This is a genomic window from Actinomadura napierensis (assembly GCF_039529375.1).
GTDB classification, from domain to species: Bacteria; Actinomycetota; Actinomycetes; order Streptosporangiales; family Streptosporangiaceae; genus Spirillospora; species Spirillospora napierensis.
Map to the genome: position 1 here is coordinate 1 of NZ_BAAAMR010000042.1, position 55,661 is coordinate 55,661.

Consider the following 55,661-nt stretch of genomic DNA (forward strand, 5'->3'; position numbering starts at 1 on the left):
GTCCGCGGCCGTCGCCGCGGCGCGCCGCGCGCGGGGCCGCTTCCCCGAGCGCGAGCGGCGCCCCGCCGGTCCGCGCGGCTACGACGATCCGCGGGACTACGACGACCGCCCAAGTTACGACGACCCCCGCGACTACGACGACCGCCGGAACTACGACGACTCCCGCGCCACCGTGACCGATCCGCGCGGCGCCCGCCTGCCGGGTGAGGGCGGCGGCTGGGACACCGAGGTCATCCGATGAACCCGGTCGCCACGGTCTCCAACATCGGCGGCCCCCGGCTGACCCTCGGCTTCGACCGCTTCGACCGGCTCGACCTCGACCGGCACCTCGCGGTGCACGGCCGGCTGCGCGTCCCGTCGCTGGACGACCTGATCCGGATGGCCGAGCAGGTCGACCTGCGGGGACGCGGCGGCGCCGGGTTCCCGTTCGCCCGCAAGCTGGCCGCCGTCGCGTCCCGGGTGAACCATCCGGAGGCCGACCGGACCCTGCTGCTGCCCGGCGAGAAGGGGAACGACCGCGGCTCCAGCGAGGACGTCGTCGTGGTCGTCAACGGCGCCGAGGGCGAGCCCGGCAGCGCCAAGGACAAGGTGCTGCTCGGCCGCGCCCCGCACCTGGTGCTGGACGGCGCGCAGATCGTCGCGACCGCGCTCGGCACCCAGCGGATCGTCCTCGCGGTGGAGAGCGACGAGGCGGCCCGGTCGGTGCGCGCCGCGATCGGGGAGCGGCGGATGCCCGCCCGGGTCGTCCGGCTGACCGAGCGGTTCATCTCCGGGGAGAGCGGCGCGGTGATCCGCGCCATCAACGGGGAGACGCCGATCCCGCCGGGCGTCAAGGTGCGCGCCGCCGAGTCCGGGGTCGACGGGTACCCGACGCTGCTGTCCAACACCGAGACGTTCGCGCAGCTGGCGGTGCTGGTCTCGCTCGGCCCCGACCTGTACGCCTCCGCCGGGACGGACGACGAGCCGGGCACCACGCTGCTCACCGTCGGCGGCACCACGGTCGTCGAGGCGCCGCTCGGCACGCCGCTGCGCGACGTCCTGAAGCACTGCGACGTGCCATCGGGCCCGGGCGTCCTGGTCGGCGGGTACCACGGGATGTGGCTCGGCCCGGGCGCGGCGTCGCGGGCCGTGCTGTCGCGGGCCGGAATGCGGGCCGCCGGCGGGACGATCGGCGCCGGCATCATCCTGCCGCTCGGCCAGGGCACCTGCCCGCTCGGCGAGGTCACCCGGATCGCCTCCTACCTCGCCGCGCAGTCGGCCGGGCAGTGCGGCCCGTGCCGGCTCGGGCTGCCGGACGTCGTCCGCGCCCTCAACGCGCTGAGCGAGGGCGGCGGGACGGTCGAGGACGTGCGCCGCGCCGCGGCGATCGGGCGCGGCCGCGGCGCCTGCACCCATCCGGACGGGACCGCGAGATTCGTGCTGTCGGCGGTCGAGGCGTTCACCGCCGACATCGACGCGCACCGCTACGGCGGGACCTGCGGGCTGCCGACGTTCGGCGTGCTGCCGCTGCCCGTCCCGACCGGGCGGGAGGGCCGGGTGGCGATCGACTGGAGCCGCTGCGACGGCCACGGGCTGTGCGCCTACCTCGTCCCGGAACTGATCCAGCTCGACCGGTACGGCTTTCCGGTGGTGCTCGGCAGCGACATTCCGTCCTGGATGGAACGGGACGTGCAGAAAGCGGTGGCGATGTGCCCCGCATTGGCGCTGCGGGTCGTCGGGGGAGTCCCGGGCGGCCCCGAGCGGCGCCCCTGACGGCGGCCCGTCCCGCCATTACGGACGGGCCGGAGAAATGAAAAGGTCCGCGCGGCGGTGAACCACCGGCCCGGCGCGGTGCGTATTGCCCGGCGAAACCGCGCCGGTTCGCTCTCCGGTGCGCTCCCGGGAGGAGGAAGGGATTTCGGTGAGGAATTCGTACGGTGCCGCGGAACTGCGCCGGCTCCCGCGGTTCGGGCTCCGGCGGGGCCGGGGCCTGCTGCTGCTGGCCGTCGCGGCCGTCGTCGCGGCCGCCCTCGCGGTCCTCCTCAACCCGCGGGTGGCCCCGGCGAACGGCGTCGACAAGGGCGCCACCATCCCGTCGAAATGGGGGCCGCTGAGCGCCCAGGACAGGCTCCTGCTGGTCAAGGTCCGGCAGGCCGGGCTCTGGGAGATGCCGGCCAGCCAGATGGCCGTGCAGCGGGGCGCCAGCCCGCGGGTGCGGGAGATCGGCAAGATCATCAATCAGGAGCACATGCAGCTGGACGCCGACACCCGGACCACCGCCCAGCAGCTCGGCGTGTCCCTGCCGGCCATTCCGAACGGCACGCAGCGGAGCTATCTCCGGGAGCTGGCCGGGCTGAACGGCAAGGCCTTCGACACCGACTACGTGTTCCGGATGCGCTCCGCGCACGGCCAGGTCCTGCCGTTCGCCGCCAAGGCCCGCGTACAGAGCCAGAACACGATCGTCCGGGCCTATGCGGAACGCGGGATGAGATTCGTCCTGCACCACATCCAGTTGCTGGAGAGCACCGGCCTGGTCACCAAATCCGCGCTGCACTGACGGGTATCCCAACCCCCCCGCTCAAAGGGAGTACTCAATGGGAAGAAAGAGAAAAGCCTTCGCCGTGTTCGTCCCGGCGCTCCTCATGGCCGCGTCGGCGTGCAACGACGTGCCGGGTGGCGCCGCGGCACCGCTGCCCGGCGGCACGACCGTCGCCGTGGACCCCGCCGGGCACGTCCAGCACTACACGGGCGGCCGGACCAGTCCCCCCGCAGGGCAGCAGCCCGGCGACGGCGGCGGCCAGAACGGCGGCCAGAACGGCGACGGCCAGATGCCCGACATGCCCGGCATGGGCGGCGACGGGCAGACGGCCGACCCCTCGCAGACGGCCGTCCCCTCGCAGACGGCCGTCCCCGACCCGACGGACTCCGGCTCCCCGGACCCCGGCCAGACCGACCCGAACCAGCCCGGCGACGGCGGTCAGGCGGGCGGCGGAGACCAGCAGAACGGCGACGGCCAGAACCAGGGCGGGGGCGGCCAGAACCAGGGCGGCGGCGTCCAGAACCAGGTGAAGCCGGGCCCGCGCGCCGACCAGTTCGCCGACATCCGCAAGGCGCCGGCCGTGCGGCAGCCCCGCCGCGCCGGGACCGCCTCCACCGGCGTCTTCACCTCCAGTTGCGGCACGAACGCGGGGCAGAAGCACAGCAACCCCGACAACGTGATCGTCGCTCCCGGCGTCCAGAACGGCGCCCACCACATCCACGACTACGTCGGCAACGAGGACACCAGCGCGTTCTCGACCGACCAGACGCTCGCCGCCGCCGGGACGACCTGCACCAACGGCGACCAGTCGACCTACTACTGGCCCGTCCTGCGGCTGCGCGCGGGCCAGGACGGCTCCGACCGCGCGGGGCAGAGCCAGGCGGACGGCAACACCGGCAGCATCGTCACCCCGGCGAACGTGCGCCTCCAGTTCCTCGGCAACCCGCGCGGCAAGGTGACCGCGATCCCGCGCTTCACCCGCATCGTCACCGGTGACGCCAAGGCCGCGACGAACGGCCCGGCGAACGCGCACTCCCAGTGGACGTGCAGCGGCTTCGAGAACCGGGCGTTCACCGACAAGTACCCGCTGTGCCCGAGCGGCAGCAAAGTCGAGCGCGTGCTGAACTTCCCGAGTTGCTGGGACGGCCAGAACACCGACAGCGCCAACCACCGCGACCACATGGTCTTCCCGGACCAGCGGACCGGGCAGTGCCCGCAGGGCCGCAAGGCCGTGCCGCAGCTGCGGATGACGCTGGCCTACAACCTGCCCGCCAAGGCGCTGGCGTTCGCGCTGGACACCTTCCCCGAGCAGGGGCACGACCCGGTGACCGACCACGGCGACTTCATCAACGTGATGAACGACCAGCTGATGCAGAAGGCCGTCGCCGCGATCAACGGGCGCCGCCGCTGATCCCCGCTCCGAGGGCCCGTGCGCGCCCGCGCGTAGGATCGCGGTCATGGAGATCGTGATCGCGGGCGGGCACGGGCAGATCGCGTTGCGGCTGGCCCGGCTGCTGGCCGGGCGCGGGGACACCGTGGTGAGCCTCATCCGCAACGCCGACCACGCGGCGGACGTGCGGGCGACGGGCGCGACGCCGGTCGTCCGGGACCTGGAGGCGGCGTCCGCCGGCCAGGTCGCGGGCGATCTGGCCGGCGCGGACGCGGTCGTGTTCGCCGCGGGCGCGGGGCCGGGCAGCGGCGCCGCCCGCAAGGACACCGTCGACCGGGCCGCCGCGGTCCTGATGGCGGACGCGGCGGCCGCGGCCGGCGTGCGCGGGTTCGTGCAGGTCTCCGCGATGGGCGCGGGCGAGCCGCCCGCGCCGGGCCGCGACGACGTCTGGGCCGCCTACATCCGGGCCAAGGGCGAGGCCGAGGACGACCTGAAGGCGCGCGGCGGCCTGGACTGGCTGATCCTGCGCCCGGGCCGCCTCACCGACGACCCGGGCACCGGGCTGGTCGCGCTCGCGGAGCCGCCGGCCGGGCACGGCGCGGTGACCCGCGACGACGTCGCCGCGGTGATCGTCGCGCTGCTCGACGGCCTGCCGGGCGTCCGGCACCGCACCCTGGACCTGCTGAACGGCGACGTCCCGATCGCCGACGCCGTCGCCGCGCTGCGCTGACGGCGCCGCTCCCGGCTCCGCTCAGGCGGTGTAGAGGGACTCGATCTCGTCGGCGAAGTCCTTCATCACCACGTTGCGCTTGACCTTCAGGCTCGGGGTCATGTGCCCGGCCTCCTCGGTGAAGTCCACGCCGAGGATCACGTACTTCTTGATCGCCTCGGCGTGGCTGACCGACTTGTTGGCGTCGGCGACCGCGCCCTCGATCTCGGCGATGATGTCGGGGTCGCGGCGCAGCTCGTCCACGGTCATCGCGGCGGGCTTGCCGTGCCGCTCCTTCCACGGGACGAGCGCCTCCTCGTCCAGCGTGACGAGCGCGCTGATGAACTTGCGGCCGTCGCCGACGACCAGGCACTGGCTGATCAGCGGGTGGGCGCGCAGCCGGTCCTCCAGCGGCGCGGGCGCGACGTTCTTGCCGGCCGCGGTGACGAGGATCTCCTTCTTCCGCCCGGTGATCTTCAGGTAGCCGTCGGCGTCGAGGGAGCCGAGGTCGCCGGTGTGGAACCAGCCGTCCTCGATGGCCTCCTTGGTGGCGGCCTCGTTGTTCCAGTAGCCCCGCAGGACGTTGATGCCGCGGACGAGGACCTCGCCGTCCTCGGCGATGCGGACGTCGACGCCCGGGATGGGCTTGCCGACCGTGCCGATCCGGATCGCGGTGGGCCGGTTCACGGTCGCGGGCGCGGTGGTCTCGGTGAGGCCGTAGCCCTCCAGGATCGTGATGCCGACGCCGCGGAAGAAGTGGCCGAGGCGCTCGCCGAGCGCGGCGCCGCCGGACACCGCGTACTGCACCCGGCCGCCGACGGCCGCGCGCAGCTTCCCGTACACCAGCACGTCGAACACCTTGTGCTTGACCTTGAGGCCGAGGCCCGGGCCGCCGGACTCCAGCGCCCGGCTGTAGGCGATCGCGGTGTCCGCGGCCGCCTTGAAGATCTTGCCCTTGCCGTCGGCGTCGGCCTTCTGCTCGGCGCCGTTGTAGACCTTCTCGAACACCCGCGGGACGGCGAGCAGGAAGGTGGGCCGGAACGAGGCGAGGTCGGGCAGCAGGCTCGGGATGTCGCTGTGCCCGAGCTCGATGCCGCCCTCGATGGTGGCGACCTCGATCAGCCGGGCGAACACGTGCGCGAGCGGCAGGAACAGCAGCGTGGAGCTGCCGTCGACGGCGATCTCGGAGATGGCGCCCTGCACGGCGTTGCGGGCGGTCGCGACCAGGTTCCCGTGGGTGATCTCACAGCCCTTGGGGCGCCCGGTGGTGCCGGAGGTGTAGACGAGCGTCGCCACGTCGGCGGCGGTGCGCGAGCGGCGGCGCTCGGTGATCGTCGCGTCGGCGACGTCCTCGCCGAGCCCGGTGACCTCGGCGACGGCGCCCGCGTCGATGCCCCAGACGTGGGCGAGGTCCGGGAGCCGGTCCCGGACCTCCTCGACCAGCGCGAGGTGCGCCTCGGTCTCGGCGAACACCGCCTTGGCGCCGGAGTCGCCGACGATCCACTCGATCTGCTCCCCGGACGACGTCTCGTAGATCGGGACCGCGACCGCGCCGGCCGTCCAGATCGCGTAGTCCAGCAGCGTCCACTCGTAGCGGGTGCGCGACAGCAGCCCGATCCGGTCGCCGGGCTCGATGCCGGCGGCGACGAGGCCCTTGGCGACCGCCGCCGCCTCCGCCGCGAACTCCGCCGCGGTGACGGCGCTCCAGGCGGTCCCGCTGCGGCGGCGCAGCACGATCCGGCCGGGTTCCTCGGCGGCCCGGGTGAAGGGCGCGTCGGTCAGATTGGCGGAGTCGGGGACCTCCACCATCGCGGGGACGCTGAACTCGCGCACGGCCCACTCCTGTAGTCGATCTTCGGGGACGGCGGGGGAACCTGCCGGTCCCTCCGAAGGTGAATGATACCCACGAGTAGGAATTCTGCCGGGAAGTGCGCATCGTCCCCGTCGCCGGCCGCCGGATCCGCGGTTAACGGCACGGCAAAGACCGCTCGTCGCGCGCGGCCGGCCGCCGGTCCGTCCCCTACCCTTGACCTGGTCGTATACGGATCCGGTCGGGGGAGGGCCATGGCGCTGCTCGAAGTGATCGCGCTGACGGCCGCGGACGCGCGCGCCGCCCAGGACGGCGGCGCCGACCGGATCGAGGTCGTGGCCGACATGGGCGCCGACGGCCTCACCCCGGACCCCGACGTGGTGAAGGCGGTGCGGGCCGCCACCGCGCTGCCGCTGCGGGTCATGCTGCGGGCCAACGCCGGGTTCCGCACCACCGGCGCCGAGCTGGACCGGCTGGTGCGCGCCGCCGCCGACCTCGCCGCCGCCGGAGCCGACGGGTTCGTGCTCGGCTTCCTCGACTCCTCCGGCCACGTGGACGCGGGCGCGACCGGCAAGCTCGCGTCCGGCTGCGCGCCGCTGCCGTGGACGTTCCACCGCGCGGTCGACCACGCCGCCGACCCCGTCCAGGCGTGGGACGCGGTCCGGGCGCTGGACGGCGGCCTGGACACCGTGCTCACCGCCGGTTCGCCGCGCGGCGTGGACGCCGGGGTCGGCGTGCTGGTCCGGCGGGCCACCGAGGCCCCCCGCTCCGCCGAAATGATCATGGCCGGGGGCGGGCTGCGCCGCAAGCACGTCGCCGTGCTCGCGGCGGGCGGCGTCACCGCGTTCCACGTCGGCACCGCCGTCCGCCCGGACGGGTCCTGGGACGCGCCGGTCGACCCGGCGCTGGTGGGCGAGTGGCGCTCGCTGGTGTCCGCCGCCGCCGGCTGACGGCCCCGGGCGCCGCGAAGGGCCGCCCGTTTTCGGGGGAGAGGCCCCCTATTAGAGTCGCGTCATGAGGATCCACGTGGTGAGCGACGTCCATGGCCGCGCGGACGCGCTGAGGGGCGCGGCCGACGGCGCGGACGCGCTCATCTGCCTGGGCGATCTGATCCTTTTCGTCGACTACTCCGACCACGGCCAGGGGATCTTCGCGGACCTGTTCGGCCAGGAGAACGCCGACCGCTTCATCGCGCTGCGGACGCAGAAGCGCTTCGACGAGGCCCGGGAGTTCTCCCGCGGCCTGTGGGCCTCCCTGGAAGGGGAGGCGTGGCCGCACATCGAGCGCGCCGTCGACCGGCAGTACGCCGAGCTGTTCGCCGCGATGCCGACCCCCGCCTACCTCACCTACGGCAACGTCGACGTCCCGCGCATGTGGGCGCCGCACCTGCGCGAGGGGCACCGCGTCCTGGACGGCGAGACCACCGAGATCGGCGGGCTGCGGTTCGGGTTCGTCGGCGGCGGGCTGCGCACCGAGTACCGCACCCCCTACGAGCTCGACGACGACGCGTACGCCGCCAAGGTCGAGGCGGTGGGGGAGGTGGACGTGCTGTGCTGCCACATCCCGCCCGCCGTCCCGGACCTGCTGTACGACACGGTCGCCCGCCGGTTCGAGCGGGGCAGCGAGGCGATCCTGGACGCGATCCACCGCACGCAGCCGAAATACGTGCTGTTCGGGCACGTCCACCAGCCGCTCGCGTCCCGCACCCGCATCGGCCGCACCGAATGCGTGAACGTGGGCCACTTCCGCGCGCGCGGGGTGCCGTACGTGCTCACGGTGTGACGGATACCGTGCTGTAGGACAGCGGACCCGGCCGCGGGTTCACGGGCGCGGGTTCACGGCGAGCCGGAGGGAAACGCAGATGGCGGACCGCACGAGTTCTTCCATCACGATCAAGGCCGCGAAGGCCGACATCATGGCGGTGATCGCCGACCTGGAGGCCTATCCGGAGTGGGCGAGCGGCATCCGGGAGTTCACCGTCCAGGAGACCGGCCCGGACGGCCGGGCGCTGCGCGGCCGGCTGACCTTCGACGGCGGCCCGTTCAGCGACACCGTCGGCCTCGCCTACACCTGGGACGGCGACGACCGGGTGAGCTGGGAGCTGGTGGAGAAGGGCACCGTCGTCACGGGCCTGCACGGCACCTACGCCCTCGCCGAGGCCGGCGGCGGCACCGAGGTCACCTACGAGCTGGCGGTGGACGTGCGCGTCCCGATGATCGGCATGGTGAAGCGCAAGGGCGAGAAGCGCATCATCGACTCGGCGCTCAAGGGCCTCAAGCGCCGCGCCGAGCGCTGAGCACGCCCGGGAGGCGGTACCGTTTCACGCCGATGACGGATGGATGATGGAGCCATGACCGATCAGCCGGGTGACCTGATCAACGAGGCGGGCAAGCTCTTCGACGCGGTGCTGAAGCGGGTGGTCGGCGGCGGGTCCGGCGACGACCGCGACGAGCCGCCGCGGGACGGGCGACCGCGCGACCAGCGGCCCCGCGACGGCGAGGGCCGCGGCGAGGGCGACGTGTGGGCGGCCGCGACCGCGGAGCGGCCGCGCTACGCCACCGGCGCCCCCGAGTGCTGCCACTGCCCGGTCTGCCGGGCCATCGCGGCGTCCCGCGAGTCCGGGCACGACGTGGGCCGGCACGTCCGGGAGGCCGGGCGGTCGCTGATGGCCGCCGCGCTGGACGTGGTGCAGGGGTTCGACCGCACCCGCCCGGAACCGCACCGCGACCGGCCTCCGCGGCCGCGCGATGCGTCGGCGGGCCCCGAGGCGGGTAGGTCCGACCGGTCGGGACGGTCGCCCCGCGACGAGGCCCCGCGCGACGAGGCCCCGGCCGGCGGGGCGCCTCGCGGCGCGGAGCCGCGCGGCGAGCCGGACGACCCGTGGGCGGCCGCCACCGGCGACTCCATCGACATCGGGTAGTGGTGCGGACGGGCTCCAGCCAGGGGCGCGCGAGGAGGAGGAAGCGTACATGGCCCTGACCATCGGCGTGGACGTGGGCGGCACGAAGGTCGCCGCCGGCGTCGTCGACGACCGGGGAACGATCCTGGAGAAGGTCCGGCGGCCGACTCCCTCGACCAACCCCAAGGAGACCGCCGAGACCATCGCCGAGGTCGTCGACCTGCTCAAGGGCAAGTACGCGGAGGTGTCGGCGGTCGGCCTCGGCGCCGCCGGGTTCGTCGACGAGACCCGCTCCACCGTGCTGTTCGCGCCCAACCTCGCCTGGCGCGAGGAGCCGATCAGGGAGAAGGTCGAGAGCCTGGTCGGGCTGCCGGTCGTCGTGGAGAACGACGGCAACGCCACCGCCTGGGGCGAGGCGAAGTTCGGCGCGGGCCGCGGCGAGAACTTCCTGGTGCTGGTCGCGCTCGGCACCGGCATCGGCGGCGGCATCATCATCAACGGCGAGCTGTACCGCGGCCGGTTCGGGATCGGCGCCGAGATGGGGCACTTCCGGGTCGTCCCGGACGGGCGCCGCTGCGGCTGCGGCAACCGCGGCTGCTGGGAGCAGTACGCCAGCGGCAACGCGCTCGTGCACGAGGCCCGCGACCTGGCACGCGTCGCGCCGGCGATGGCGGGCCGGCTGCTGGAGCTCGGCGGCGGTCGGCCGGAGGGCATCAGCGGCCCCGAGGTGTCGCAGGCGGCCCGCGAGGGCGACAAGGCCGCGCTGGAGTGCTTCCGGACGATCGCGCACTGGGCGGGCCAGGGACTGGCCGACCTCAGCGCGATCCTGGACCCGGGCGCGTTCATCATCGGCGGCGGCCTGTCCGACGCCGGCGACCTGCTGCTCGACCCGATCCGCGTCGCGTTCGAGGAGGCGCTGACCGGGCGCGGGCACCGGCCGCTGCCCGACATCCGGATCGCCGAGCTCGGCTCGGCCGCCGGGATCGTCGGCGCCGCCGACCTCGCCCGCGTCCGGCCCCTCCAAGAGGCGTCCGTCTAGGGCCGCGGCCGTGGCGACGCCAGTGCGGGTGCTGAGCTACAACATCCGGTCGCTCAAGGACGATCCGGCGGCCGTGGCGCGCGTCGTCCGGGCGAACGATCCCGACGTGCTGTGCCTGCAGGAGGTGCCGCGGTTCTGGGGCTGGCGCGCGCAGCGGGCCCGGCTGGCGAAGGCGTGCGGGATGGACGTGGCGGCGGGCCGCCGGGCGTGCGGCCTCGCCGTCCTCGCGGCGCCGCGCGTCCGCCGGGTCCACCGCGAGTTCCACCTGCTGACGCCCGACGAGGGCCTGCACCGCCGGGCGCTGGCGATCGCCGTGCTGGACGTCGGCCCGGCCCGGCTGGTCGCGGCGAGCACCCACCTCGACCTCGCGGACGGGCAGCGGCTGCGGCACGTCGGTGAGGTGCTGGCGCATCTCGACCGGGCCCGCGCCCGGTACGGCGCGCCGGTCGTGCTCGCGGGCGACGTCAACGAGGAGCCCGGCGGCCCGTCCTGGACGCTGCTCACCGACCATTTCCAGGACGGCTACGCGACCGCGGCGGCGGGGGAGGAGCTCACCTTCTCCGCCCGCGACCCGCGCCGCCGCATCGACGGGGTGTTCGCCGACCCCGGCGTCGAGGTGGCGGGATGCGGCGTGCCGCCGGACGAGCCCGGCGACCACGTCCGCGCCACCGACCACCGGCCGCTGCGCGCCGACCTCCGCCTGCCCCCGACGCCCCGCTAGACGACGGCGCCGTCGTCGGGGTCGCGGGGCTCGTCGCCCATCCGCAGCACCAGCGTCACGAACCCGCCGATGAACGCGGCGACGGCGAGGAACGCGGCCCAGCCGGGCACCTCCCAGTCGAGGATCACGGTGACCAGCAGGTAGACCGGGCCGCCGATCAGCGCGATCCAGGCGCCCTTGGTGAGCGGGTCCGCGCTCGGCAGCGGCGGGGGAGGCGGCGGGATGTAGTGGCCCTCCCCGTCGTCACCCGGTGGGAACTCGGGGGCGTCGTCGGCGGGCCGGATCACCCGCGCCCGCGGCAGCCGGCCCGTGCGGTCGTCGCCCTCGCGCGGTGGGCGCGGCTTCTCATCGATGTTCTCCTGGTCGGGCCAGGGGACCTCGTCGCCTTCCGGCGCCGTGTCGAACCCCGCGACGATCTCCGCCCAGATGGCGTCCTCGTCGAGGTCGCGGCCCTTCTCGCCGCCCCCGCCGCCGGACGCGTCGTCCTTGCCGGAGCCGCCGCCCGCCTCGGCGTCGCCCGGCCCGCCGGGCGCCGTCCCGTCGAACACGCCGTCGAAGGCCCCGTCGAACGCGCCGTCCCGCGGCACGTCGTGCGTCCCGTCGCGGGCGGGCGACGGGTCGGGCCCGGCGTCGGCCAGATCGGTTTCGGGCCGGCCGTCGCCGTCGCCGCGCACCCCGGCGTCCCGCAGCCGCGCCAGGTGCGCGCGCAGGATGCCCTCGGCGGCGGGCTTCATCTCCACGTCCACGTACAGCCGGTCCAGGACGTCGCCGACCGTGTCGCCGGCCGTCCCGGCGATCTCGGGCAGGCCGTCCGGCGACGTGGCGTAGGCCGCCACGCCCGCCTCGCCGAGCGCCGCCAGCATCGCGTCGGCCAGATGCGGGGCGAGGTCGACCAGCGGCGCGTAGGTGTCGGCGGACAGTCCATTGCCACGGCGATTCACGGGGCCGGCTCCTTCGACGACTCCGGCGTGACCGACAGCACCGGCATGGCGGCCTCCGCTCCCCCATTGAGGTGTGCGCCCGGCCGCCCGCCGCGGTGCGCGGCGGCCCACCCGGACGACCCGAAACGTGTGTCCCACGGTATTCGCTGCGCCGCGGTGGACAAGCCCCCGGGCCCACCCGATTGAGATTTCCGTCCAGTATTCCCCGAGTGGCCGCGACCCCCCTGGCCCCCCGGGCCGACTGCGTCGGAACCACAGCCTACGTTCATCCGGCCGGGCGCGCGGGACCGTCCGGCGGGACCGGGACAGTGGTGTGGGCGTGCGCCGGGCGGGATGCGAAGATGTCCCATCATTACCCCCCCTTGGACGGGGACTTGGACTTGCGCGCCGCATGCACACGCGGTTCGGAGGAAGGTGTCGGCATGCTCTGGTTCTGGATCCTGCTGAGGGTCGTGCTCTCTCCCATCATGTACGGCGCGTGGTGGCCGCGGAACCGGGGCATGAAGAACGTCCCCAAGCGCGGGCCCGCGCTGCTGGCGTGCAACCACCAGTCCTTCGCCGACCACTTCTTCGGCCCGCTGCCGCTGATGCGGCCGATCTTCTTCATCGGCAAGGCCGACTACTTCACCGGCAAGGGGATCAAGGGCCTGATCAGCAAGGGGTTCTTCACCGGCGTGGGGGTCGTCCCGGTCGACCGGACCGGCGGCCCCGAGGCGGACGCGGCGCTGCAGACCGGCCTGCGCATCCTCGGCGAGGGCAAGCTGCTCGGCATCTACCCCGAGGGCACCCGCGCGCCCGACGAGCGGCTGTACCGCGGCAAGACCGGGGTGGCGCGGCTGGCGCTGAAGTCCCGGGTCCCGGTGATCCCGATGGCGATGATCAACACGTTCCGGCTGATGCCGCCCGGACAGCCGTACCCGCGCCTCGGTGTGCGCCCGGGCGTGCGGTTCGGCGAGCCGATGGACTTCTCCCGCTACTTCGGCCGCGAGGACGACCGCGAGGTGCTCCGCACGGTCACCGACGAGATCATGCAGGCGATCCAGAAGCTGTCCGGGCAGGAGTACGTCGACCGGTACGCCGCCGAGGTGAAGGCGGAAATGTCCGGCAAGCCCGTCCGTCCGGTGGAGGACGGCGACGAGGGCTTCACCGAGGACTGATCCCGGTGCCCGTGCGCGAGGACCGCGAGGACCACCACGAGGACCGCGAGGGCCGCGACGAGGACGCCGCCGTGACCGGGGCGGCCCTGGACGCGGCGCTGTGGCGGTCGGTGGCGGTGTACCGGGCGCTCGCGCTCGTCTACGCCGCCGTGGTGATCACCAAGAACTCCGGCGGGTACGCGCACCCGCTCGGGGCCTGGGCCGTCCTCGCGGTGCTCGCCGTCTGGACGGGCGTGGCGACGCTGGCGTACCGGGACCCGGCCCGCCGGGGATGGCCACTGCTGGCCGCGGACCTCGCCGTCGCGTTCGGCTGCGTCCTCGCGACCGCCTGGGTGGAGACCGCCCACCACATCGCGGTGGGCCGCCCGACACTGCCGGTGTCGTGGGTCGCCGCGTCGGTGCTGGCCTGGGCCGTCGCGGGCGGGCGGCGGCTCGGCGTCACCGCCGCGCTCGTGCTCGGCGTCGCGAACCTGCTGGTGCACGCCGTCGCCGGGACGTCCGGCGGGATGGGCAACACGACCCTGAACGGCATCGTGCTGCTGTTCCTCGCCGGGCTGGTCGTCGGGCAGGTGGTGCGGCTGGCGCGGGAGGCGGAGGCGCGGCTGGCCCGGGCCGTGGAGATGGAGGCGGCGACCCGGGAACGCGAGCGGCTGGCGCGCAGGATCCACGACTCGGTGCTGCAGGTCCTGGCGATGGTGCAGCGGCGCGGCGGCGAGGCGGGCGGCGAGGCGGCCGAGCTGGGCCGGCTGGCGGGGGAGCAGGAGGCCGCGCTGCGCGCCGCCGGCGGCGCCGGCCCGCCCGCGTCCGGCATGGCCCGCGCCGCCCGCGCTCACGGCGCCGCCCTCGCGCCGGGCACCGCCGCCGGGCGCGACACCGACCTGCGGCCGCTGCTGACCGGCCAGGCGTCCACGTCGGTGACCGTGTCGACCCCCGCGACGCCGGTGACGCTGCCCGAGCACGCCGCCGGCGAGCTGGCGGCGGCGATCGCGGAGGTCATGGACAACGTCCGGCGGCACTGCGGCGACGGCGCCCGCGCCTGGGTCCTGCTGGAGGACGACCCCGCCGCCGTCACCGTCAGCGTCCGCGACGAGGGCCCCGGCATGCCGCCCGGGCGGCTGGACGACGCCGCCGCGTCCGGCCGGCTCGGCGTCGCCCAGTCCATCCGGGGCCGCGTCCGCGACCTCGGCGGCACCGTCGCGATCGTCTCGGCGCCCGGCGAGGGCACCGAGATCGAAATGACCGTTCCGCGGTGAGCCGCCCCGTCTAGGCTGTGCCCGTGAACGAGGTTCCGTTGAGGGTCATGGTCGTCGACGACCATCCGATGTGGCGCGAGGCCGTCGCCCGCGACCTGGCCGAGGCGGGCCACGAGGTCGTCGCCACCGCCGGCGAGGGCCGCGCCGCCGTGCGCATCGCCGCCGCCGCGCGGCCCCGCGTCGCCGTCGTCGACCTGCAGCTGCCCGACATCAGCGGCGTCGAGGTCACCCGGCACCTGGCCGCCGCCGACCCGCCCGTCCGCGTGCTGGTGCTGTCGGCCAGCGGCGAGCAGCAGGACGTCCTGGAGGCGGTGAAGGCGGGCGCCACCGGCTACCTGCTCAAGTCCGCCGGGCGCGAGGAGTTCCTGGACGCGGTCCGCCGCACCGCCGACGGCGACGCGGTGTTCACCCCCGGCCTCGCCGGGCTCGTCCTCGGCGAGTACCGGCGGCTCGCCGCGGCGCCCGCCCGCGAGGACGACGACGCGCCCCGGCTCACCGATCGCGAGACCGAGGTCCTGCGCCTCGTCGCGAAGGGCCTGACGTACAAGCAGATCGCGCAGCGGCTCGTCCTGTCGCACCGCACGGTGCAGAACCACGTGCAGAACACCCTGGGCAAGCTCCAGCTCCACAACCGCGTCGAACTCGTCCGCTACGCCATCGAGAAGGGCCTGGACGAGGAGGACTGACGCCCCCCGGCGCCTGTCCGCTAGCGGCCAGGCGGCGAACCGGCGTCCCGGCGCGGGCGTCCGCCATGTCACGGGTGCCTACGGGTGAAGGGGCGCGGTGGCGTTGGGAGCGACACAGGTTTCCGTGCTTGTCCTGGCCGTGTACGCGCTGGCCGCGGCGGGCCTGCTGGTGGCGCCGGCCCGGACGCGGGCGGCGATGCGCCGGGGCCGTCCGCCGGCCCGCGACCTGGATCCGCGCGAGGTCGCCTACCTGCGCGGCGGGGAATCGGCCGCGATCGCCGTCGCGCTGGCGGCGCTGAAGCTCGACAAGTCGATCAAGGTCCACGCCGACGGCCGGCTCAGTCCCGGCGATAAGGCCCCCACCGGTGGCGCGCCGCTGGACGCCGCTCTGCGCGCCGCGATCGCCGGCGCCTCCGGAACGACGCTGCCGGAGCTCGCCGTGGCGCCGGGCGTCCAGGAGGCGCTCGGCGGGATCCGCGGCGAGCTGGCCGCGCAGGGCATGGTCGTCCACCAGGACATGCGGCGCCGCCTGCGGCGGACGCTGCTGCCCGTCCGGATCTGGGTGCTGCTGGGCGCCGCGGGCTGCGTCGCGGCCGGCACCCGCCACGGCGTTCCCGTGCTGACCGCCGGCGTGCTGCTGCTGGTCGCGGTCGCCATCCCGGCGTTCGCGCTCGGCTCCGTCTACGGGCGCACGGCGGAGGGGCAGCGGGCCCTCGACCGGGCCGGGAAGGATCGCGACGACCTCGTCCCGCCGCTTCACGACTCGTACGGGGACCTGGCCGCGCCGGAGGTCCTGATGGCCGTCGCCCTCTTCGGCGCTCCCGCGCTGACGGCCTGGGATCCCGTGTACGCCAAGACCGTCGGCATGGCGCGCCACATGGACACGGGCGGGGGCGCCGGGACGGGCGGATCGACGTACGTGTCGGGGGACTCTTCGGGTGGGGGGCATTCGCACGGCGGCTCAGGTCACGGTGGCGGACACGGCTGCGGTGGAGCGGGTTGCGGCGGGTCCGGTGGCTGTGGAGGCGGCGGGTGCGGGGGAGGAGGGTGCGGCGGTGGCGGCTGACAGCGCGGCGTCCCTGCCCGACCTGGGCGTCGGCCTCGGCTGGCGCCCCGAGATCGCCGGATTCGCCGCGGCGCTGCCCGGGCTGCGCTTCACCGAGGTCATCGCCGAGTCCGTGCACCCCGCGCATCCCGCGGCGGACCTGCTGGAACTGCGCCGGCGAGGCGCGGCCGTCGTCCCGCACGGGGTGCGGCTGTCGCTCGGCGGCGCCGAGCCGCTGGCCGCCGAGCGGGTCGCGCACCTGGCCGCGTGCGCCGAGGCGCTCGGGGCGCCGCTGGTGAGCGAGCACGTCGCGTTCGTCCGCGCGGGCGGGATCGAGGCCGGTCATCTGCTGCCGGTGCCGCGCACGCGGGCGGCGCTGGACGCGCTCACCGCCAACATCCGCCGGACCCGCGCCGAGCTGCCCGTCCCGCTCGCGGTCGAGCCCATCGCCACGCTGTTCGACTGGCCGGACGCCGAGTACACCGAGGGCGACTTCCTCACCGAGCTCCTGGACCGCACCGGCGCCCTCCTGCTGCTGGACGTCGCCAACGTGTACGCCAACGCCCGCAATCGGGGCGAGGACCCGCTGCGCCTGCTCGACCGCCTGCCGCTGGAACGCGTCGCGTACTGCCATGTCGCGGGCGGCACCGAGCAGGGCGGCCGGTACCACGACACGCACACCGCGGCCGTCCCGCAGGAGGTCCTCGACCTCGTCGGGGAGGTGTGCGCCCGGCACCGCCCGCCCGGGTTCCTGCTGGAGCGCGACGGCCGCTACCCGCCCGTCGACGAGCTCCGAGCCGAGCTGGACGCCATCGCCGCCGCGTCCGGACTGGCGTCCATCACATGAGCGAATCGCACCGGGGGGCGTGGGGGGTCGTGCCCCACAGAGAGCAGATATGAGCGGAGCGTTCGATCCCGGGCTGGCGGCGGCGCAGGAGGCCCTCGTCCGGGCGATGACGGCGGGCGGCCCCATGCCCGAGGGGTTCGACACCGGCGCGGTGCGGGCCGCCGCGCACGGCATCCTGCTGAAACGGGCCGGTGAGGTGGCGCGCGCCTGGCCCGCGCTCGCCGCCGCGTACGGGACGTCCTGGAAGGCGGAGTTCGCCGCGTGGGCCGACGGGCGCCCGACGCGGGGATCATTCCGGGACGGATGGGATTTCGCGCGGGCGCACCGGGAAGGGCTCGCCGGGGAGGCCGCGCGGGAACTGGCGCTGGCGGAGATCAGTTGGGCCTATGACGGCGGGTCCCCGCCGCGTCCCCGGCGGGCGGCGCTGCGGCGCTTCCCCGGGGGAGTGGCGGTGCTGTTGCGGGGAAGGGTCCGGATCCTCGGGAGCCCGCGGCGCTGACGCGCCGGCCGGACGGCCGGACGGCGTGCCGCGGGGCACCTCCGGAGGCTATGGTCTAGACCAATGGCGGCACGCCGGTACGCCCGGCGAATGCCCTGCGTAGTCATGCCCTGACTACTAGTCTGGCCGTGTGAATCGAGGGAGGAGCCCGGTGGCGGGAGAAGGAGACGGCATGCGAGTCGGAGTGCTCACCGGAGGTGGGGACTGCCCCGGCCTGAACGCGGTCATCCGCGCGGTCGTCCGCAAGGGCGTGCAGGTCTTCGGCTACGAGTTCGTGGGCTTCCGGGCGGGCTGGCGCGGCCCCCTCGAAGGCGACACCGTCGCCCTGGACGTGCAGGCGGTGCGCGGGATCCTGCCGCGCGGCGGGACGATCCTCGGCTCGTCCCGGACCAACCCGGTCAAGGTCGAGGGCGGCGTCGAGCGGATCAAGGACAACCTCGCCGGCCTCGGCGTGGACGCGCTGATCGCCATCGGCGGCGAGGACACCCTCGGCGTCGCGCGCGAGCTGTACGCCAACGGCGTCAACGTCGTCGGCGTCCCCAAGACGATCGACAACGACCTGAACGCCACCGACTACACCTTCGGGTTCGACACCGCGGTGAACATCGGCATGGAGGCCGTCGACCGGCTGCACACCACCGCCGAGAGCCACCACCGCGCGCTGATCTGCGAGGTCATGGGCCGGCACGCGGGCTGGATCGCGCTGCACGTCGGCATGGCCGCCGGCGCCAACGTCATCCTGATCCCCGAGCGGCCGTTCGACATCGACAAGGTCGTCGAGTACGTCGAGAGCCGGTTCAAGACCCGCTACGCGCCGATCATCGTCGTGTCGGAGGGCGCGCACCCGATCGACGGGCAGATGCAGCTGCAGACCGGCGAGCGCGACTCGTTCGGGCACGTCCGGCTCGGCGGCATCGGCCAGGCCCTCGCCGACGAGATCGAGAAGCGCACCGGCAAGGAGGCCCGCGCCACCGTGCTCGGGCACATCCAGCGCGGCGGCACCCCGACCGCGTTCGACCGCGTCCTCGCCACCCGCTTCGGCCTCCAGGCGATCGACGCCGTCCGCGACGGCGACTACGGCAAGATGGTCGCGCTGCAGGGCACCGACATCGTCCGGGTCGGCCTCGACGAGGCCACCAAGGAGCTGAAGACCGTCCCGCTGGAGCGCTACGCCGAGTCCGAGGTCTTCTTCGGCTGACCGGGCCCTCCCGGCGGGAACAGCCTTTCCGGGTCGCGGTGTTGGATCCGGTGGGCCACACTGGAGGCCCACCCTCGACCTGTTCCCGCCGGGAGGACCACGCATGACCACGCTCGAGACCGCGCCCGCGGACGTCCGGGAGCAGTCGCCGGTCGACGGCGAACCGTGCGTGCTGCTCAAGCTCGGCGAGGTCGTCCTCAAGGGCAAGAACCGCGAGCAGTTCGAGCGCCGCCTCGCCGACAACGTCCGGCAGGCCGTCCGCCCCATCGCCCGCGTCGACGTGATCCGCCGGCACGGCGTGTTCATCGTCCGCAAGCACGATGCCGACCTGGCCACGATGGAGCGGGTCGCGCAGCGGGTGACCGACGTCATGGGCATCGTGTGGGCGCACCGCGCCTGGCGGGTCGGCAAGGACGTCGCCAGCGTCGAGCGCGCCGCCCTCGAGCTCATGGACGGCCGCACCGGCACGTTCGCCGTCCGGGCCCGGCGCCGCGACAAGCGGTTCCCGCTGACCTCCATGGAGCTCGACCGGCACATCGGCGCCCTCGTCGCCGACCGCTACGGCCAGCCCGTCCGGCTCAAGGACCCCGAGCACACCCTGTCGATCGAGGTCGACCGGGACGAGGTGTTCGTCTACTCCGGCGGCCTGCCCGGCCAGGGCGGCCTGCCCGTCGGGATGTCCGGCCGCGCCCTCGTGCTGATGTCCGGCGGCATCGACTCGCCCGTCGCCGCGTACCGGATGATGCGCCGCGGCCTGCGCGTCGACTACCTGCACTTCTCCGGCATGCCGTTCACCGGCCCGGAGTCGATCTACAAGGCGTACGCGCTGGTCCGGGAGCTGGACAGGTTCCAGGGCGGGTCGCGGCTGTTCGTCGTGCCGTTCGGCAAGGCGCAGCAGCAGATCAAGTCGTCCGGCGCCGACCGGCTCGCGGTGATCGCGCAGCGCCGCCTCATGCTGCGCACCGGCGAGGTCCTCGCCCACCGCCTCCGCGGCTCCGCGCTGATCACCGGCGACGCGCTCGGCCAGGTCTCCAGCCAGACCCTGGCCAACATCACCGCGCTGGACGACGCCGTCGAGCTGCCCATCCTGCGCCCGCTCGTCGGCATGGACAAGGTCGAGATCATGGACCAGGCGCGCCGCATCCGCACGCTGTCCATCTCCGAGCTGCCCGACGAGGACTGCTGCACGGTGCTCGCCCCGCGCCGCGCCGAGACCCGCGCCAAGATCGACGACCTCCGCCAGATCGAGAAGCGCCTCGACGTCGGCGAACTCGCCGACCAGCTCGCCGAGTCGGTCCAGGAGCACCGCCCCGCGTACGAGGTGTGATTCGCAGCGCCGTTGGCGTCAGGAACTCACGCTTCCGCTCGTCGGTGATCGGGCGGGTGTCGAGGTCTCTCCGGGTCAGCGGGCGTCGAAGTCCGTGGGGCGGGGAGGCTCGGGGCCCTGCGGGCCCATGAGGGTGATCCGCTCGATGCGGACGATGCGGAAGCGGCGGCCCGCGACGGCGATGCCGTTGCGCCGCGTCTCCTCCGCCAGCAGCTCGGCGGCCTCGGCGTAGGCGGCCGCGTCGGTCTCGCCGAGGCCCTCCACGACGGGCGCCACGTCCCGCAGGTAGCCGATCAGCGAGTCGCGGGCCTGCTGCGGGGTGGCGTGCAGCCGGCCGACCGGGCGCCAGCGCCGCCTGCGCCCCTGCCCGGGCGGGCCCGCGGGCACGCGCTCGGCGACGGTGAACGCGGGCGCCAGCGTGACCGGGGTGAGGAACGCGCCGGACGGCTCGTTCCCGCTGCACGCCGCCGCGTCGAGCACCTGGCACAGCAGCTCGGCCGTGGCGAGGTCGGACCCCGTGCCCTCGTCGGACAGCAGGTCGTAGGGGCGGCGGTAGGAGGCCGGGAGGGACGCCGGGCGCGGGTCCGGGTCGCTCGGGCGGGGCGGCTCCGGGCCGTCCGGGCCGGTCCGCACGAGCCGCTCGACCCGGACGATCGCGAACCGGCGGCCGGCCGCCGTCACCGCGTCCCGCGGCCCGGACCGCAGCGTCCCCGAGGCCTCCCGGAGTTCGCGCGCGGCCGTGCCGTCCGTCCGGGCGGCGAGGTCGTCGAGGTGGTCGGCGAGCAGCTCGCGGGCGCCCTGCGGCAGCGGGTCCGGCGGGCAGACGACCTGCCAGCCGGCGGCGACCCGCTCGGCCGCGGTGAACAGCGCGCCGACCGCCACCAGATCGGGGTAGGCGGCGAGGGAGCGGCAGGCGTCCGCCAGCATCACGGCGGCGACCGGGTCGACGCCGTCGAGGTCCTCCGGGAACAGCCGTCCCCCGGCGTCGCCATCGCCCATCGTCATGCCGGACATCATCCTCGCCGCCTCCCGATCTGGCGAGTGGTTCAGACCAATTAATCGCTTCCGCCGTTGCGTTTCCCGTGCTTTCGCGGGCGGCGGACGGGCGCGACGAGCGCGACGAGGCTGGCGCCCAGCAGGGCGAGCCCGCCGCAGGCGGCCCCGCCGAGGTGCTCGCCCAGCACCGCCGTGCCGAGGACCGCGGCGACGGCGGGCTCGGCGAGCGTCAGCGTCGTCGCCGTCGTGGCGGGCGTCCCGCGCAGGCCCCGCGCGAACAGCACGTACCCGAGGCCGGTGGTGACCGTGCCGAGGTAGAGCGCGGTCGCGGCGCCGGAGCCGGTGAGCAGCCATCCGGCGGGCCCGGCCGCCAGGACGGGCAGCAGCAGCACGGCGGCGCCGCCGAACAGCGCCCCGGCGACCGCCCGGTCGTCCTCGCCGCGGGTGATCAGGACGGACGCGGTGGTCGCGTACGCCGCGTAGGACAGCCCGGACAGCAGCGCGAGCGCGATGCCGGCCGGGTCGACGCCGGAGCCGTGCCCGGCGCCGACCAGCAGGGCGCAGCCGGCGACGGCGCCCGCCGTCGCGAGCGTCCAGCGGCGGGTGAGGACCGAGCGCCGGATCGCCAGGCCGATCAGCCCGGTGAACGCGGGGGCGCTGCCGATCGTCACGACGGTGCCGACGGCCACGCCGGTCCGGGAGACCGCGACGAAGAACGCGGTCTGGTACACCGCGACCGCGAGGGCGCCGAAGACGAGCAGCGCCCGGTCGCGGCGGCCGGCGAGGAGGCGGCGCAGGCCGTCCCGGCGGGTGAGCGCGGCGAGCGCGAGCAGCAGCAGCCCGCCGATGACGATCCGGGCCGCGGCGACGGAGACGCTGGAGGCGCCGTGGCCGGCGAAGGTGCGGGCCGTCCCGGTCGTGCCCCACAGGGACGCGGCGAGCAGGATGTCGGCGCCGCCGCCGAGCGGGCGCCGGGAGGGTGCGGAGACGCTCCGCCTGGACGTTCTGGACGTTCTGGACGTGTGCACTGACACGGAAGGTGCTCCTGGGCTCGAATCGGGAGAGAAGATCCGGATCCGGGGCGCAGGAGTACGCGGGCCGGGCGCGGGTGCGCCGGTCCGTCAGGACTCTGGGGATTCCCTGACCGCGCCCCGTCAGGAGCGGGGCGGCCCGAGGGAGGGGGTCCAATACGCCATACCGACGACCGTACCAGCCCCGTAACACGTCGCTGACGTGCGGCGAGTCGTCGTCATGAGCGGCGTCATGACGGCTCGCCGCACGTCAGCGGACGGGCGTCAGGCGAGGACGGGGCCGGGGGCCTCGGTCAGGGTGCGGCCGACGATGGGCGGCAGGTCGCGCACGAGCTTGGCGAGCTCGCGCAGGTCGCCGTCCACCAGGGCCTGAGGGCCGTCGCACAGCGCGGTCTCCGGGTGCGGGTGCACGTCGATGATCACGCCGTCGGCGCCGACCGCGACGGCCGCGCGGGTCAGCGGGAGCACCAGGTCGCGGCTGCCGCCCGAGTGCGACGGGTCCACGATCACCGGCAGGTGGGAGAGGCGCTGCGCCACCGGGACCGCGGAGATGTCGAGGGTGTTGCGGGTGGCCTTCTCGAACGTGCGGATGCCCCGCTCGCACAGCACGATGTCGAGGTTGCCGCGCTGCGCGACGTACTCGGCGGCCATCAGCCACTCCTCGATCGTGCCGTTCATGCCGCGCTTGAGCATCACCGGCTTGCCGGCCTCGCCGGCGGCCTGCAGCAGCGCGAAGTTCTGCGCGTTGCGGGTGCCGATCTGCAGCATGTCGGCGTAGGACGCGACGAGGTCGACGTCGGCGGCGTCCACCACCTCGGTGACGATCGGCATGCCCGTCTCCTCCCGCACGTCGGCGAGGATGCGCAGGCCGGCCTCGCCGAGGCCCTGGAAGGCGTACGGGGAGGTGCGCGGCTTGAACGCGCCGCCGCGCAGCAGGGTCGCGCCCGCCGCCTGCGCCATCTGCGCGGCGCCGAGCGTCTGCTCCGGGGTCTCGACCGCGCACGGGCCCGCGATCAGCGTCATCGTGCCGGGGCCGATCGGCACGCCGCCGACCCGCACCACCGTGCGCTCGGCGTGGTGCTCGCGGCTCACCAGCTTGTAGGGCACCGAGATCCGCACCACGTCGCGGACGCCGCGCATGGCGCGCAGGTTCAGCGAGCCGAACTGCTGGACGTCGCCGACGAGCCCGACGATGGTGCGTTCCACGCCGCGGCTGACGAACGCCTCGCCCCCCGCCGTCCCGACCAGCGAGACGACGGCCTGGATATCGGCTTCGGTGGCCTCCGGGCCCATGACGACGACCATGGTGTGCTGCCTCTCCTCATCACGCGGACCGCGCGGGATCCCGGCCGGATCCCGCGGACGACCCCGCAGAAACGACGAGAGCCCCGGGCCGATGGGGCCCGGGGCTCTCGCCTTGTGGTCTGTCAGCGCAACGTCTGGCAGACCAGCCGCCCGGGCTGGTCGAACCAGAAGAAATACACGATGTTGCGCACGGACATCAGCGTAGCCGATCCCGGGACGCCGAATCCCGCGAGCCCCCCGAATATGGCTCAGCTCACGCCGGGTGGCAGGATGGCCGCGTCATGTCCCACCCCGAACAGTCCGCACCGCAGCCGCGGGATCTGCCGCCCGGCCAGTACGTCCCCCGGGGCTGGCCGGTCCTCCACTACGGCCCCGTCCCGAAGTTCCGGCCCAAGGACTGGGACTTCCGGGTCTTCGGCGCGACCGCGTCGGGGGAGCAGCACCGGTGGAGCTGGGAGGAGTTCGACGCGCTGCCGAAGGCGCGGGCGGTCTCCGACTTCCACTGCGTCACCAAGTTCACGATCCCCGGCAACGAGTGGGAGGGCGTGCCCGGCACGGCGGTCGTGGAGCTGGCGCCGCCCGCGCCGGACGTCACGCACGTGATGGTGTGGGCCGAGTACGGTTACAGCGCCAACATCCGGATGAGCGACTTCCTCGCCGACGGGACGATGTTCGCCACCCACCACGACGGGGAGCGGCTCACCCCCGACCACGGGTTCCCGACCCGGATCGTCATCCCGCACCTGTACGCGTGGAAGAGCGTGAAGTGGGTGCGCGGCGTGGAGTACCTGGTCAAGGACCGCCGCGGGTTCTGGGAGGAGCGCGGCTACCACAACGTCGCCGACCCCTGGTCGGAGCAGCGGTACTCCTACCAGGAGGACGAGGGCCAGGCCCCGCCCCTGTGATCCCGGGAGGGCGGCGGAAGCCGCCGGTGCGTCGGACACCGTCGTAAATCGGCAACACACCGTCCCGAGCGGAAGACAACCGTTACCGTACGTTGTCATGGTCCTACCGTCCGTCGCGGACATTCTGGCGGGCGCCCTCGCCGCGGGCGCCGCCGCGGCAGCCGTCGCGCTGCGCGAGCGGCTGGGGCTCCCGCGCCGCGCCCCCGCCGGCCCGGCGGAGCAGGCCGCGTTCGCGGCCCTGCACACCATCGCCCGCCTGTCGCCGCCGCTGCGCGCCGGGCTGACCCCCGACTCGGCCCGCAAGGCCGCCCGGCCCTTGCGGGCGCTGCTCGGCGCGGAGGCCGTCGCGTTCGTCGCCGTCCCGTCCGGCGGCGACGATGATCCGTTCGCCGACGACGACGCGGACCCCGCGCATCCCACCGATCGCGTGGACGACCGGGACGCGGCGGGCGACGAGCCCGCCCCCCGGCTGCTGGCCTGGGACGGCGCCGGCCGTGACGAGCACGCCGGCGACGCCGTCGGGCACGCGCTGCCGGTGCTCGCCTCCGGCCGGCCCCGCGTGATCGCCCCGGAGCTGCTCGGCTGCCACGACCCGCTGTGCCGCGTCCGGGTCGCCATGGTCGCCCCGCTCACCATCGAGGGACGCGTCGAGGGCGCGCTCGCCGCGTACTGGTCGGGGCCGTCCACCGCGCGGGTCCGCGCCGTCGGCGAGGCGGCCCGGCTCGTCACCGGGCAGCTGGAGCTGGCCGGGCTGGACGCCGCCCGGATCCGGCTCGCCGAGGCCGAGATGCGGGCGCTGCGCGCGCAGATCTCCCCGCACTTCGTCTACAACTCGCTGACCACGATCGCCTCGTTCGTCCGCACCGACCCCGAGCGGGCCCGCGGCCTGCTGCTGGACTTCGCCGACTTCGCCCGCTACTCCTTCCGCAACCCGCGCGACTTCACCACGCTCGCCGACGAGCTGCGCTCCATCGACCGCTACCTGCTGCTGGAGCGGGCCAGGTTCGGCGAGCGGCTCCGGTTCGACGTGCAGGTCGCGCCCGAGGTGCTGCCCGTCGCCGTCCCGTTCCTGGCCCTGCAGCCGCTGGTGGAGAACGCGATCCGGCACGGCATGAAGGGCACCCGCGGCCCGCTGCACATCTCGATCGTGGCGCGCGACTGCGGCGCCGAGGCGGCGATCAGCGTCGAGGACGACGGCGTCGGCATGGACCCCGAGCGGCTCCAGGAGATCCTCGCCGCCCCGGTCGGCCTGCCGGGCCCGACCGGATGGGGCAGCGTCGCCACCCCCGACCGGCGCGGCGGCGGCATCGGGCTCGCCAACGTCGACGAGCGGATGCGGCAGGTCTACGGGGAGGAGTACGGGCTGACCGTCGAGACAGCGCTCGGCGCCGGGACCAAGGTCAAATTGCGCGTTCCGAAGTACCGTCCGGGCGTGTTTCCGGACTGAGCGGCCCCGCCCCGGCGGACCACTCACTTTTCGGAACCGATTGCGGACAGACGGTAATCGCGGCAAAGTCGCCATCATGCTTCACGTCCTGGCCGTCGACGATGAACGCCCCGCCCTGGAGGAGCTGACCCATCTGCTCCGCGAGGACCCGAGGATCGGGCGGGTCACCGGCGCGGAGGACGCCTCGTCCGCGCTGCGCGACCTGAGCCGGATGCTCGTCGAGGGCGAGCGCCTGGACGCGGTGTTCCTGGACATCCGGATGCCCGGGCTCGACGGCCTGGACTTCACCCGGCTGCTGACCGGCTTCGCCGCGCCCCCGCACGTGGTGTTCGTCACCGCGCACGACGACTGCGCCGTCACCGCCTACGAGCTCGGCGCGCTCGACTACCTGCTGAAGCCGGTCCGGCCCGAGCGGCTCGCCGAGGCCGTCCGGCGGGTCGCGCAGGCCGCGCGCCTGACGGGGCCGCCGGGCGAGGACGCCCCCGACGCCGGCGCCGACGACGAGATGATCCCCGTCGAGCTCGGCGGCCGCACCCGGCTGGTGTCGCGGCGGACCGTCACCCACGTGGAGGCGCAGGGCGACTACGTCCGGCTGCACACCGCCGACGGCGGCTACCTGGTGCGGATGCCGCTGACCGCGCTGACCAAGCGGTGGGAGGCCGCCGGGTTCATCCGGATCCACCGCAGCACGCTCGTCGCGTCCGCGCACATCACCGAGCTGCGCTTCGACGGCGGGCGGGCCGCCGTGCAGATCGGCGACGCGCTGCTGCCGGTGAGCCGCCGCCACACCCGCGAGGTCCGCGACCTCCTCGTGCGCAAGTTCCACCACGCGCCGGACGGCGGCGGCCATGGCCACGACTGACCACCGCCGGACGGTGGCCCCCGTCCCGGCGCCCGGACGCCGGAGGAAGCACGGATGGAGAGAGCAAGCGTGAACGACGCGACACAGGTGGACGCAACGCGGCCGACCGGGACGCGGCAGGCGGGGGCCGGAGCCGCCACCCCCGACCCCGCAGGCCCGGACGCCCCGGACCCCGACCCGCCCGATACCGGCCCGGGCGCCCCCGCCGCCCTCGTGAGCCCCGGCCCGTCCGCCCCCACCGCGGGTCCCGGCCCGTCCGCCGCATCCGTCTCGCCAGGTCCGCCCGACCTGACCGGGCCCCCCGCCGCCGCGAGCCGGGGCCCGTCGGCCGTGCCCGGACCGCCAGGCCCGCCCGACCCGTCCGGCTCGGCTGGCCCGGTCGCGCCTGCCGCCACCGCAAGCCTTGGCCCGTCCGTCGCCTCGGGTCCGCCAGGGCCACCCGTTCCGGCAGTCCCCGCGGTCTCGAAAGTCGCGGGGGTAACGGCCGATCCGGTGGTTCCCGTCGACCTTGTTGATCTGGGTGACCTGGCCGAGCAGGTGCCTCGGCCGGACGATGTGCGGGCGCTTGTGCGGGTTCAGTTGCGGATCGCCGTGCAGACCTCTGCGATCGTGCTGGTCGTGACGGCGGTATTACCGGCGCTGCCCGTCCTGGCGCCGGGGCTCGGCCGGATCCGGGCGTTCGGGGTGCCGCTGTCGTGGCTGCTGCCGCTCCTCGTCGTCCAGCCGCTGTGGATGCTCGCCGCCCTCCTGCATCTGCGCCGCGCCGAACGCGCCGAACGCGACCTCACGAGGCCGGCGGGCCGTTCGTGACCGCCCCGGCGGTGCCGGCCGCGCTCACCGCCCTGGCCGTCGTGCTGGCGCTGACGGCGGCGCTCGGCCTGCACGCCCGCCGCGCCGCCCGCACCCCCGCCGACTTCCTGGTGGCCTCCCGCGGCGTCAGCCCCCTGTGGAACGCCACCGCCATCAGCAGCGAGTACCTCTCCGCCGCCGCCTACCTCGGCACCGCCGGGCTCGTCCTCGCCTACGGCGCCGACATGCTGTGGCTGCCGATCGGCGCGACCGCCGGGTACGTGCTGCTGCAGGCGTTCGTGACCGCCCCGCTGCGCCGCTCGGGCGCCTACACGCTCTCCGACTTCGCCGAATGGCGGCTCGGGTCGCGGGCCGTGCGGCGCGCCGTCACCTGCTGCGTCTGCTTCGTCGGCTGGTTCTACCTGCTGCCGCAGTTCCAGGGCGCCGGCGTGACGCTGCGGGTGCTGACCGGCGCGCCCGTCTGGGCCGGCTGGGCGGTGATCGTCGTGGTGGCGCTCGCCCTCGTCGCGTCCGGCGGCATGCGCGGCATCACCGCCGTCCAGGCCGTGCAGTTCTGGGTGAAGCTGCTCGCCGTCGCGGTGCCCGCCTTCGCACTGCTGGCCTGCTGGCACGCCCACGCCTCCACCACGGACCGGCCGATGCGCTTCGCGCACGCCACGCACGTCCACGTCCGGACCGGAACCGCAGTGATCGTTCCCGCCGCCGTGACCGTCACCACCACGGGACGCGTGGACGGCGCCCGCTACGACGCCGCCGCGGTACCGCTGCCCGCAGGTCGCCACACCATCGGCGCGGGCACCGAGCTGGTGTTCCCGCGCGGCGCGGCCGTCCCGCGCGCGGAACGCCTGCCCGCCCGGCAGGACGGGGCGTGGCCCGCCCCGTTCGGCCAGCCTGCCGGCCACGGCGTCTACACCACCTACTCGACGCTGCTGGGCGTCCTGCTCGGGACGATGGGGCTGCCCCACATCCTGATGCGCTTCTACACCAACACCTGCGGACGGGCCGCGCGCCGCACCGCCGCGCTCGTCCCGGGCCTGCTCGCCCTGTTCTACGTCTTCCCGGCCGTCCACGGCGCGCTCGGCCGCCTCTACACGCCCGAACTGCTGATGACCGGCGACATCGACGCCACCATCCTGCTGCTCCCGCGCCGGGCGGCCCCCGGCCTCGCCGGCGCCCTGATGACCGGCGTCGTCGCCGCCGGCGCGTTCGCCGCGTTCATCTCGACCTCCTGCGGCCTCGTCATGGCCATCGCCGGGACGGTCACCCAGCGGATGCGGCACCAGGACGGCGTCACCGCCTTCCGGATCGGCGTGGTCCTCGCCCTGGCCGCGCCGCTCGCCGTGCTCCCCGGCATCGGCCCGCGCGACGCCGCCGACCTCGTCACCACGGCGCTGTGCGTGTCGGCGTGCTCGCTGTGCCCGCTGCTCGTCCTCGGCATCTGGTGGCGCGGGCTGACCGCCGCAGGAGCCTGCGCCGGCCTGGTCGCCGGCGGCGAGCTCGCCGTCGCCGCCGGCGTCGCACGGCTCGCGTCCGCCCCGCGGACGGGCTGGGCCGCGGCGCTGCTCGCCCAGCCCACGCTCGCGGTCGCCCCCGCCGCGTTCGCCGCCATGATCGCGGTGTCGCTGCTCACCCGGCGCCGCGTCCCGCGCCGGGCGGACGGCGCCATGGCCCGGCTGCACCTTCCCGAACACGCCACCGCCCACTGAGAACCCGGCTAAACGGACACAACGCCGTCCGGTGAATTTCCTTCGAAACCGCTCACCGTCATGTGGACCGTTCCTAGATGTCGCCCCGACCGCTCGTCCCGCGAAACCGACCGCTCGCCGTCCAACTACTCTCCGCACATCTATGACTACGAACCGTTTACCGAGCCTTGTGCTTGCCGGGTGACGATCGGAGGCATCAGACCTCTAGTGTTCTCAGTGGCACCACACGCCACACCGCTTCGGAGGAGCGGGCGGACGGAACGGACGGCACCCACCGTCCACCACCGCGAGACCTCCCACAAAAGCAAATCCGGAGATCCGGCGGACGCCAGTCGAACGCCGGATCGTGAGTCGCCGGGTCCCGTACCGGGGGGGTGGGACCCGACGACCTGTGGCTCGGGCGTCGTTGAACAGTCGGGGGGTTGTTCAGCGGCGCCCGAGTCCTATTTATTGCATTGCCCTTGGCGGTCAGGCGCTGGGGCGCCTTCCCTTCGGCGGGCAATGCGGCGATCGCAGCATCGCTCCGACTCGGCCCTGGGGGCCTCGCTGCGCGATCAAGTTCTCGCAAGCTCGAACTTGGCTTCGCACGCGATCGCAACGTTGAGGTTGTTGCCGGCCTGGGTTACGGACGATCGTCTGGCTGTTCGTTGTGGCTGATGAGCCGGTCGGGGTTCCTTCTTAGTCGGCTCTCAGGTTTTTGAGGGTGGTGATGTCCTTGGCGTGGGGTTCGGGGGCGCGGCCCGGGGTCTCGATGATGAAGGGGACGCCGGCCGCGGCGGGGTGGTTCAGGAGGTCGGCGAAGGGGCGCTCGCCGATCCGGCCCGCGCCGATGTTCTCGTGGCGGTCCTTGGCGGAGCCGCAGGCGTCCTTGGAGTCGTTGGCGTGGACGAGCCTCAGGCGGCCCTCGCCGACGGTGGCGGCCAGCTCGTCCATCGTGTCCTTGACGCCGCCGGGAGCGGCGAGGTCGTGGCCGGCGGCGAACGCGTGGCAGGTGTCGAAGCAGACACCGAGCTTCGGGTGGTGCTCGAGCCGGTCGAAGAAGGGGCCGAGGTCCCGCACCCTGGCGCACAGCATCTTGCCCTGGCCCGCCATCGGCTCCAGGAGGAGGTCCGGGCCGTCCTCGGGGATCTCCTCCAGCAGCGGGAGCACGTGCTCGTGGACCTGGGCCATGGCCTCGTCGTAGGTCTGGCTGACGGCGGAGCCGGTGTGCACGACGACGCCGCGGGCGCCGATGGCGCGGCCCCGCACGAGCGAGTGCCGGACGGTCGCGACCGACTTGGCGAGGGTCTCCTCGCTGGGCGAGCCGAAGTTGACCAGGTACGGGGCGTGCACATAGACGGGCACGTCGGTGCGTTCGAGGAGCCTGGCGTCCTCGGCGGGCCTGCCCTCGGGCAGCGCCCAGCCGCGCGGGTTGGAGACGAACACCTGGATCGCCTCGGCGCCGATCTCGGCGGCGTACTTCAGGCCGCCGGTGGCGAGCCCGCCGGCCACGGGAACATGCGCCCCGACGGGGCTCTGCGGTGCGGTCATAGGTCCTTCAGCCTAGCCGCCGCGGCGGGCCGTCCGAGCCGGTCAGGGGCCCTTCACCAGGGTGACGGTGGAGCCGCGCGGGGCCTCGCCGCCGTTCGGGCTCTGCAGCCGGACGGTGTTGCCGCCGAAGCCGGTGACGTTGACCTGGAAACCGGAGTCCTCCAGGGCCTTCCTGGCGTCGCCGACGCTGCGCCCGGTCACGTTCGGGACGGGGATGTTCTGCTGCTGGTCGCCGTCGTTGCACCCGAAGTGGAACGGGCCGGCGTCCACGACGCAGTCGCGCTTGTTGACGACGATGGTGACGTCGTCGCCGCGGGACACGCCGGTGCCCTCGGACGGGTCCTGGCGGACCACCGCGTTGGCGGGCTTGCCGTCGACCTTCTTCTTCTCGACCTTGACGTTGAGCCCCATGGAGCGCAGCTGGTTGGCGGCCGCGTCGCCGTCCGAGCCGAGGACGTTCGGCATGGACATGCCGCTGCTGACGATGACGTTCACCGGCTTGTCGGGGGACTGCTTCGCGCCCGCGTCCGGGTCGGTGCCGATGACCTTGTCCTTGGCGACCGTCTGCGACGGGGACGTGCTGGTCTTGCCGACGGTGAAGCCCTTGCTCTGCAGGGTCTGCTTCGCGTCGTCGAGCGACTTGCCCGACACGTCCGGGACCTCCCGGGGCGTGATGCCCTTGGACGGTGTCAGCGTGACGGTCTCGCCCTTGGCGATGCGGGCCCCGGCGGGCGGGTCGCTCTTGGCGACCATGCCCTTGTGGACGTGGTCGTCGTAGACGGCGGTGGCGACGCGGACGTCGAGGCCGTCGCCGTCGAGCTCGCGCTGGGCGTCCGCGACCTTCATCCCGATGATCTGGGACGGGATGTGGTCGTACTGGCCGGACGTCTGGTACCAGACGGCCCAGCCGAGGATCACCGCGGCGACGGCGCCGATGGCGATCAGGACGTACTTGCCGGTGAGCGCGCCGAGCGCCCGGTCGGTGCGGGAGCGCGGGGCGTGGCCCACCGGGAGCGTCTCGGGCGGCAGGGTGCTCGCGTCGAGGACGGCGGTGTGGCCCTGCGGCGGCGCGGCGGGCGGCGACTCCAGCATGCTCGTGGCGTTGCGGGAGGCCTCCTCCATCCGGCGGTCGAAGTCGCGCGGCAGCCCGCCGAAGACCTCGGCGACCTCGGCGAGGTACTGGTTGGCGTCCTGCGGTCGGCGGGACGGGTCGTGCGCCGTGGCGTCGGTGACCAGCTCGTCCACCCGCCGCGGGATGCCCGGCACGGCGCTGGACGGCGGCGGGACGACCTCGTTGACGTGCTTGTAGGCGACCGCGAGCGGCGTGTCTGCCTGGTGCGGCAGGTGGCCGGTGAGCAGCTCGAACAGCATGATCCCGGCGGCGTAGACGTCGGAGCGGACGTCGGCGCTGCCCGCCAGGACCTGCTCCGGCGCGAGGTAGCCGACCGTGCCGATGATCATGCCGGTCTTGGTCATCTTGCTCGCGGTCTCGGCCCGGGCGAGCCCGAAGTCGGCGACCTTGATCGTGCCGTCCTCGCAGATCAGCACGTTCTCCGGCTTGACGTCGCGGTGCACCAGCCCGGCGCGGTGGGCGGCGCCGAGGGCCGCCAGCACCGGCTGCATGATCTCCAGGGCGGAGCGGGGGCCGAGCCGGCCGAGCTCGGTGAGCGCGTCGCGCAGCGTCCGGCCGGGGACGTACTCCATCACCAGGAAGACGTGCTCGCCGTCGGAGCGCTGGTCGTACACGGCGACGACGTTGGGGTGGGAGAGCGCCGCGGCGGCCTTGGCCTCGCCGATGAAGCGGGCGACGAAGTCCTCGTCGGAGGCGAGGCCGGCGTGCATCACCTTGATCGCGATCGTGCGGTCCAGCCGGATGTCGCGGGCCATGTACACGGTGGCCATGCCGCCGCGCGCGATCCGCGACTCGATGCGGTAGCGCCCGTCGAGCACCTGCCCGACGAGTGGATCTGCAACCGACGTGTCCATCGGTGCGAGTTTACGGGCGAATGACGGGTGTTCTCATCAGTCGGGAGTATGAGCATCGATGAGCCGCGGGTCGGATCCGGCGGGCTCCGCGGGGGCGGGCGCGGGCGCCGGGCGGCGGCGGAGGGCGCGGGTGCTGCGGGAGACGGCGACTCCGGCCAGGCACAGGACGCCGCCGGCGAGCGTGACCAGGCCGGGCACCTCGTCGAGGAACAGCCATGACATCGCCACGACGAGCGCGGGCGCCGCGTAGGTGGTGGCGCCCATCTTCCCGGCGGACGTGCGGGCCAGCGCGTATCCCCAGGTGGTGAAGGCGATCGCGGTGGGGCAGACGCCGAGGTAGAGCATGTTCAGGGTCGCGCCGGCCGGGGCGTCCGCGGCCTGCGAGACCAGCTGCGGCGCGAACGGCAGGCAGACGACCGCGCCGATGGCGCAGGCCCAGGTGGTGAACTGCAGCGGCGAGGCGTGCCGGAGCGCCGGCTTCTGGCTGACGACGCCGAACGCATAGGTCACGGCGGCGCCGAGGCACAGCAGCACGCCGCCGACCGAGGCGCTCCCGTCCCCGGACATCGACAGCCCCACGACGGCGGCGCCCGCGAACGACACCGCCATGCCGGCCAGCAGCCGGGGCGCGAACCCCTCCTTCAGCAGCCAGCCGCCGAGCAGCGCGATGAGGATCGGGCCGATGTTGACGACCAGGGCCGCGGTGCCGGCGTCGACGAGCCGCTCACCCCAGTTCAGCGCGACCATGTAGGCGCCGAACCACAGCACGCCCGCCGCGACGATGCCGGGCCAGGCGCCCTTCGGCGGCAGGCCCTCGCGCCGGACGAGGCAGATCGCGGCGAGCACGACGGTCCCGGAGAGCAGCCGGCCGAGGGCGAGGGCCCCGGGGCCGTAGTCCTCGCCGGCGCTGCGGATGGCGACGAACGCCGAGGCCCACAGCACGACCGTGACGGCCGCCGCCGCGACGGCGAGCCGGTCGATGCCCGCCGGCCGGGAGCTGTCCTGTTGCATGTGGCGCACCTTAGGTTCGGAACGTTTCCCTGAACACCGAACGATGGCGCGCGGTTGCGGGCCGTCCCCGTCCGGTGGACGCCCCTCAGTCTGGGGACGCCCATCGTTCAGGTCCAGCGAATATTTCTTCAGCCGAAGCTTTAGCGATGCTTCAGTGAGGTCAGAGGGAGGCGAGGCCCTCGAAGGGCGAGGACGCCTGGGCGTAGCGGCGCTTGGGGATCCGGCCGGCCAGCCGGGCGAGCCGCCCGCCCTCGACGGCGTGCCGCATCGCCGCCGCCATCCGGGCGGGGGACTGGGCGCGGGTCACGGCCGTCGCGAGCAGCACCGCGTCGCAGCCGAGCTCCATGGCGAGTGCGGCGTCGGACGCGGTGCCGAGCCCCGCGTCCAGGATCACCGGGACCTCCGCCCGCTCGACGATCAGCTCGATGTTGTGCGGGTTGCGGATGCCGAGCCCCGACCCGATCGGCGAGCCGAGCGGCATGACCGCCGCGCAGCCGATCTGCTCCAGCCGGTGCGCCAGCACGGGGTCGTCGTTGGTGTAGGGCAGCACCACGAAGCCGTCGTCGACGAGCTGCTCGGCGGCCTCCACCAGCTCGATCGGGTCAGGCAGCAGCGTCCGCTCGTCCGCGATCACTTCGAGCTTGACCCAGTTCGTGCCGAGCGCCTCGCGCGCCATCTTCGCGGTCAGCACGGCCTCGCCGGCGGTGAAGCAGCCCGCGGTGTTCGGCAGCACCCGGATGCCGCACCCGGTCAGCACGTCCAGCACCGAGCCGCGCGCGGACGGGTCGACCCGCCGCATCGCGACCGTGGTCAGCGCCGTCCCCGACGCGGTGAGCGCCTCGCGCAGCACGTGCATGCTGGGCGCCCCGCCGGTGCCCATGATCAACCGGGAGGCGATCTCCTCGCCGGCGATCACCAGGGCGTCCGCCGCGGTGTCGTTCGTCGCGGTGTCGTTCGTCGTCCGATGTGTCACCGGTCAGCCTCCCTGTACCGCGGTCAGCACTTCGAGGCGGTCCGCCTCGCGCAGCGTCGTCGCCTCCCACGCCGACCGCCGGACGACCTCGTCGTTCAGCGCGGCGGCCACGCCGGACGCGGCGGTGGTTACGGACGCGACCGCCTGCGCCAGGGACGCGCCGTCGGGCAGCTCGCGCGGCTCTCCGTTCACGATGATCTTCATTACTGCACGACCTTCATCACTGCGGCCTTCATCACTGCGGCTCGGGGGCGAAGCGGGCGGGGGAGAACGGGGCTGCCACCTCGGGGACGGGCCCGTCCAGCAGCATCGCGGCGAGCGCGTCGGCGCTGACCGGCGCCAGCAGGATGCCGTTGCGGAAGTGGCCGGTGCCGAGGTAGAGGCCGGGCAGCGCGGTGGGGCCCATCAGCGGGGCGTTGTCCGGGGAGCCGGGGCGCAGGCCGGCGCTGACCTCGGCGAACTCCAGCTCGGTGATGCCGGGCAGCAGCTCGCGGGCGTCCCGCAGCAGCTCCCACAGGCCGCCCGCGGTGACCCGCGTGTCGAACCCCATCTCCTCCTGCGTGGCGCCGATGACGATCTCGCCGTCCGCGCGCGGCACCAGGTAGATCGACGAGCCCTTGACCACGCCGCGCGTCGTGCGCCGCAGGAACGGCACCGGCGTGCGGAGCCGGACCACCTGCCCCTTGACCGGCCGGACGGGTGGAACGGTCCCGGAGGGCAGGCCATCGAGGTCGCCCGACCACGGCCCGGCGGCCAGCAGCACCTTGTCCGCGCGGATCTCCGAGGCGTCCTCCAGCCGGACCCCGGCGGCGGCGTCCCGCTCGATCACGACGCCCTTCGCCCGCCGCCGCACCAGCCGGACGCCCAGCCGCTCGCCCGCCGCCAGCAGCGCCGGGGCGAGGCGGCGCGGGTCGACCGAGCCGTCCTCGGGGGCGAGCAGGCCGCCGCGCACGCCGGGCGCCAGCATCGGCTCGGCCTTGCGGCACTCGCGGCCGGTCAGCGGCTCGACGGGGATCCCGAGCCCTTCCTGGAAGGCGCGCAGGTCGTCCAGGACCTTCAGGTCGTCGGAGTCGAACGCGACCTGGAGCGTCCCGTCGTCGCGGTAGCCGGTGTCCAGGCCGGTGGCCTCGGCCAGCTCGGCGGCGAACGCGCCGTAGCGGTCGCGGGAGGCGAGGCCGAGGCGCAGCAGCGGCTCCTCGCCGTAGGTCAGCTCGCTGACCGGGGTGAGCATGCCCGCCGCGACCGACGACGCGCCGCTCGCGGGCGCCGGGTCGACCAGGGTGACGGCGGCGCCGCCCTGGGCGGCCCGCCAGGCGGTGGCCAGGCCGATGACCCCGGCCCCGATGATCACGATCCGCAATGCGCGCTCCCTTCGCCGGCATGATCCGGATCAGGTCGTGGCGGTCGGCGGCCCGGTCAGCCGCCCTCTCAGCCCGGTCGTACCGGACTCCCGCGCCCTGTTGTGTTGTGCACGTGGTTGTGTTTGCACGTGCCGTTATGTCCCCCACCCTACGACCACCGGCCGCGATGCAGCTGTCTGGACACCAGTCCAAATCCGCTCCGGCGGGCCCGTTAGGGTGGGCGCCCATGAACAGGGTGATCGTCGTGGGCGGCGGGCTGGCGGGCGTGCGGGCCGCCGAGGCACTGAGGAGCAAGGGGTACGAGGGCGCGCTGACCCTCGTCTCGGCGGAGCGGCACCGGCCCTACGACCGGCCGCCGTTGTCGAAGGCCGTGCTGGCGGGCGACTCCGACGACACGACCGTCGACGCCGACTGGGACGCGCTCCGCTGCGAACTGCTGCTCGGCGAGCGCGCCACCGGCCTGCGCCTCGACGCACCGGGCAGGGACGGCCGAGGGGGCGGCACGGTCGCGTCCACCGCCGGCGACCTGCCCTTCGACGGCCTGGTCATCGCCACCGGCGCCGAACCCGTCACGCTGCCCGGCGACGGCCGCCAGCACGTCCTGCGCACCATCGAGGACTCCCGCGACCTGCGCGGACGGCTCACCGAGGGCGCCCGGATCGTCATCGTCGGCGCGGGCTGGATCGGCGCCGAGGTCGCCACGACCGCCGCGAAGAAGGGCTGCGCCGTCACCGTCGTCGAGGCCGCCGACACCCCGCTCTCGCAGGCGATCGGCCCCGAGGTCGGCGCGCTCACCATCCCCTGGTACGCCGAGGCGGGCGTCGAGCTTCGCACCGGCGTCAAGGTCGCCGCGGTCGAGCACGGCGGGCTCGCCCTCGCCGGCCCGAACGGCGGCGAGCGGATCGACGCCGACGAGGTCGTCGTCGGCATCGGCGTACGGCCCGCGCTCGGCTGGCTGGAGGGCTCCGGCCTGCGGCTGGAGCGCGGCGTCGTCACCGACGGCTCGTTCCGCACCGTCATGGACGACGAGGACGGCACCGTCCGCCCGGACGTCGTCGCGGTCGGCGACTGCGCCGCCTGGTGGTCGGAGCGGTACGGGCGGCGGCTGCTCGTCGAGCACTGGGACACCGCCCTCAACGCCCCCGACGTCGCCGCCGCGGCCCTGCTCGGCCAGGACGCGGTCTACGACGCCGCCCCCTACTTCTGGTCCGAGCAGTTCGGACGCATGGTGCAGTACGCCGGGAACCACGCGCGCTCGGAGCGGCTCGTCCACCGCGGCGATCCGTCCGGCCGCAAGTGGGCGGTGGCGTGGCTGACCGGCGACCGGCTCGACGCGATCCTGACCGTGGACCGTCCCCGCGACCTGGTGCAGGCGAGGCGGGTGATCGCCGCCGGGACGCCGGTCGATCCGGAGGCGGTCGCGGACCCGGACGTGGCCGTCCGCCAGGCCGTTCGCGGGTAGCGGACGGTGACCGGCGGTAACGGCTGCGAGGGGGGTTTGCGGCTTCCGAAGGCGTGGTAGCAAGGAGGCGTGACCCAGACGCACGCAACCGTTGACAGCGCACTGGACCCCCGCACCGACGCCCTCGCCGGCGACTGGCTCTCGCTCCGGGAGACGGCGGAGCGGCTCGGTATCAAGACCAGCCGGATCAAGCAGCTCATCAGCGAGCGCAAGCTGCTGTCGGTCCGCCGCGACGGCGAACCGATGGTCCCCGCGGCGTTCATCCGCGACGGCCAGGTCATCAAGGGCCTGCCCGGCACGCTGACGCTGCTGTCGGACGCCGGCTTCGGCGAGGTCGAGACCATCCGCTGGCTGTTCACCGCCGACGACACGCTGCCCGGCACGCCCGTCCAGGCGCTCAGCGAGAACCGGGGGACCGAGGTGCGCCGCCGCGCCCAGGCCCTGGCATTCTGACCCGACCACGCCGGTCCCCGGGGGAGCGGACGCCGCCCTCCCGGTGACGCCGGCCGACCGGACCGCCCGACCGAACGACCCGCGGGGTCGCGCCATCGCGCGTGGCCCCGCGGACCCGTGCCCGCCCCGCGAAAGGAAACCTCCCCCACCGTGTCCAGGCACATCCCGACCGAACGGGCCGTGGCGCTGCGCGCCCGGCTCAGCCGCGCCCGCCTTTACCTCTGCACGGACGCGAGGGAGCGGCAAGGGGACCTTCCCGCGTTCCTGGACGCGGTCCTGGGCAACGGCGTCGACATCGTCCAGCTGCGCCAGAAGGGCCTGGAGGCCCGGCAGGAGATGGCGTACCTGGAGGTGTTCCGGGCGGCCTGCGAGCGGCACGGGGCGCTGCTGGCGGTCAACGACCGCGCCGACGTCGCCCGCGCGGTCGGCGCCGACGTGCTGCACCTCGGGCAGGACGACCTGCCGGTGCCGGCCGCCCGCGAGATCGTCGGCGGGGACGTGCTGATCGGCCGGTCCACGCACTCCGACGAGCAGGCGTCCGCGGCGTCCGCCGAGCCGGGCGTGGACTACTTCTGCACGGGCCCGGTGTGGCCCACGCCGACCAAGCCGGGGCGCCCCGCGCCCGGCCCGAAGCTGCTGGAGTACGTGGCGGCGCAGCGCCAGCCCCGCCCCTGGTTCGCGATCGGCGGCATCGACCTCGCCAACCTCGGCGAGGTGCTGGACGCGGGCGCCGAGCGGGTCGTGGTGGTCCGGGCGATCACCGAGGCCGGCGACTCGCTCGCCGACGCCGCCGGGTTCGCCCGCCGCCTGGCCGCCTGACCAGGGCCGGCGGGCAGTCTGATCAGGGCCGGCGGGCGGCGACCGGGGATCACGGTGCGGGCAGTGCGCCCGATGACCGACAATGGGGATCATGACCGTGGGACCCGACGACGACCGGCCGGTCGACCTGGGCGACGACCTGGAGATCCTGCCGGACCAGACCTCCGACGACACCGACACCGGCTGGGGCGAGTGGCGCGGCGGCGGCGATGACGACGACCGGCTGCTGGAAGAGCGCCCGCCGCACTGGTGAGCGCCGCAGCCCCGCCGCAAGAACAGGCAGCCCGCCGCAAGGACGGGCCGCCCGCCGCTAGAACAGCACGCCCAGCACGAACCCGGCGATGATCACCGCGCCGAGCGCCAGCATCATCCGCCACCGGTAGCGCGGGATGCGGGTCGGCCGCGGCCGCGGCGCCGGGCCCTGCCCCTCGCGCAGCGCGCGGACGAGCTGCGGCGCGGTGGGCCGGGCCGCCGGGTTCTTGTCCAGGCAGCGGGCGGCCAGGTCGCGCAGCGGCCCGTCCATGTCGCCGAGGTCGGGCGGCCGGGAGGTCACCCGCCGCATCACCGCCGCGCCGGGCCCGGTGCCGAACGGCGGCCGGCCGGTCGCGGCGAACACCATCGCGGCGCCCCAGGCGAACACGTCGGCGGGCGGCCCGACCGGCTCGTCCTCGATCTGCTCGGGCGCCATGTAGCCGGGCGTGCCGACCGGGCTCGTGGTGAGCGGCTCGGTGCGGGTGAGCGCGTCGGCGGCGCGGGCGATGCCGAAGTCGATCACCTTCGCGCCGTCCGGGCCGAGCACCACGTTGGCGGGCTTGAAGTCGCGGTGCACGATGCCCGCGCGGTGGATCGCGGCGAGCGCCCCGGCGGTGCGCAGCGCCGTCTTGCGCAGCCGCGGCGCCGGCAGCGGCCCCTCCTCGTCCACGACCCGCTGCAGCGTCGGGCCCTCGACGAACTCGCTGACGATGTAGGGGCGGTCGCCGGTGACGTCGGCGTCCAGGACCCGCGCGGTGTGCCGCCCGGCGACCTTGCGCGCCGCCTCCGCCTCCTTGACGAAGCGGCTCCGCGCCCGCTCACCGGCGTCCAGACCGCCGCGCAGCACCTTGACCGTGACCGGCTCGCCGTCGCCGTCCCGGCCGAGGTAGACCACGCCCTGGCCGCCCTCGCCGAGCCGGCCGAGCAGCCGGTAGCCGCCGACGCTGCGCGGGTCGCCGGGGCGCAGCGGCCGCTCGTGCCGCCGGCCCCGGCCGTGCCGCGGCGCGGGACGGGCGCTGCGGGGGGTCGTCCTCCCGGGGGAGGTGTCGTGCGGCAAGGGGGGACTCCGACTCGGCGGGGACGGACGAAGAATTCCTCATTTCTACCGCGTGACCGCGGATCGGGACAGCGGAACCCCGATCTTTACTTGGCGGGACACGTCCCGAAGGTCCCCGTTTGCGTGATGTCGCGCTCGGAGCCGCCGACCATGACCCTGTAGCAGCCGGCGGCGACCTTCCACGCCTTCGCGCCCTCGTTCCAGTACGCCAGCGACCGCGAGGTCAGCGGGAACGTCACGCGCTTGCTCTGGCCGGGCGCCAGGGCGACCTTGGCGTAGCCCTTCAGTTGCCGGGCCGGCTGCGGCACGTCGACGCCGGGCGAGGGCAGCCCGAGGTAGAGCTGCGGGACGGCCGTCCCCGCCCGCTGGCCGGTGTTGGTCACCGTGACCTGCACCGACGTGGACGAGGCGGTGAGCCCGCCGTAGCGGAACGCGGTGTAGGACAGGCCGTGCCCGAACGGGAACGCCGGCGTGGTCCCCTTGGCGTCGTAGTGCCGGTAGCCGACCATGACGCCCTCGGAGAACGTGACGGTCTTGTTCACGCCGGGGAACTGGGACGGGTTCGCGGCCGTAGGCGCGTCGTTCTCCGCGGCCGGGAAGGTGACGGGCAGCCGGCCGCCCGGGTCGACGTCCCCGTACAGGACGCGGGCCAGCGCGTTCCCGCCCTCCTGGCCGGGATACCAGGCCTCCACGATGCCCTTCACCTGGTTGCGCCACGGCGTCAGCACCGGGCCGCCGGTCTCCAGCACGACGATCGTGTTGGGGTTGGCCTTGGCGACGGTGCTGATCAGCGCGTCCTGGTCGCCGCGCAGCGGGTCGCCGCACTGGAGCGTCAGGCAGGACCGGTCGAAGAACTCGCCCTCGCTGTCGGTGGCGAACACGATCGCGACGTCGGCCTTGCGGGCGGCGTCGGCGGCGGCACCGGCGTTCCCGCCGTCGGTGTAGGTGATCTTCGTTCCGGAGCCCGCGCGGCGGGCGATGCCGTCCTGCGCGCTGACGGCGCTGAACGGGACGACGTTCGCCGAGCCCGATCCGCTCTGGCTCTCCCGCGCGGCCCGTCCGACCAGCGCGATGGACGACGGCGACTTCAGGGGCAGGATCCCGCCGGCGTTGCGCAGCAGCGTGATGCCGCTCTCCGCGATCTTCCGCGCGGCGGTCTCGCTCGCGGTCCGGTCGATCGTCCCGAGGTCGTTGGGGTAGGCGGGCCGGTCGAACACCCCGAACGCGAACATCGTCCGCAGGACGTTGCGGACGTGCCCGTCGATCGTCGCCTGCGTCACCGTCTTCTGCGCGACCGCCTGCTTGAGCATGAACGCGTTGTAGTGCATGCCGATCGGCAGTTCCATGTCGACGCCGCCGTTGGCGCCGGCCGCGGTGTCCTGCACGGCGGTGTGGTCGGACGGCACGAACCCCTTGAAGCCCCACTCCGACCGCAGGACCTTGTTGAGGGCGCCGTCGTCCTGGCAGGCCCAGCGCCCGTTCAGCTTGCCGAACCCGCACATCACGGTGGCCGCGCCGCCCTGCTTCACCGCCGCCTCGAACGGCGGCAGGTAGACCTCCCGCAGCGTGCGCGGGTCCACCTTCATGTCCAGCGACAGCCGGTCGGTCTCCTGGCTGTAGACGGCCATGTGCTTGACCGACGCCATGACGCCCTGCGCCTGCGCGCCGCGGATCCAGGCCGCCCCGAGGCCGGACGACAGGTACGGGTCCTCGCCGAAGCCCTCGAAAGAGCGGCCGTTGCGCGGCACCCGCAGCACGTCCACGGTCGGCCCGAAGATCAGGTCGTTGCCGCGGTGCCTGGCCTCCCACGCGACCGTCCCGCCGTACAGCCGCGCCGCCTCCGGGTCGAAGCCGGCGGCCAGCGAGATCGGCGCGGGCAGCCGCGTCGCCTTGCCCTGCCGGACGCCCGCCGGGCCGTCGGCCATGTAGACGGGCGGGATGCCGAGCCGCGGGATGCCGCTGTTGGTGTCGGCGTGCGCGGTGTCGATGAAGCCGCCGAGCGGGCCGCCGAGCGGGTCGTCCGACGCGAGCATCGCGATCTTCTCGTCGTCGGTCATCTTCGCCATCAGCAGCGCCGTCCGCCGGTCGGCGGTGAGCGACGCGTCGCACCACGGGCGCTGGGCCGGGTCGCCGCACCTGGTCGGCGCCGCCTGCGCCGGTAACGCGGTGGAGACGGGCGCGGCGAGCGCGAGCACGGACGCCAGCGCCCCCGCGGCCGGCGTCCACCTGCCCGTCCATCGGCCCGTTCGCGTGCCCGTTCGCGTGCCCGTCCGCGTGCCCGTTCGCGTGCCCGTTCGCGTGCCCGTCCGCGTGCCCGTCCGCGTGCCCGTTCGCGTGCCCGTCCGCGTCCCCGTCCGCGTGCTCGGCCGTTCTGCGAAGGGCCGCATCAGTGCTCCTCCTCGTCCTGGACGCGAAGGGCGTTCAGCGCGAAGGCGACCATGTGGTAGTGCCCGATGAGCATCACCAGCTCGATCAGCTCCTGCTCCCCGAACCGGGCCGACAGCGCCGTCCAGGTCGCGCCGGTGAGGGTGCTGCGCTCGTTCAACTCGTCCGCCGCCGTCAGCACCATCAGGTCGTCGTCGGCCCAGCCGTGGTCGTCGAGCGGCAGCCGGAGCGCCGCGACCTCGGCCTCGCTGAGGCCCGCGGCGAGCGCGAGCCGGCGGTGGTGCCCCCACTCGTACGCGCAGTCCCGCAGGTACGCCGTGCGCATGATGGCCAGCTCCCGGTCGCGGTCGCTCAGCAGGCCCTTCATCAGCAGCGCCGTCCCGAGGCGGATCCAGCTCCCGAACAGCTTCGGGTGGCGGCCGAGCGTGGTGAGGACGTTCAGCGGACCGATCGACGCGGTCGCGGCCTTCAGCGTGTCGTCCCACTCCGCCTCGGGCAGCGGAGCGATGCGCGGCACGCGGTTCCCGGGGATGTCTGCGCACATGGCGACATTTCTGCCACCAAATGGTGGAACGGTGCTACCCCCGCGGCCTCACTTGGCCGGATCGTTACTTTTGGATCACATGCCAATACGGCCCCGGACGTCCCCCGATCATGGGCGCGATCGCGGGCGGGACGGGTCAGGTGCGGCGGGCCGTGGCGGCGATCGCGAGCTCGGCGAGCGCGTCGCGGGCCTCCTCGGCGACCGGCGCGCCGGCCAGCGCGCGGCCGACCTCGTCCAGGTAGCCGTCGATCATCGCCTCGCAGGCCGCCAGGCCGCCGGTCTCCTCGATGATCGCGCGCGCCTCGTCCACGCCGGGAAGGTCCAGCTCCGGGTCGCCGAGCCGGCGCTCCAGCGCGGCCGCCTGCGCCGCGGTGGCGCGTTCCAGCGTGAGCGCGACCAGCACGGTCCGCTTGCCCTCGCGCAGGTCGTCGCCGGCCGGCTTGCCGGTCTCCGCGGGATCGCCGAACACGCCCAGCACGTCGTCGCGCAGCTGGAACGCGATGCCGAGCGGCAGGCCGTAGCCGGTGAGCGCGGCGGTGACCCGCGGGTCGGCGCCGGCCAGCGCGGCGCCGAGGTGCAGCGGCCGCTCGATCGTGTACTTGGCGCTCTTGAACTCCACCACGCGCAGCGCCGTCTCCGCCGTCGCCCCGCCGCGGGTGCCCTCCAGCATGTCGAGGTACTGGCCGCACATGACCTCGGTGCGCATCAGGTCGTAGACGGCCCGGCCGCGGCGGCGCCGCTCCTCGTCCAGCCCGCAGGTCTCGAACATCTCGCTCGACCAGGCCAGGCACAGGTCGCCGAGCAGGATCGCGGTGCCCGCGCCGAACGGCACGGCGGCGCCCGGCCAGCCCTGCGCGTGGTGCAGCGCCTCGAACCGGCGGTGCACCGACGGCTGCCCGCGCCGGGTGTCGCTGGAGTCCATCACGTCGTCGTGGATCAGCGCGCTCGCCTGCAGCAGCTCCAGGGACGCCGCCGCGTGCACGATCGCCGGGTCGTCGGTGCCGCCGTCCGCCGCGCGCCAGCCCCAGTAGCAGAACGCCGGGCGCAGCCGCTTGCCGCCCGCGAGCAGCGCGTCCAGGGCCGACAGCAGCGGCCCGAGGTCGTCGCTGATGGCCAGCAGGCCGGGGCGCTGGCGGTCGACGAAGGCCAGCAGCGCCTCGTCGACCTCCTTGCGGATGCGGCTCCAGGACGAGCGGAGCGATCCGGGGGGCGCGGGGGGTCGTCCTCCCGCAGGCAGCCTCGACATGCCCGCGATCGTATCCAGCCGGACGGAATCCACCCGCCAGCTATTAGGGGATATGTCAGTCGATCACAGGAAATAGAGGCATTACGTTGGTGTGGACGTGTGCAGGATCACCCGTAACGGAGGCGTCGCCCGAGGCCGGGCCGTCCGCGGGACCCCGGAGGAGCCCGCCTGTAGGCTTGGGGGATGCGACCCGTACGTCCCGTCCGGCCTCCCACCGTCCGAGAGCTGCTCGCCTCGGGCGAGCGCTCCTTCTCCTTCGAGTTCATGCCGCCCAAGTCCGACAAGGGCGCGCGGACCCTGTGGCGTACGATCCGCGAGCTGGAGCCCCTGCACCCGACGTTCGTGTCGGTCACCTACGGGGCGGGCGGCGGCACCCGCGACAAGACCGTCGACATCGTCGAGCGGATCGCCACCGACACCACCCTCACCCCCGTCGCGCACTTCACCGCCGTGAACCACTCCCAGGCCGAGCTGCGCAACCTGATCGGCCGGTTCGCCGCCGCCGACGTCCGCAACGTGCTCGCACTGCGCGGCGACCCGCCCGGCGACCCGATGGGGGAGTGGGCCAAGCACCCCGAGGGCGTCGAGTACGCCGCCGAGCTCGTCCACATGATCCGCTCCTATGGCGACTTCTGCGTCGGCGTCGCCGCGTTCCCCTACAAGCACCCGCGCTCGCCCGACATCGAGAGCGACACCCGCCACTTCGTGGCCAAGTGCCGCGCCGGCGCCGACTACGCGATCACCCAGATGTTCTTCCGCGCGGACGACTACTTCCGGCTGCGCGACCGGGTCGCCGCCGCCGGCTGCGAGACGCCGATCATCCCCGGCATCATGCCGGTCACCAAGTACAGCACCATCGAGCGCTCCGAGCAGCTGTCGGGCGCGCCGTTCCCGCCCGAGGTCAGGGCCCGCTTCGACGCCGTGGCCGACGACCCGGACGCGGTGCGGCGGCTCGGCATCGAGCACGCCGCCGACCTGTCCCGCGACCTGCTCGAGCAGGGCGCGCCCGGCGTCCACTTCATCACCTTCAACCAGTCGACCGCGACGCGCGAGGTCTACGGGCTGCTGGAGTCCGGCGGGTACGGCGCCAGGGGCAGCGTCCCGCCCATGACCGCGTAGCGGGGGCCGCCGCCGGGGAACTCGAAGTCGGTCAGCAGATCGACCATGCCGACCGAGCGGTACAGGTGGCGGGCCGGGGTCTCGGGCCGGCGGTCCAGCGTCGACAGCACGACCGTCCGCTCCGGCCTGCCCTCGCACAGCGCGGTCAGCAGCGCCCGGCCGAGGCCCCGGCCCTGCGCCTGAGGGTGCACGTGCAGCTCCGCCACCTCGAACGAGTCGTCCATCCACGACTCGGCGTGCGCGTCGCCGCCGACGTCGATGAGCGCCTGGTACACCACGTCGTGCCACCACTGCCCGCGCGCCCCGCTGAACCCGTAGGCGAACCCGTGGACCGGTCCGGGCAGGCCGGGCAGCGCGCCGCGCCGCTCCACGACGAACGCGCGGAACGACGGGTAGGCCGCGTGCCGCTCCATGATCGTGTGCCGGCCCGGCAACTGCTCCTCCGGCGGCTCCATGGCGGCCCTGTACACGTCGAGCATGGGGCTGAGCCGGCGTAGGAAGGCGCGTTCGTCGATCTCGCGCAGCTTCGGGTCCCTCACCCGGAAGAGACTAGACCCGCGGGGTGGTGCGCTGCGTGGACGACAGCCGGTCGTAGATGTCCCACAGGATCCGGTCGGCCGCCTTCTTCAGCGTCCCGCGCTGGGAATCGAGCTGCGCGCCCCACTCGCGCGCCTCCGGGCCCAGCCACGCGTCGGTCGAGCCGAGCGTCCGCGCCGGCGCGTCCAGGGCCCGCCTGACCTGATCGATGCTGCCGTAGGCGTCGGCATAGGCGTGGTACAGCCGCTCGTACTCGGGATTCGGCTGCTCCGTCGGCGACAGCTCGGCGGCCCCGGCGGCCGTGTACGGCGGGGGCAGGCTCCCCGGAGGCGGCGGAGCGGCCATCAGAAGTGCGCGAGGGAGGCTCCGGCGCTTGGGCCGGAGTCGAATCCGCGCTCCCTCCTCTCCCAAAGTGGTAGCATTTTGGTTGTGATCAGGGGCGTGGCGCGGGAGTCGCTGAACCTTCGGGTTCCCCCCGCGCTGAAACGGCGGATTGAGCAGTACGCCGAGCAGTCGGGTATCTCGATCAACGCTGCGGCATGCATGCTGCTGGACGAAGGTTTGCGCAGCGAGGAACGGCGGCGCGAACGGTGAGACGGTCGATGAAGTTCCTGCTGCGGCCGACCGCCCGACAGGCTGGGGCGTTGGCCGCGTGCCTGGAGGATCATCGGCAACTCTATAACGCGGCCTTGGAGCATCGCCGGACGGCATATCGACAGGCCGGGGCAACGGTCCGGTACAGCGACCAGTCTGCTGAGCTGAAGGAGATCCGCAAAGCGGACCAGGAAGGGCAAGGTCGCTGGTCTGCCGGGTCCCAACAACAGACACTGCGGCGTCTGGACAAGGCGTTCACCGCGTTCTTCCGTCGGGTCAAGGCCGGCGGGCGCCCTGGCTACCCCAGATTCAAGGGGAAGGGGCGATTCGACAACGTGGAATGGCCCGCTCGGAAGAACGGCGCGTGCTGGGATTCCCAGCCCCATGAGCGGACCACCCGCCTCTATCTGCTGGGTATCGGCCATGTCCGCGTCCACCAGCATCGTCCGGTGCGGGGCGTGGTGAAGACGATCAGCGTCAAGCGCGAAGGTCCTCGGTGGTTCGCGATCTTGGCCTGTGACGAAGTGCCTGCCGAGCCGCTCCCCGCGACCGGCGCAATCGTTGGTGTCGATGTGGGAGTGGCGTCGCTGGTCACAACCAGTGACGGTGAACACGTGGCCAATCCGCGTCACCTGCGCTCGTCGGCCGACCGGCTGGCCGTTGCGCAACGCGACCTGGCACGCTGCACGCGCGGGTCGAACCGGCGCCGCAAGGCCGTCCGGCGCGTCGCCGAATGGAAGGCCAAGATCCGCCGACAGCGCTTGGACACGGCGCACAAGACGGCCTTGGGTCTCGTCCGTGCGCATGACGTGATCGTGCACGAGCGCCTGCGGATCGCGGAGATGACACGGTCGGCCTCCGGATCGAGGGAGGACCCTGGCCGCAACGTCGCGCAGAAGACAGGATTGAACCGTTCGATCTTGGACGCGGGTTGGGGGGTGTTGCTGACGGTTCTCGCGTACAAGGCTGAAAGTGCCGGTCGTGAGCTGATCGCAGTCAATCCCCGCAACACCTCCCGCACTTGCAGTGCCTGCGGGTACTGCGCAGCCGGGAACCGCGTGAGCCAGGCCGTGTTCCAATGCATGGCATGCGGGCACGCCGCTCATGCCGACATCAACGCGGCGATCAACATTCTCAGGGCAGGGCTTGCCCTTCGCGATGCTGTGGACGCAGCTTAGCGAGAAGCCGCTCACCTTTCGGAGCGGAGGAGTCACGGCGACCTCACATCAGGCCGATATTCGACCCGGTCGGCTGGCGCGGTATCGCTCGATGTGCTCTGCTGGTGTTGCGCTGTGTTCCTTATTCGTAGTACGGCGTCTCGGTGAAGTTTCGCGATGGCCTCGCGGGTCCTGCCGCTCATCGCGGCCTCGGTGACCACCTGGACGGCCGCCGGACGCACCCCGGCGCGGTCGGCCTCGGCGAGGAAGGCGCGCAGCCACGTCACGTCCATCGCCAGGTGGTGGCTGGAGGTGCCGAGCGACTCCTCGATCACCTTCAGCCGCGCCTCGTCGCCGTGCGCCGCCCTGACCAGGTCCGCGGCGCCCGCGGGGCCGAGCCGCCCGTACAGCGCCTCGGTGTAGTCGGGGTCGCCGGCGTCGGCCTTCAGCCGCTTCCACACCGCGTCCGGGACGGCCTTGCCGTCCTGCACGGCGGCGGCGACGGCCAGCGCGTCCGCCCGGGCCGCCTTCTGCGCGGCCGGACGGTCCGGGTAGCCGCCGAGGTCGCCCGCGCCCCGCGGAGTCGGCGCGACCTTGCGCACCGGGGGCGTCCGGCGGGGCGGGCGCACCGGATGCGGCGTCCCGCCCGGGGCCGGGCTCCCCGTCCGGGGCGGCGCCGGCACGGGCTTCGGCGCGGGAGGCGCGTCGACCCCGCCGCCCGGGTCGGGATGGGTGACCGCGAAGTTGTAGCGCCGCGTCAGCATCCCGAGCTGCCCGGAGGCCCAGTGCGCCACCTGGTCGGCCTGCCGGTACCCGGCCTGCGACACCCCGGCCGGCGGGCGGTGCCCGTTCAGCCAGCCCGAGATCGCCGCCTGCGCGTCCCGCAGCTGCCGGATCACCTGGTCGAGCGCGGGCGGGTCGATGCCCCGGAACTCCGGGTCGCGCGCGGCCGGGCCGGTGCGCATCTGCGCGGTCATCGCCCCTCCCGGACGTCACCCATCGTCGGCGTGGAACGCCGCAGCGTTCCGATCCCCAGAATCACACCGGCATCAGCGGCTGTCGAGAGCCTACGAGGAGGTCGGTCGGGGTTGGTTGGTCGGGAGAAAGCGGAGCACCGATTCGGGGTCCCGCGCGACCACGGCCTCGTCACCGGTCAGCACGATCGGCCGCTGGATCAGCACCGGGTTCGCCACCATGACCTCGATCCACCGGGCGCGGTCGTGTTCGAGGTCCTTCAGCCCCAGTTCCTTGGCGACCGGCTCGTTCAGCCGCGCCACGTCCCACGGCTCCGCGCCGATCCGCTTGAGCACCGCGTCGAGCTCGTCCGCCGTGGGCGGCTCGTCCAGGTAGCGGCGCTCGGTGTACTCCACGCCCGCCTCGTCCAGCGCGGCCTTGGCCGCGCGGCTCTTCGAGCAGCGCGGGTTGTGCCAGATCTCCATGTGGGCCCTTTCAGCTCACTTCGGCCGGGGTACCCCCGGTGATCTTCAACAGTTCGTCGTAGCTGGTCGGGAAGACGGTGTGCGCGAGCCCGCCGGCGGCCCACACCTCGTCGTACTTGTCCAGCCAGACGTCCACGAGCGTGCGGATCGGCGCCGGGTGCCCGACCGGGGCGACGCCCCCGATCGTCTGCCCGGTCGCCTCCCGGACGAACTCGGGCGTCGCCCGCCGCACCTTCTCCGCGCCCACCAGCAGCGCGACCTTGCCGGTGTCCACGCGGTGCGCGCCGCTCGTCATCACCAGCAGGGGCGTGCCGTCGGCGTCGAAGACCAGGCTGTTGGCGATCGCGCCGACCTCGCAGCCGAGCTGGTCCGCCGCCGCCTGGGCGGTGCGGGCCGAGTCCGGCAGCTCGACGATCTCTCCCGTGGCGCCGTGCCCGCGCAGCGCCGCGGCGACCCGTTCGACATTCGGATGCATGCCAGCACCCTATGGTGCGGCGGGCCCTCGCGACCCGCCGTTTTCCTGCGCGTATGCCCCGGAACGCAGGTCAGGGACACCCGTTCGAACACGTTGACGAATCGGCGGCAGGGCGCTTTACTGTGAGTGCGTCGAACTTATGTTCGATGTGGCGCGGGACTCGCGGCCCGCGCCAGGGCGACGTCCCCGACCGGTGCAGCGGTGGCCGGCGGGACGGACGGCCGGGCGGAGTGAGGGGAAGCTCTCCGCCCGGCCGGCCCGAGCCCCGGAAGGAGGCAGTCATGTCCGCAACGACGGCGGCGCGCGGAGTCCACTCCGCCGCCCAGCCCGCACCGGCCCCGCGCCACCGGGCGCTCCCGGCGCCGCGTCCGGTCCACACGGCGGTCGGCCAGCTGCACGCCGCCCGCATGGGCCTCGCCGAGGCCGCCGAGGCGACCTCGCCGGCCGTCCGCTACGTCTGCGCCCACCTGGCCGCGCTGCGCGCCGCCGCCGCGGTGCTGGCGTCCAAGGAACCCCTGGAGACCCACCGGCGCGGACGCCCGCGCAGCGTCTGGGTACTGCTGCCCGAAGCCGAGCCCGCACTGCGCGAGTGGGCCGCGTTCTTCGCCGCCGGCGCCGACAAGCGCGCCGCCGCCGAGGCCGGCCTCCCACGCGCCGTCACCCCGCGCGAAGCGGAGGAACTCCTCCACGACGCCGAGGTCTTCGTCACCCTCGTCGAGGACACCCTCGGCGTGACCAGCCAACCAACCCTGCCGACCTCGTAACCCGGACCCCCTCGAAGGGCCGGTCCAACCCTCCCCAGGGCCCGGTCCTGCCGGAGGCCGGGCCGCCGCCACCGTCCTCACCGTGGCGGCGCCCGGCCCCGGCGAAGCGTTCCTTGGCGTTGCCCTTGGGAGTCGGCCTCTGGGCCCCTTCAACGGGCACCTGCGTGCGATCGCTGCATCGCTTCGGCTCGCCCTGGGGGCTCGCTGCGCGATCGGATTCTCGCAAGCTCGAATCCGGCTTCGCTCGCGATCGCGACGGTCCAGGTCGCCACGTGGTCGGGGAAGGGGCTGAAGACACTCCGAGACGGCCGCGCCGGTGCTGGTCGCAACCCCCCGAGCCGACCGGCGCCGGCGCGGTCCTTGCTGCGCTCGGGGCTGGGGGAGGCGGGCGGCCCGTGGGGGCGGGACGGGGACCCGCATACTCGGTGGAATGCAGAATGACGCTACGCCACCGCTGGCGGGGCTGCGGGTTGTCGAGCTGTCCAGCTTCGTCGCCTCGCCGCTCGGCGGGATGACCCTCGCCCAACTCGGCGCGGACGTGATCCGGGTCGACCAGATCGGCGGCGGCCCGGACATCGACCGGTGGCCGCTCGCCCCGTCCGGACGCAGCCTGTACTGGGCCGGGCTGAATAAGGGCAAGCGGTCGCTGACCGCCGACCTGCGGTCGGCCGAGGGGCGCGCGCTCGTCGCGCGGCTGGCGGCGGAGGCCGGTGTGGTGCTGACGAACGCGCCGCCGCGCGACGGGCTCACGTACGAGGCGCTGCGGGAGGTGCGGCCCGATCTGATCCACGTGCAGCTGCTCGGTACGCGGGACGGCGGCAACGCCGTGGACTACACGGTCAACGCCGAGGTCGGCTTCCCGTCGATCACCGGGCCGTCCGGGAGCGCGGAGCCGTCCAACCACGTCATGCCGGCCTGGGACGTGGCGTGCGGTCTCTACCTCACCGTCGGGCTGCTGGCCGCCGAGCGGCACCGGCTGCGCACCGGCGAGGGGACCCGGTTGCGGGTCGCGCTGTCCGACGTCGCGCTCGCCACGGCCGGCAACCTCGGGATGCTCGCCGAGGCGCAGCTCGGGCAGGTGCGGCCGCGCCTCGGGAACCAGCTGTTCGGTGACTTCGGGCGCGACTTCGTCACCGGGGACGGGCGGGTCATGGTCGCGGTCCTGTCCGCGCGGCACTGGCGCGACCTGCTCGCCGCCACCGGGCTCACCGAGGTCGCCGAGGCGCTGCAGCGGGCCCTCGGCGCCGACTTCCGCACCGCCGGTGACCGGTACGCCTACCGGGACGCGCTCGGCGGCGTCCTCGCCCCCTGGTTCGCCTCCCGCACCTGCGCGGAGGTCGAGGACGGGCTGAAGGGCACCTCGGTGCTGTGCTCTCGGTACCGCGGCTTCGCGGAGGTCGCGGCGGGCCTGCACGACGAGCCGCTCATGGGCGAACTGGACGAGCCGGGCATCGGCCGCCATCTCGCCCCCGCGTCCCCGCTGCGGCTGGGCGAGGAGGTGCCGGCCCCGGCGCCCGCGCCGGTCCTCGGTGCGCACACCGACGAGATCCTGCGCGACGTCCTGGGCGTCCCGGACGAGGAGGCGAGGTCCCTGCGCGCCCGCCGCGTCGTCGGCGAGCCCGGCTGACGGCTCCTCGCGATTGTGAAATGACCCGCTTTGTCCCTGCTTCGTCCGTCCATGAGATCGTTAGGGCGGCGAAGTAAGGGAGGGCGCGGTGACGGCGCGGGGCGGACGGGGGCTGGTGCCGCTGCTGGCGTTCCTGGGCATGATGGCGTACTCGCTGTCCATGGCCGTCGTGACGCCCGCGCTCGCGCTGATCCAGCAGGGCCTGCACACCTCGGCGGCCGGCGCCGCCTGGGCGATCACCGCGATGACGCTGTCGGCGGCCGTGTCGACCCCGGTGATCGGCCGCCTCGGCGACCTGTACGGGCCGCGCCGCGTGCTGCTGGCCGTGCTGGTGATCGCCACCATCGGCATGGTCGTCGCGGCGGCGGCCGGGTCGCTGCCGCTGATGCTGGCCGGGCGGATGCTCGGCGGGATCGGCGGCGGCGTCTTCCCGCTCGCCTACACGATCATCCGGGACGTCTTCCCGCCCGCCCGGACGGCGTCGGCGGTCGGCCTGATGTCGTCCATGCTGGGCCTCGGCGGCGCGATCTCGTGGTGCATCGCCGGGCCGGTCATCGACCTGCTGGGCTGGCGCTGGCTGCTGTGGGTGCCGGTGGCCGGGCTCCTGCCGGGCCTCCTGCTCGCCTGGTGGATCGTTCCCGCGTCCCCGCCGCGCGACGCGGCCCGGGTCGACTGGTGGGGCGCCGCGCTGTTCGCCGGCTGGCTGGTGGCCGCGCTGACCGCGCTCACCGAGGGGATGGACTGGGGCTGGGCGTCCCCGGGCGTGCTCGGCCTGCTCGCCCTCTCGGCGGCGCTGGCCGCGGCGTGGCTGCGGGTCGAGGCCCGCGTCGCCGAGCCGCTGGTCGACCTGCGGCTGATGCGGGTGCGCGGGGTGTGGACGGCGAACGCCGCGTCGCTGCTGTCCGGGTACGCCCTGATGGCGGGCGGGCTGCTGTTCCCGCTCCTCGTCCAGCTGCCGGCGGGCACCGGCTACGGCTTCGGCGGGACGGCCACGCAGGCGGCCCTGCTCCAGTTGCCCGCCAGCATCGGGATGACGGCGGCGGGACTGGCCGCCGGGCTCCTCGACCGCCGCATCGGCTCCCGGATGGTGCTGCTCGGCGGCGCCGTGCTGACCGCCGCCGGCTACGGCTTCGTGACCGTCCAGCACGCGGCCATGTGGCAGCTCTACGTCGGCGGTCTCGGCCGCGGCATCGGGCTCGGCTTCGCCTACGCCGCCGTCGCGAACCTCGTCGTCGCGGCGGTCCCGGCGGGGGAGACGGGCGTCGCCACGGGCATCAACACGCTCCTCCGCACGGTCGGGGCGTCCCTCGGCACCCAGGTGAGCGCCGTGATCGTGGCCGGCCTGCCCGGTGAGCGCGGCTTCACCACCGGGTTCGCGGTCAGCTCCGCCGTCATGGCCGCCGTCCTTCCGCTGGCCCTGCTCGTCCCCCGGCGGGGCCGCGCGTGTGGGAGCGCGTCCATCGCGGGCGAGGAGCGCCGCACCGCTCCCGTGGCGTGATACGGGAGGTTGGACGCAGAGTGATCGGTGCGGCGCGTGGGCCGCGGGAACCGGCGAGTGCGGGAGAGGCGGCCGGGCTTTTCCCGGAAATTCCGTGCCGCCGGCGGATTGCGGGAGGAATCGCTATCGAGTTCGCCGCCGGCGGCCCGATGCGGAAGGGCCGTCGGGCACGGGGAACTGCGGGCGCGCACGGAACGGGGCCCGGTGGGTGGCCGGGCCCCGTCTCGGTCATGCGGCGGGGGCGGTGCGCTTCGAGGGGACGTCCCCTCCCGCCCCCCGGCGGTCTCGCCGGGTCAGAACGACTCGACGGCGCGGCGCGCCTCCGGGTCGAGCACGCCCCAGGTGATGAGCTCCTCGGTCAGCTCGGTCGGGGACTTGTCATAGATGACCGCCAGGGAACGCAGGTCTTCCTGGCGGATGGACAGGACCTTTCCGTTGTAGTCGCCCCGCTGGCTCTGGATCGTCGCGGCGTAACGGGCGAGAGGACCGGCCTTGTCCTTCGGAAGCTGCTGCAGCCGCTCAAGGTCGATGACGAGCTTGGGCGTAGGCCCGAGCGGGCTCGGCGCGGCTCCGCCGGGCAGCAACTCGGAAACCGGCACGCCGTAGAAATCGGCGAGCTCGGCCAGCTTCTGAACGGTGACGGCGCGGTCGCCCCGCTCGTACGAACCCACGACGACGGCCTTCCAGCGGCCGCGGGACTTCTCCTCCACACCGTGCAGCGACAGCCCCTGCTGGGTGCGGATGGCGCGCAGGCGCGCGCCGAGAGCCTTTGCGTATTCAGACGGCATTCTGCGGCCCCCCAGGCTCACTTTCGTCGTCGTTGGACCCCGGCGGGATGCCGGGGGGAGACAGATTCCCGACGCCATTGGGCCTCAAGACCCTGTCTCCAGGGATGGTTACGGACAGTGACGGTAAAACGGGGAAGGCCCTAGGTCAAGCTGATTGGAAAAAAGCGGTCGAATCCGCAGGTCTCGATCCGGGCACTCCCGGCCTCCGGAAGGCCCTGCAGGACGGGCTCCGGGCGGTCGCGCGGGCCCGGAAGCAGCCCCGCGGGCGTCCCGAATGTGACCCCTCTCACCCCGTCTCACCAGGCAGGACGCCGACGGCCCGGGTGCGGGGCGGTCGCGCCCGGCTGCTACCGTGTTCGGGACAAGGCGTCCTTTAAGACCCGTCCCGTGAGGCGGGAAAGGAGGTTTCGGCGGTGAATGCTGCCTCCAGGCCGGTTCGGCCTGCGGAGGCGCGCGCGGACGGAGATCCCCGGCCCAAGGCCGTTCTCGAGGGTCCCGACATCAGGCGCGCGCTGACCCGGATCGCGCACGAGATCCTCGAACGCACCAAGGGCGGGCACGACGTCCTGCTCCTCGGCATCCAGACGCGCGGCGTGACCCTCGCCGAGCGGCTCGCCGGGCTGCTGCACGACGTCGAGGGCCGGCCGGTGCCGTGGGGATCCCTCGACGTCACCATGTACCGGGACGACCTGCGCATGCGCCCCGCCCGCGCGCTCGGCCGCACCGAGCTGCCGTCCGACGGGATCGACGACCGCGTCGTCGTGCTGGTCGACGACGTGCTGTTCTCCGGCCGGACGGTCCGCGCCGCGCTCGACGCGCTCAACGACCTCGGGCGGCCGCGCGCCGTCCAGCTCGCCGTCCTGGTGGACCGCGGGCACCGCGAGCTGCCCATCCGCGCGGACTACGTGGGCAAGAACCTGCCCACCTCGATGCGCGAGAACGTGAAGGTCCTGCTGGCCGAGAACGACGGCCGCGACGCGGTGCTGCTCGGCCCCGCCGCAGGGGCGCCCGTACCCGCGGAGGGAGCCAAGTGAAACGCCATCTGATCTCGGCGGCCGACCTGACCCGCGACGACGCGCTGCTGGTGCTGGACACGGCCGAGGAGCTCGCCCAGATCGCGAGCCGCGCCGTGAAGAAGCTGCCGACGCTGCGCGGCCGGACGGTCGTCAACCTGTTCTTCGAGGACTCCACCCGCACCCGGATCTCGTTCGAGGCGGCCGCCAAGCGGCTGTCCGCCGACGTGATCAACTTCTCCGCGAAGGGGTCGAGCGTGTCCAAGGGCGAGAGCCTGAAGGACACCGCGCTCACCCTGGAGGCGATGGGCGCCGACGGCGTCGTCATCCGGCACAGCGCGTCCGGCGCGCCGCACCGGCTGGCCGGCTGGGTGCAGGGCAGCGTCGTCAACGCCGGCGACGGCACGCACGAGCACCCCACGCAGGCGCTGCTGGACGCGTTCACGATGCGCAAGCGCCTCGGCGACCTG

At 74.1% G+C, this 55,661-nt stretch carries 57 protein-coding genes and 1 riboswitch (1 of these 58 running past the window's edge); of the genes, 36 read left to right on the forward strand and 21 right to left on the reverse strand.

Annotated elements, in window-relative coordinates:
• The 5 genes from ABD296_RS23215 to ABD296_RS23235 all read left to right on the forward strand — a co-directional run.
• On the forward strand, positions 1-241 hold a 241-nt coding region (locus ABD296_RS23215; RefSeq protein WP_344270673.1), incomplete at its 5' end, for a hypothetical protein.
• Positions 238-1,752, forward strand: coding sequence for an NADH-quinone oxidoreductase subunit NuoF family protein (locus tag ABD296_RS23220; protein WP_344270679.1), 1,515 nt, complete (start codon positions 238-240; stop codon positions 1,750-1,752). The genes ABD296_RS23215 and ABD296_RS23220, both read left to right, overlap by 4 nt.
• A gap of 148 nt (positions 1,753-1,900) precedes the next feature.
• Positions 1,901-2,536, forward strand: coding sequence for a DUF4142 domain-containing protein (locus tag ABD296_RS23225; RefSeq protein WP_344270682.1), 636 nt, complete (start codon positions 1,901-1,903; stop codon positions 2,534-2,536).
• Positions 2,537-2,573: 37 nt separating this feature from the next.
• Entirely contained in the window at positions 2,574-3,929 is a 1,356-nt protein-coding gene (locus ABD296_RS23230) for a DUF1996 domain-containing protein (RefSeq protein ID WP_344270686.1), read from the forward strand.
• A 46-nt stretch (positions 3,930-3,975) separates the two neighbouring features.
• Positions 3,976-4,638, forward strand: coding sequence for an NAD(P)H-binding protein (locus ABD296_RS23235; RefSeq protein ID WP_344270689.1), 663 nt, complete (start codon positions 3,976-3,978; stop codon positions 4,636-4,638).
• 21 nt (positions 4,639-4,659) lie between these two features.
• Here the strand turns inward: ABD296_RS23235 and ABD296_RS23240 are convergent, their stop codons facing one another.
• Positions 4,660-6,450 (reverse strand): AMP-dependent synthetase/ligase, encoded by a 1,791-nt coding sequence (locus ABD296_RS23240; RefSeq protein ID WP_344270692.1) that lies wholly within the window; start codon positions 6,448-6,450, stop codon positions 4,660-4,662.
• A 231-nt stretch (positions 6,451-6,681) separates the two neighbouring features.
• Between ABD296_RS23240 and ABD296_RS23245 the strand changes: the two genes are divergently transcribed.
• The 6 genes from ABD296_RS23245 to ABD296_RS23270 all read left to right on the forward strand — a co-directional run bounded on the left by ABD296_RS23245 (position 6,682) and on the right by ABD296_RS23270 (position 11,086).
• On the forward strand, positions 6,682-7,377 hold the full coding sequence (locus tag ABD296_RS23245; RefSeq protein ID WP_344270695.1) for a copper homeostasis protein CutC: 696 nt from the start codon (positions 6,682-6,684) through the stop codon (positions 7,375-7,377).
• A 64-nt stretch (positions 7,378-7,441) separates the two neighbouring features.
• Positions 7,442-8,209, forward strand: a complete 768-nt coding sequence (locus ABD296_RS23250) for a metallophosphoesterase family protein (RefSeq protein ID WP_344270698.1) — start codon at positions 7,442-7,444, stop codon at positions 8,207-8,209.
• 79 nt (positions 8,210-8,288) lie between these two features.
• Positions 8,289-8,723 carry an SRPBCC family protein gene (locus ABD296_RS23255; protein WP_344270701.1) on the forward strand — a complete coding sequence of 145 codons (435 nt, stop codon included), beginning with the start codon at positions 8,289-8,291 and terminating at the stop codon, positions 8,721-8,723.
• A 54-nt stretch (positions 8,724-8,777) separates the two neighbouring features.
• Complete coding sequence (locus ABD296_RS23260) at positions 8,778-9,347, forward strand: hypothetical protein (RefSeq protein ID WP_344270704.1); 570 nt, start codon at positions 8,778-8,780, stop codon at positions 9,345-9,347.
• Between the two features lie 49 nt (positions 9,348-9,396).
• Positions 9,397-10,365: an ROK family glucokinase gene (locus tag ABD296_RS23265; protein ID WP_344270707.1), complete on the forward strand. Its 969-nt coding sequence runs from the start codon at positions 9,397-9,399 to the stop codon at positions 10,363-10,365.
• Positions 10,366-10,375: 10 nt separating this feature from the next.
• Positions 10,376-11,086, forward strand: a complete 711-nt coding sequence (locus ABD296_RS23270; protein ID WP_344270710.1) for an endonuclease/exonuclease/phosphatase family protein — start codon at positions 10,376-10,378, stop codon at positions 11,084-11,086.
• Here the strand turns inward: ABD296_RS23270 and ABD296_RS23275 are convergent.
• Entirely contained in the window at positions 11,083-12,027 is a 945-nt protein-coding gene (locus ABD296_RS23275; protein WP_344270713.1) for a hypothetical protein, read from the reverse strand. The genes ABD296_RS23270 and ABD296_RS23275 overlap by 4 nt on opposite strands.
• Before the next feature lie 422 nt (positions 12,028-12,449).
• On the opposite strand from ABD296_RS23275, the gene ABD296_RS23280 reads away from it, so the two are divergent.
• From ABD296_RS23280 to thiI, 8 genes are all read left to right on the forward strand, one after another.
• Entirely contained in the window at positions 12,450-13,184 is a 735-nt protein-coding gene (locus ABD296_RS23280; RefSeq protein ID WP_344270715.1) for a lysophospholipid acyltransferase family protein, read from the forward strand.
• Between the two features lie 5 nt (positions 13,185-13,189).
• Positions 13,190-14,437, forward strand: a complete 1,248-nt coding sequence (gene macS / locus ABD296_RS23285; RefSeq protein WP_407061502.1) for a MacS family sensor histidine kinase — start codon at positions 13,190-13,192, stop codon at positions 14,435-14,437.
• Positions 14,438-14,484: 47 nt separating this feature from the next.
• Positions 14,485-15,123 (forward strand): response regulator transcription factor, encoded by a 639-nt coding sequence (locus tag ABD296_RS23290; RefSeq protein WP_344270866.1) that lies wholly within the window; start codon positions 14,485-14,487, stop codon positions 15,121-15,123.
• Between the two features lie 124 nt (positions 15,124-15,247).
• Positions 15,248-16,189: a TIGR04222 domain-containing membrane protein gene (locus ABD296_RS23295; RefSeq protein WP_344270718.1), complete on the forward strand. Its 942-nt coding sequence runs from the start codon at positions 15,248-15,250 to the stop codon at positions 16,187-16,189.
• Positions 16,179-17,015: a DUF692 domain-containing protein gene (locus tag ABD296_RS23300; RefSeq protein WP_344270720.1), complete on the forward strand. Its 837-nt coding sequence runs from the start codon at positions 16,179-16,181 to the stop codon at positions 17,013-17,015. The genes ABD296_RS23295 and ABD296_RS23300 overlap by 11 nt, the downstream gene beginning before the upstream one ends.
• A 49-nt stretch (positions 17,016-17,064) precedes the next feature.
• Complete coding sequence (locus ABD296_RS23305) at positions 17,065-17,514, forward strand: hypothetical protein (RefSeq protein ID WP_344270722.1); 450 nt, start codon at positions 17,065-17,067, stop codon at positions 17,512-17,514.
• A gap of 172 nt (positions 17,515-17,686) precedes the next feature.
• Positions 17,687-18,712 carry a 6-phosphofructokinase gene (locus tag ABD296_RS23310; protein WP_344270725.1) on the forward strand — a complete coding sequence of 342 codons (1,026 nt, stop codon included), beginning with the start codon at positions 17,687-17,689 and terminating at the stop codon, positions 18,710-18,712.
• 103 nt (positions 18,713-18,815) lie between these two features.
• Positions 18,816-20,039: a tRNA uracil 4-sulfurtransferase ThiI gene (gene thiI / locus ABD296_RS23315; RefSeq protein ID WP_344270728.1), complete on the forward strand. Its 1,224-nt coding sequence runs from the start codon at positions 18,816-18,818 to the stop codon at positions 20,037-20,039.
• Positions 20,040-20,114: 75 nt separating this feature from the next.
• Here the strand turns inward: thiI and ABD296_RS23320 are convergent, their stop codons facing one another.
• The 3 genes from ABD296_RS23320 to aroF form a co-directional block, all read right to left on the reverse strand.
• Complete coding sequence (locus ABD296_RS23320; protein WP_344270730.1) at positions 20,115-21,044, reverse strand: DUF5954 family protein; 930 nt, start codon at positions 21,042-21,044, stop codon at positions 20,115-20,117.
• A gap of 50 nt (positions 21,045-21,094) precedes the next feature.
• Positions 21,095-22,069: a DMT family transporter gene (locus ABD296_RS23325; protein ID WP_344270732.1), complete on the reverse strand. Its 975-nt coding sequence runs from the start codon at positions 22,067-22,069 to the stop codon at positions 21,095-21,097.
• 261 nt (positions 22,070-22,330) lie between these two features.
• On the reverse strand, positions 22,331-23,371 hold the full coding sequence (aroF, locus tag ABD296_RS23330; RefSeq protein WP_344270734.1) for a 3-deoxy-7-phosphoheptulonate synthase: 1,041 nt from the start codon (positions 23,369-23,371) through the stop codon (positions 22,331-22,333).
• Positions 23,372-23,652: 281 nt separating this feature from the next.
• Here aroF and ABD296_RS23335 point away from each other — a divergent pair, with 281 nt between their 5' ends.
• The 5 genes from ABD296_RS23335 (at position 23,653) to ABD296_RS23355 (ending at position 29,101) form a co-directional block, all read left to right on the forward strand.
• Entirely contained in the window at positions 23,653-24,276 is a 624-nt protein-coding gene (locus tag ABD296_RS23335) for a sulfite oxidase-like oxidoreductase (RefSeq protein WP_344270737.1), read from the forward strand.
• Positions 24,277-24,373: 97 nt separating this feature from the next.
• A complete protein-coding gene (locus ABD296_RS23340; RefSeq protein ID WP_344270739.1) occupies positions 24,374-25,723 on the forward strand; it encodes a histidine kinase in 1,350 nt (449 codons plus the stop codon).
• A 76-nt stretch (positions 25,724-25,799) separates the two neighbouring features.
• Positions 25,800-26,585, forward strand: coding sequence for a LytR/AlgR family response regulator transcription factor (locus ABD296_RS23345; RefSeq protein WP_344270741.1), 786 nt, complete (start codon positions 25,800-25,802; stop codon positions 26,583-26,585).
• 591 nt (positions 26,586-27,176) lie between these two features.
• Positions 27,177-27,395 (forward strand): hypothetical protein, encoded by a 219-nt coding sequence (locus ABD296_RS23350; RefSeq protein WP_344270744.1) that lies wholly within the window; start codon positions 27,177-27,179, stop codon positions 27,393-27,395.
• Positions 27,392-29,101: a sodium:solute symporter family transporter gene (locus ABD296_RS23355; protein ID WP_344270747.1), complete on the forward strand. Its 1,710-nt coding sequence runs from the start codon at positions 27,392-27,394 to the stop codon at positions 29,099-29,101. The genes ABD296_RS23350 and ABD296_RS23355 overlap by 4 nt, the downstream gene beginning before the upstream one ends.
• A 678-nt stretch (positions 29,102-29,779) precedes the next feature.
• Here the strand turns inward: ABD296_RS23355 and ABD296_RS23360 are convergent.
• The 6 genes from ABD296_RS23360 to thiO all read right to left on the reverse strand — a co-directional run bounded on the left by ABD296_RS23360 (position 29,780) and on the right by thiO (position 35,961).
• A complete protein-coding gene (locus ABD296_RS23360) occupies positions 29,780-30,631 on the reverse strand; it encodes a deoxyribonuclease IV (protein WP_344270750.1) in 852 nt (283 codons plus the stop codon).
• 42 nt (positions 30,632-30,673) lie between these two features.
• The gene (pknB, locus tag ABD296_RS23365) at positions 30,674-32,617 is read right to left on the reverse strand and encodes a Stk1 family PASTA domain-containing Ser/Thr kinase (RefSeq protein ID WP_344270753.1); all 1,944 of its coding nucleotides are present in this window, start codon (positions 32,615-32,617) and stop codon (positions 30,674-30,676) included.
• Positions 32,618-32,653: 36 nt separating this feature from the next.
• Positions 32,654-33,628 carry a DMT family transporter gene (locus tag ABD296_RS23370; RefSeq protein WP_344270756.1) on the reverse strand — a complete coding sequence of 325 codons (975 nt, stop codon included), beginning with the start codon at positions 33,626-33,628 and terminating at the stop codon, positions 32,654-32,656.
• 160 nt (positions 33,629-33,788) lie between these two features.
• Positions 33,789-34,601: a thiazole synthase gene (locus tag ABD296_RS23375; protein WP_344270759.1), complete on the reverse strand. Its 813-nt coding sequence runs from the start codon at positions 34,599-34,601 to the stop codon at positions 33,789-33,791.
• 3 nt (positions 34,602-34,604) lie between these two features.
• Positions 34,605-34,805, reverse strand: a complete 201-nt coding sequence (gene thiS, locus ABD296_RS23380) for a sulfur carrier protein ThiS (protein ID WP_344270761.1) — start codon at positions 34,803-34,805, stop codon at positions 34,605-34,607.
• Positions 34,806-34,836: 31 nt separating this feature from the next.
• Positions 34,837-35,961, reverse strand: coding sequence for a glycine oxidase ThiO (gene thiO / locus ABD296_RS23385; RefSeq protein ID WP_344270763.1), 1,125 nt, complete (start codon positions 35,959-35,961; stop codon positions 34,837-34,839).
• A riboswitch (TPP riboswitch) is annotated at positions 35,952-36,065 on the reverse strand. It overlaps the preceding gene by 10 nt.
• A gap of 123 nt (positions 36,066-36,188) precedes the next feature.
• Here thiO and ABD296_RS23390 point away from each other — a divergent pair.
• The 4 genes from ABD296_RS23390 (at position 36,189) to ABD296_RS23405 (ending at position 38,949) form a co-directional block, all read left to right on the forward strand.
• Positions 36,189-37,424: an NAD(P)/FAD-dependent oxidoreductase gene (locus ABD296_RS23390; RefSeq protein WP_344270765.1), complete on the forward strand. Its 1,236-nt coding sequence runs from the start codon at positions 36,189-36,191 to the stop codon at positions 37,422-37,424.
• 69 nt (positions 37,425-37,493) lie between these two features.
• Positions 37,494-37,877: an Rv2175c family DNA-binding protein gene (locus ABD296_RS23395; RefSeq protein ID WP_344270767.1), complete on the forward strand. Its 384-nt coding sequence runs from the start codon at positions 37,494-37,496 to the stop codon at positions 37,875-37,877.
• A gap of 150 nt (positions 37,878-38,027) precedes the next feature.
• Positions 38,028-38,696 (forward strand): thiamine phosphate synthase, encoded by a 669-nt coding sequence (gene thiE, locus ABD296_RS23400; protein WP_344270769.1) that lies wholly within the window; start codon positions 38,028-38,030, stop codon positions 38,694-38,696.
• A 91-nt stretch (positions 38,697-38,787) separates the two neighbouring features.
• Positions 38,788-38,949: a hypothetical protein gene (locus tag ABD296_RS23405; RefSeq protein WP_344270771.1), complete on the forward strand. Its 162-nt coding sequence runs from the start codon at positions 38,788-38,790 to the stop codon at positions 38,947-38,949.
• A gap of 57 nt (positions 38,950-39,006) precedes the next feature.
• Here ABD296_RS23405 and ABD296_RS23410 read toward each other — a convergent pair whose 3' ends face one another.
• The 4 genes from ABD296_RS23410 to ABD296_RS23425 all read right to left on the reverse strand — a co-directional run bounded on the left by ABD296_RS23410 (position 39,007) and on the right by ABD296_RS23425 (position 44,180).
• On the reverse strand, positions 39,007-40,005 hold the full coding sequence (locus ABD296_RS23410; protein ID WP_344270774.1) for a serine/threonine-protein kinase: 999 nt from the start codon (positions 40,003-40,005) through the stop codon (positions 39,007-39,009).
• 86 nt (positions 40,006-40,091) lie between these two features.
• Complete coding sequence (locus tag ABD296_RS23415) at positions 40,092-42,200, reverse strand: beta-glucosidase family protein (RefSeq protein WP_344270777.1); 2,109 nt, start codon at positions 42,198-42,200, stop codon at positions 40,092-40,094.
• A 191-nt stretch (positions 42,201-42,391) separates the two neighbouring features.
• Positions 42,392-42,934, reverse strand: a complete 543-nt coding sequence (locus ABD296_RS23420) for a carboxymuconolactone decarboxylase family protein (protein WP_344270780.1) — start codon at positions 42,932-42,934, stop codon at positions 42,392-42,394.
• Positions 42,935-43,070: 136 nt separating this feature from the next.
• Positions 43,071-44,180 (reverse strand): polyprenyl synthetase family protein, encoded by a 1,110-nt coding sequence (locus tag ABD296_RS23425; protein WP_344270783.1) that lies wholly within the window; start codon positions 44,178-44,180, stop codon positions 43,071-43,073.
• A 183-nt stretch (positions 44,181-44,363) separates the two neighbouring features.
• On the opposite strand from ABD296_RS23425, the gene metF reads away from it, so the two are divergent.
• A complete protein-coding gene (gene metF, locus ABD296_RS23430; protein WP_344270785.1) occupies positions 44,364-45,299 on the forward strand; it encodes a methylenetetrahydrofolate reductase [NAD(P)H] in 936 nt (311 codons plus the stop codon).
• Here the strand turns inward: metF and ABD296_RS23435 are convergent.
• Both ABD296_RS23435 and ABD296_RS23440 read right to left on the reverse strand, forming a co-directional pair.
• Entirely contained in the window at positions 45,236-45,838 is a 603-nt protein-coding gene (locus ABD296_RS23435) for a GNAT family N-acetyltransferase (protein WP_344270788.1), read from the reverse strand. The two genes, metF and ABD296_RS23435, sit on opposite strands and share 64 nt — an antisense overlap.
• Positions 45,839-45,848: 10 nt before the next feature.
• Positions 45,849-46,181: a hypothetical protein gene (locus ABD296_RS23440; protein ID WP_344270790.1), complete on the reverse strand. Its 333-nt coding sequence runs from the start codon at positions 46,179-46,181 to the stop codon at positions 45,849-45,851.
• 84 nt (positions 46,182-46,265) lie between these two features.
• Between ABD296_RS23440 and ABD296_RS23445 the strand changes: the two genes are divergently transcribed.
• A complete protein-coding gene (locus ABD296_RS23445) occupies positions 46,266-46,430 on the forward strand; it encodes a toxin-antitoxin system HicB family antitoxin (protein WP_344270793.1) in 165 nt (54 codons plus the stop codon).
• An 8-nt stretch (positions 46,431-46,438) separates the two neighbouring features.
• Positions 46,439-47,608 carry an RNA-guided endonuclease InsQ/TnpB family protein gene (locus ABD296_RS23450; RefSeq protein WP_344270796.1) on the forward strand — a complete coding sequence of 390 codons (1,170 nt, stop codon included), beginning with the start codon at positions 46,439-46,441 and terminating at the stop codon, positions 47,606-47,608.
• 32 nt (positions 47,609-47,640) lie between these two features.
• Here ABD296_RS23450 and ABD296_RS23455 read toward each other — a convergent pair whose 3' ends face one another.
• The 3 genes from ABD296_RS23455 to ABD296_RS23465 all read right to left on the reverse strand — a co-directional run bounded on the left by ABD296_RS23455 (position 47,641) and on the right by ABD296_RS23465 (position 49,501).
• Positions 47,641-48,564: a hypothetical protein gene (locus ABD296_RS23455; RefSeq protein WP_344270799.1), complete on the reverse strand. Its 924-nt coding sequence runs from the start codon at positions 48,562-48,564 to the stop codon at positions 47,641-47,643.
• Between the two features lie 90 nt (positions 48,565-48,654).
• Positions 48,655-49,026, reverse strand: coding sequence for an arsenate reductase family protein (locus tag ABD296_RS23460; protein WP_344270802.1), 372 nt, complete (start codon positions 49,024-49,026; stop codon positions 48,655-48,657).
• A 10-nt stretch (positions 49,027-49,036) separates the two neighbouring features.
• Positions 49,037-49,501 carry a YbaK/EbsC family protein gene (locus ABD296_RS23465; protein ID WP_344270805.1) on the reverse strand — a complete coding sequence of 155 codons (465 nt, stop codon included), beginning with the start codon at positions 49,499-49,501 and terminating at the stop codon, positions 49,037-49,039.
• A 281-nt stretch (positions 49,502-49,782) separates the two neighbouring features.
• On the opposite strand from ABD296_RS23465, the gene ABD296_RS23470 reads away from it, so the two are divergent.
• The 3 genes from ABD296_RS23470 (at position 49,783) to ABD296_RS23480 (ending at position 53,390) form a co-directional block, all read left to right on the forward strand.
• Positions 49,783-50,265, forward strand: a complete 483-nt coding sequence (locus ABD296_RS23470) for an SAV_6107 family HEPN domain-containing protein (protein ID WP_344270808.1) — start codon at positions 49,783-49,785, stop codon at positions 50,263-50,265.
• A gap of 430 nt (positions 50,266-50,695) precedes the next feature.
• Positions 50,696-51,892 carry a CoA transferase gene (locus ABD296_RS23475; protein ID WP_344270810.1) on the forward strand — a complete coding sequence of 399 codons (1,197 nt, stop codon included), beginning with the start codon at positions 50,696-50,698 and terminating at the stop codon, positions 51,890-51,892.
• Positions 51,893-51,980: 88 nt separating this feature from the next.
• The gene (locus tag ABD296_RS23480; RefSeq protein ID WP_344270813.1) at positions 51,981-53,390 is read left to right on the forward strand and encodes an MFS transporter; all 1,410 of its coding nucleotides are present in this window, start codon (positions 51,981-51,983) and stop codon (positions 53,388-53,390) included.
• Positions 53,391-53,683: 293 nt separating this feature from the next.
• Here the strand turns inward: ABD296_RS23480 and bldD are convergent, their stop codons facing one another.
• Complete coding sequence (bldD, locus tag ABD296_RS23485; protein ID WP_030145002.1) at positions 53,684-54,178, reverse strand: transcriptional regulator BldD; 495 nt, start codon at positions 54,176-54,178, stop codon at positions 53,684-53,686.
• A 413-nt stretch (positions 54,179-54,591) separates the two neighbouring features.
• On the opposite strand from bldD, the gene pyrR reads away from it, so the two are divergent.
• Positions 54,592-55,212 carry a bifunctional pyr operon transcriptional regulator/uracil phosphoribosyltransferase PyrR gene (gene pyrR / locus ABD296_RS23490; protein WP_407061503.1) on the forward strand — a complete coding sequence of 207 codons (621 nt, stop codon included), beginning with the start codon at positions 54,592-54,594 and terminating at the stop codon, positions 55,210-55,212.
• On the forward strand, positions 55,209-55,661 hold the beginning of the coding sequence (locus ABD296_RS23495) for an aspartate carbamoyltransferase catalytic subunit (RefSeq protein WP_344270819.1). It continues 489 nt past the right edge of the window; the window shows 453 of its 942 coding nt (coding positions 1-453); its start codon is at positions 55,209-55,211; the stop codon falls past the right edge of the window. Before pyrR ends, ABD296_RS23495 begins: the two co-directional genes overlap by 4 nt.

Excerpts from the sequence above, each read along its gene's own strand:
- ABD296_RS23370 (WP_344270756.1), bottom strand. The coding sequence starts at position 33,628 with ATGCAACAGGACAGCTCCCGGCCGGCGGGCATCGACCGGCTCGCCGTC.
- pknB (WP_344270753.1), bottom strand. The coding sequence starts at position 32,617 with ATGGACACGTCGGTTGCAGATCCACTCGTCGGGCAGGTGCTCGACGGG.
- ABD296_RS23440 (WP_344270790.1), bottom strand. The coding sequence starts at position 46,181 with ATGGCCGCTCCGCCGCCTCCGGGGAGCCTGCCCCCGCCGTACACGGCC.
- ABD296_RS23235 (WP_344270689.1), top strand. The coding sequence starts at position 3,976 with ATGGAGATCGTGATCGCGGGCGGGCACGGGCAGATCGCGTTGCGGCTG.
- metF (WP_344270785.1), top strand. The coding sequence starts at position 44,364 with ATGCGACCCGTACGTCCCGTCCGGCCTCCCACCGTCCGAGAGCTGCTC.
- bldD (WP_030145002.1), bottom strand. The coding sequence starts at position 54,178 with ATGCCGTCTGAATACGCAAAGGCTCTCGGCGCGCGCCTGCGCGCCATC.
- ABD296_RS23220 (WP_344270679.1), top strand. The coding sequence starts at position 238 with ATGAACCCGGTCGCCACGGTCTCCAACATCGGCGGCCCCCGGCTGACC.
- ABD296_RS23475 (WP_344270810.1), top strand. The coding sequence starts at position 50,696 with ATGCAGAATGACGCTACGCCACCGCTGGCGGGGCTGCGGGTTGTCGAG.
- ABD296_RS23305 (WP_344270722.1), top strand. The coding sequence starts at position 17,065 with ATGAGCGGAGCGTTCGATCCCGGGCTGGCGGCGGCGCAGGAGGCCCTC.
- ABD296_RS23425 (WP_344270783.1), bottom strand. The coding sequence starts at position 44,180 with ATGTCGAGGCTGCCTGCGGGAGGACGACCCCCCGCGCCCCCCGGATCG.
- ABD296_RS23320 (WP_344270730.1), bottom strand. The coding sequence starts at position 21,044 with ATGACGATGGGCGATGGCGACGCCGGGGGACGGCTGTTCCCGGAGGAC.
- ABD296_RS23245 (WP_344270695.1), top strand. The coding sequence starts at position 6,682 with ATGGCGCTGCTCGAAGTGATCGCGCTGACGGCCGCGGACGCGCGCGCC.
- ABD296_RS23260 (WP_344270704.1), top strand. The coding sequence starts at position 8,778 with ATGACCGATCAGCCGGGTGACCTGATCAACGAGGCGGGCAAGCTCTTC.
- ABD296_RS23255 (WP_344270701.1), top strand. The coding sequence starts at position 8,289 with ATGGCGGACCGCACGAGTTCTTCCATCACGATCAAGGCCGCGAAGGCC.
- ABD296_RS23265 (WP_344270707.1), top strand. The coding sequence starts at position 9,397 with ATGGCCCTGACCATCGGCGTGGACGTGGGCGGCACGAAGGTCGCCGCC.
- ABD296_RS23310 (WP_344270725.1), top strand. The coding sequence starts at position 17,687 with ATGCGAGTCGGAGTGCTCACCGGAGGTGGGGACTGCCCCGGCCTGAAC.
- ABD296_RS23345 (WP_344270741.1), top strand. The coding sequence starts at position 25,800 with ATGCTTCACGTCCTGGCCGTCGACGATGAACGCCCCGCCCTGGAGGAG.
- ABD296_RS23405 (WP_344270771.1), top strand. The coding sequence starts at position 38,788 with ATGACCGTGGGACCCGACGACGACCGGCCGGTCGACCTGGGCGACGAC.
- ABD296_RS23460 (WP_344270802.1), bottom strand. The coding sequence starts at position 49,026 with ATGGAGATCTGGCACAACCCGCGCTGCTCGAAGAGCCGCGCGGCCAAG.
- ABD296_RS23465 (WP_344270805.1), bottom strand. The coding sequence starts at position 49,501 with ATGCATCCGAATGTCGAACGGGTCGCCGCGGCGCTGCGCGGGCACGGC.
- ABD296_RS23290 (WP_344270866.1), top strand. The coding sequence starts at position 14,485 with ATGGTCGTCGACGACCATCCGATGTGGCGCGAGGCCGTCGCCCGCGAC.
- ABD296_RS23230 (WP_344270686.1), top strand. The coding sequence starts at position 2,574 with ATGGGAAGAAAGAGAAAAGCCTTCGCCGTGTTCGTCCCGGCGCTCCTC.
- ABD296_RS23360 (WP_344270750.1), bottom strand. The coding sequence starts at position 30,631 with ATGACCGCACCGCAGAGCCCCGTCGGGGCGCATGTTCCCGTGGCCGGC.
- ABD296_RS23390 (WP_344270765.1), top strand. The coding sequence starts at position 36,189 with ATGAACAGGGTGATCGTCGTGGGCGGCGGGCTGGCGGGCGTGCGGGCC.
- ABD296_RS23280 (WP_344270715.1), top strand. The coding sequence starts at position 12,450 with ATGCTCTGGTTCTGGATCCTGCTGAGGGTCGTGCTCTCTCCCATCATG.
- ABD296_RS23335 (WP_344270737.1), top strand. The coding sequence starts at position 23,653 with ATGTCCCACCCCGAACAGTCCGCACCGCAGCCGCGGGATCTGCCGCCC.
- ABD296_RS23455 (WP_344270799.1), bottom strand. The coding sequence starts at position 48,564 with ATGACCGCGCAGATGCGCACCGGCCCGGCCGCGCGCGACCCGGAGTTC.
- ABD296_RS23450 (WP_344270796.1), top strand. The coding sequence starts at position 46,439 with ATGAAGTTCCTGCTGCGGCCGACCGCCCGACAGGCTGGGGCGTTGGCC.
- ABD296_RS23470 (WP_344270808.1), top strand. The coding sequence starts at position 49,783 with ATGTCCGCAACGACGGCGGCGCGCGGAGTCCACTCCGCCGCCCAGCCC.
- thiI (WP_344270728.1), top strand. The coding sequence starts at position 18,816 with ATGACCACGCTCGAGACCGCGCCCGCGGACGTCCGGGAGCAGTCGCCG.
- thiS (WP_344270761.1), bottom strand. The coding sequence starts at position 34,805 with ATGAAGATCATCGTGAACGGAGAGCCGCGCGAGCTGCCCGACGGCGCG.
- ABD296_RS23250 (WP_344270698.1), top strand. The coding sequence starts at position 7,442 with ATGAGGATCCACGTGGTGAGCGACGTCCATGGCCGCGCGGACGCGCTG.
- ABD296_RS23340 (WP_344270739.1), top strand. The coding sequence starts at position 24,374 with ATGGTCCTACCGTCCGTCGCGGACATTCTGGCGGGCGCCCTCGCCGCG.
- ABD296_RS23420 (WP_344270780.1), bottom strand. The coding sequence starts at position 42,934 with ATGTGCGCAGACATCCCCGGGAACCGCGTGCCGCGCATCGCTCCGCTG.
- aroF (WP_344270734.1), bottom strand. The coding sequence starts at position 23,371 with ATGGTCGTCGTCATGGGCCCGGAGGCCACCGAAGCCGATATCCAGGCC.